Annotated in this window: 54 protein-coding genes and 2 tRNA genes (2 of these 56 only partly in view); 23 read left to right on the top strand and 33 right to left on the bottom strand. The window is 53.0% G+C overall.

Annotation, left to right across the window (positions count from 1 at the left end):
* Positions 1-481, bottom strand: partial view of a malate dehydrogenase gene (locus SFC07_RS00555; RefSeq protein WP_411206287.1) — the 5' portion only. 491 nt of this gene lie to the left of the window's left edge; only the first 481 of its 972 coding nucleotides appear in the window; its start codon is at positions 479-481; its stop codon lies beyond the left edge, outside the window.
* Positions 482-881: 400 nt separating this feature from the next.
* On the opposite strand from SFC07_RS00555, the gene SFC07_RS00550 reads away from it, so the two are divergent.
* Positions 882-1,655, top strand: a complete 774-nt coding sequence (locus SFC07_RS00550; protein ID WP_411206286.1) for a TetR/AcrR family transcriptional regulator — start codon at positions 882-884, stop codon at positions 1,653-1,655.
* An 18-nt stretch (positions 1,656-1,673) separates the two neighbouring features.
* Here the strand turns inward: SFC07_RS00550 and SFC07_RS00545 are convergent, their stop codons facing one another.
* Complete coding sequence (locus SFC07_RS00545; protein WP_411206285.1) at positions 1,674-2,606, bottom strand: AEC family transporter; 933 nt, start codon at positions 2,604-2,606, stop codon at positions 1,674-1,676.
* Positions 2,607-3,890, bottom strand: coding sequence for an ATP-dependent Clp protease ATP-binding subunit ClpX (clpX, locus tag SFC07_RS00540; protein ID WP_411206284.1), 1,284 nt, complete (start codon positions 3,888-3,890; stop codon positions 2,607-2,609).
* Between the two features lie 143 nt (positions 3,891-4,033).
* Here clpX and SFC07_RS00535 point away from each other — a divergent pair, with 143 nt between their 5' ends.
* The gene (locus SFC07_RS00535) at positions 4,034-5,143 is read left to right on the top strand and encodes a GDSL-type esterase/lipase family protein (RefSeq protein WP_411206283.1); all 1,110 of its coding nucleotides are present in this window, start codon (positions 4,034-4,036) and stop codon (positions 5,141-5,143) included.
* On the opposite strand, the gene SFC07_RS00530 is transcribed toward SFC07_RS00535, so the two are convergent.
* Positions 5,140-5,775: a CoA transferase subunit B gene (locus SFC07_RS00530; RefSeq protein WP_411206282.1), complete on the bottom strand. Its 636-nt coding sequence runs from the start codon at positions 5,773-5,775 to the stop codon at positions 5,140-5,142. The genes SFC07_RS00535 and SFC07_RS00530 overlap by 4 nt on opposite strands.
* A complete protein-coding gene (locus tag SFC07_RS00525; protein WP_411206281.1) occupies positions 5,775-6,518 on the bottom strand; it encodes a CoA transferase subunit A in 744 nt (247 codons plus the stop codon). Before SFC07_RS00525 ends, SFC07_RS00530 begins: the two co-directional genes overlap by 1 nt.
* 70 nt (positions 6,519-6,588) lie before the next feature.
* Between SFC07_RS00525 and SFC07_RS00520 the strand changes: the two genes are divergently transcribed.
* Genes SFC07_RS00520 through SFC07_RS00505 form a run of 4 tightly spaced genes read left to right on the top strand, consistent with a single transcriptional unit; the run spans position 6,589 to position 11,446 of the window.
* Complete coding sequence (locus SFC07_RS00520; RefSeq protein WP_411206280.1) at positions 6,589-7,356, top strand: IclR family transcriptional regulator C-terminal domain-containing protein; 768 nt, start codon at positions 6,589-6,591, stop codon at positions 7,354-7,356.
* 22 nt (positions 7,357-7,378) lie between these two features.
* On the top strand, positions 7,379-8,611 hold the full coding sequence (locus SFC07_RS00515) for an acetyl-CoA C-acetyltransferase (RefSeq protein WP_411206279.1): 1,233 nt from the start codon (positions 7,379-7,381) through the stop codon (positions 8,609-8,611).
* Between the two features lie 2 nt (positions 8,612-8,613).
* The gene (gene pcaD, locus SFC07_RS00510) at positions 8,614-9,366 is read left to right on the top strand and encodes a 3-oxoadipate enol-lactonase (protein ID WP_411206278.1); all 753 of its coding nucleotides are present in this window, start codon (positions 8,614-8,616) and stop codon (positions 9,364-9,366) included.
* Between the two features lie 10 nt (positions 9,367-9,376).
* Positions 9,377-11,446, top strand: a complete 2,070-nt coding sequence (locus SFC07_RS00505; protein WP_411206277.1) for a helix-turn-helix transcriptional regulator — start codon at positions 9,377-9,379, stop codon at positions 11,444-11,446.
* On the opposite strand, the gene pcaC is transcribed toward SFC07_RS00505, so the two are convergent.
* From pcaC to catA, 8 genes are all read right to left on the bottom strand, one after another.
* The gene (gene pcaC, locus SFC07_RS00500; RefSeq protein WP_411206745.1) at positions 11,435-11,806 is read right to left on the bottom strand and encodes a 4-carboxymuconolactone decarboxylase; all 372 of its coding nucleotides are present in this window, start codon (positions 11,804-11,806) and stop codon (positions 11,435-11,437) included. The two genes, SFC07_RS00505 and pcaC, sit on opposite strands and share 12 nt — an antisense overlap.
* A complete protein-coding gene (locus SFC07_RS00495) occupies positions 11,806-12,876 on the bottom strand; it encodes a lyase family protein (protein WP_411206276.1) in 1,071 nt (356 codons plus the stop codon). Before SFC07_RS00495 ends, pcaC begins: the two co-directional genes overlap by 1 nt.
* Complete coding sequence (gene pcaG, locus SFC07_RS00490) at positions 12,873-13,487, bottom strand: protocatechuate 3,4-dioxygenase subunit alpha (RefSeq protein ID WP_411206275.1); 615 nt, start codon at positions 13,485-13,487, stop codon at positions 12,873-12,875. Before pcaG ends, SFC07_RS00495 begins: the two co-directional genes overlap by 4 nt.
* Positions 13,488-13,497: 10 nt before the next feature.
* On the bottom strand, positions 13,498-14,190 hold the full coding sequence (pcaH, locus tag SFC07_RS00485; protein WP_411206274.1) for a protocatechuate 3,4-dioxygenase subunit beta: 693 nt from the start codon (positions 14,188-14,190) through the stop codon (positions 13,498-13,500).
* A 159-nt stretch (positions 14,191-14,349) separates the two neighbouring features.
* Positions 14,350-15,510, bottom strand: coding sequence for an HNH endonuclease signature motif containing protein (locus SFC07_RS00480; RefSeq protein WP_411206273.1), 1,161 nt, complete (start codon positions 15,508-15,510; stop codon positions 14,350-14,352).
* Between the two features lie 148 nt (positions 15,511-15,658).
* Positions 15,659-15,952 (bottom strand): muconolactone Delta-isomerase, encoded by a 294-nt coding sequence (gene catC, locus SFC07_RS00475; protein WP_411206272.1) that lies wholly within the window; start codon positions 15,950-15,952, stop codon positions 15,659-15,661.
* A gap of 15 nt (positions 15,953-15,967) precedes the next feature.
* Complete coding sequence (locus tag SFC07_RS00470; RefSeq protein ID WP_411206271.1) at positions 15,968-17,089, bottom strand: muconate/chloromuconate family cycloisomerase; 1,122 nt, start codon at positions 17,087-17,089, stop codon at positions 15,968-15,970.
* An 82-nt stretch (positions 17,090-17,171) separates the two neighbouring features.
* Positions 17,172-18,029 carry a catechol 1,2-dioxygenase gene (gene catA, locus SFC07_RS00465; RefSeq protein WP_411206270.1) on the bottom strand — a complete coding sequence of 286 codons (858 nt, stop codon included), beginning with the start codon at positions 18,027-18,029 and terminating at the stop codon, positions 17,172-17,174.
* A gap of 461 nt (positions 18,030-18,490) precedes the next feature.
* Here catA and benA point away from each other — a divergent pair, with 461 nt between their 5' ends.
* The 7 genes from benA (at position 18,491) to SFC07_RS00430 (ending at position 28,465) form a co-directional block, all read left to right on the top strand.
* Positions 18,491-19,981: a benzoate 1,2-dioxygenase large subunit gene (benA, locus tag SFC07_RS00460; RefSeq protein WP_411206269.1), complete on the top strand. Its 1,491-nt coding sequence runs from the start codon at positions 18,491-18,493 to the stop codon at positions 19,979-19,981.
* A 34-nt stretch (positions 19,982-20,015) separates the two neighbouring features.
* On the top strand, positions 20,016-20,522 hold the full coding sequence (benB, locus tag SFC07_RS00455) for a benzoate 1,2-dioxygenase small subunit (RefSeq protein WP_411206268.1): 507 nt from the start codon (positions 20,016-20,018) through the stop codon (positions 20,520-20,522).
* A gap of 11 nt (positions 20,523-20,533) precedes the next feature.
* Positions 20,534-22,072, top strand: a complete 1,539-nt coding sequence (gene benC / locus SFC07_RS00450; RefSeq protein WP_411206267.1) for a benzoate 1,2-dioxygenase electron transfer component BenC — start codon at positions 20,534-20,536, stop codon at positions 22,070-22,072.
* Positions 22,069-22,899 carry a 1,6-dihydroxycyclohexa-2,4-diene-1-carboxylate dehydrogenase gene (locus tag SFC07_RS00445; protein WP_411206266.1) on the top strand — a complete coding sequence of 277 codons (831 nt, stop codon included), beginning with the start codon at positions 22,069-22,071 and terminating at the stop codon, positions 22,897-22,899. Before benC ends, SFC07_RS00445 begins: the two co-directional genes overlap by 4 nt.
* A gap of 71 nt (positions 22,900-22,970) precedes the next feature.
* A complete protein-coding gene (locus SFC07_RS00440) occupies positions 22,971-25,664 on the top strand; it encodes a LuxR C-terminal-related transcriptional regulator (RefSeq protein WP_411206265.1) in 2,694 nt (897 codons plus the stop codon).
* 202 nt (positions 25,665-25,866) lie between these two features.
* On the top strand, positions 25,867-27,162 hold the full coding sequence (locus SFC07_RS00435) for an MFS transporter (protein ID WP_411206744.1): 1,296 nt from the start codon (positions 25,867-25,869) through the stop codon (positions 27,160-27,162).
* A 76-nt stretch (positions 27,163-27,238) separates the two neighbouring features.
* Positions 27,239-28,465, top strand: coding sequence for a benzoate/H(+) symporter BenE family transporter (locus SFC07_RS00430; RefSeq protein WP_411206264.1), 1,227 nt, complete (start codon positions 27,239-27,241; stop codon positions 28,463-28,465).
* Positions 28,466-28,517: 52 nt separating this feature from the next.
* On the opposite strand, the gene SFC07_RS00425 is transcribed toward SFC07_RS00430, so the two are convergent.
* The 5 genes from SFC07_RS00425 to SFC07_RS00405 all read right to left on the bottom strand — a co-directional run bounded on the left by SFC07_RS00425 (position 28,518) and on the right by SFC07_RS00405 (position 32,115).
* Positions 28,518-29,144 (bottom strand): ATP-dependent Clp protease proteolytic subunit, encoded by a 627-nt coding sequence (locus SFC07_RS00425; protein ID WP_411206263.1) that lies wholly within the window; start codon positions 29,142-29,144, stop codon positions 28,518-28,520.
* A gap of 29 nt (positions 29,145-29,173) precedes the next feature.
* Positions 29,174-29,767, bottom strand: a complete 594-nt coding sequence (locus SFC07_RS00420) for an ATP-dependent Clp protease proteolytic subunit (RefSeq protein WP_411206262.1) — start codon at positions 29,765-29,767, stop codon at positions 29,174-29,176.
* Positions 29,768-29,957: 190 nt separating this feature from the next.
* Positions 29,958-31,301: a trigger factor gene (gene tig, locus SFC07_RS00415; protein ID WP_411206261.1), complete on the bottom strand. Its 1,344-nt coding sequence runs from the start codon at positions 31,299-31,301 to the stop codon at positions 29,958-29,960.
* Positions 31,302-31,415: 114 nt separating this feature from the next.
* Positions 31,416-31,489: transfer RNA gene (locus SFC07_RS00410), tRNA-Pro, on the bottom strand.
* Between the two features lie 551 nt (positions 31,490-32,040).
* A tRNA-Gly gene (locus SFC07_RS00405) sits at positions 32,041-32,115 on the bottom strand.
* A 563-nt stretch (positions 32,116-32,678) separates the two neighbouring features.
* On the opposite strand from SFC07_RS00405, the gene SFC07_RS00400 reads away from it, so the two are divergent.
* Positions 32,679-32,945 carry a helix-turn-helix transcriptional regulator gene (locus SFC07_RS00400; RefSeq protein WP_411206260.1) on the top strand — a complete coding sequence of 89 codons (267 nt, stop codon included), beginning with the start codon at positions 32,679-32,681 and terminating at the stop codon, positions 32,943-32,945.
* 167 nt (positions 32,946-33,112) lie between these two features.
* On the top strand, positions 33,113-33,952 hold the full coding sequence (locus SFC07_RS00395) for a DUF1542 domain-containing protein (protein WP_411206259.1): 840 nt from the start codon (positions 33,113-33,115) through the stop codon (positions 33,950-33,952).
* 65 nt (positions 33,953-34,017) lie between these two features.
* On the opposite strand, the gene SFC07_RS00390 is transcribed toward SFC07_RS00395, so the two are convergent.
* The 3 genes from SFC07_RS00390 to SFC07_RS00380 all read right to left on the bottom strand — a co-directional run bounded on the left by SFC07_RS00390 (position 34,018) and on the right by SFC07_RS00380 (position 36,007).
* The gene (locus tag SFC07_RS00390) at positions 34,018-34,491 is read right to left on the bottom strand and encodes a ribose-5-phosphate isomerase (protein WP_411206258.1); all 474 of its coding nucleotides are present in this window, start codon (positions 34,489-34,491) and stop codon (positions 34,018-34,020) included.
* A 29-nt stretch (positions 34,492-34,520) separates the two neighbouring features.
* A complete protein-coding gene (locus SFC07_RS00385; RefSeq protein ID WP_411206257.1) occupies positions 34,521-35,249 on the bottom strand; it encodes a CPBP family intramembrane glutamic endopeptidase in 729 nt (242 codons plus the stop codon).
* 146 nt (positions 35,250-35,395) lie between these two features.
* Entirely contained in the window at positions 35,396-36,007 is a 612-nt protein-coding gene (locus tag SFC07_RS00380) for a DsbA family protein (protein ID WP_411206256.1), read from the bottom strand.
* 140 nt (positions 36,008-36,147) lie between these two features.
* Here SFC07_RS00380 and pepN point away from each other — a divergent pair, with 140 nt between their 5' ends.
* Positions 36,148-38,751 (top strand): aminopeptidase N, encoded by a 2,604-nt coding sequence (pepN, locus tag SFC07_RS00375; RefSeq protein ID WP_411206255.1) that lies wholly within the window; start codon positions 36,148-36,150, stop codon positions 38,749-38,751.
* Between the two features lie 9 nt (positions 38,752-38,760).
* Here pepN and SFC07_RS00370 read toward each other — a convergent pair whose 3' ends face one another.
* The 8 genes from SFC07_RS00370 to SFC07_RS00335 all read right to left on the bottom strand — a co-directional run bounded on the left by SFC07_RS00370 (position 38,761) and on the right by SFC07_RS00335 (position 47,169).
* Positions 38,761-38,955 carry a helix-turn-helix transcriptional regulator gene (locus SFC07_RS00370; protein WP_411206254.1) on the bottom strand — a complete coding sequence of 65 codons (195 nt, stop codon included), beginning with the start codon at positions 38,953-38,955 and terminating at the stop codon, positions 38,761-38,763.
* A gap of 23 nt (positions 38,956-38,978) precedes the next feature.
* A complete protein-coding gene (locus SFC07_RS00365; RefSeq protein WP_411206253.1) occupies positions 38,979-39,434 on the bottom strand; it encodes a hypothetical protein in 456 nt (151 codons plus the stop codon).
* 109 nt (positions 39,435-39,543) lie between these two features.
* The gene (locus tag SFC07_RS00360) at positions 39,544-40,662 is read right to left on the bottom strand and encodes an MFS transporter (protein WP_411206252.1); all 1,119 of its coding nucleotides are present in this window, start codon (positions 40,660-40,662) and stop codon (positions 39,544-39,546) included.
* 78 nt (positions 40,663-40,740) lie between these two features.
* Entirely contained in the window at positions 40,741-41,976 is a 1,236-nt protein-coding gene (locus tag SFC07_RS00355; RefSeq protein WP_411206251.1) for an alkylhydroperoxidase domain protein, read from the bottom strand.
* A gap of 14 nt (positions 41,977-41,990) precedes the next feature.
* On the bottom strand, positions 41,991-43,634 hold the full coding sequence (locus SFC07_RS00350; RefSeq protein ID WP_411206250.1) for a dipeptide ABC transporter ATP-binding protein: 1,644 nt from the start codon (positions 43,632-43,634) through the stop codon (positions 41,991-41,993).
* Positions 43,635-43,639: 5 nt separating this feature from the next.
* The gene (locus SFC07_RS00345) at positions 43,640-44,524 is read right to left on the bottom strand and encodes an ABC transporter permease (protein WP_411206249.1); all 885 of its coding nucleotides are present in this window, start codon (positions 44,522-44,524) and stop codon (positions 43,640-43,642) included.
* Positions 44,525-44,529: 5 nt separating this feature from the next.
* On the bottom strand, positions 44,530-45,471 hold the full coding sequence (locus tag SFC07_RS00340) for an ABC transporter permease (RefSeq protein WP_411206248.1): 942 nt from the start codon (positions 45,469-45,471) through the stop codon (positions 44,530-44,532).
* A complete protein-coding gene (locus SFC07_RS00335; RefSeq protein ID WP_411206246.1) occupies positions 45,472-47,169 on the bottom strand; it encodes a TIGR04028 family ABC transporter substrate-binding protein in 1,698 nt (565 codons plus the stop codon).
* Between the two features lie 158 nt (positions 47,170-47,327).
* On the opposite strand from SFC07_RS00335, the gene SFC07_RS00330 reads away from it, so the two are divergent.
* Together SFC07_RS00330 and SFC07_RS00325 are read left to right on the top strand one after the other, a co-directional pair.
* Complete coding sequence (locus tag SFC07_RS00330; RefSeq protein WP_411206245.1) at positions 47,328-49,295, top strand: FAD/NAD(P)-binding protein; 1,968 nt, start codon at positions 47,328-47,330, stop codon at positions 49,293-49,295.
* 83 nt (positions 49,296-49,378) lie between these two features.
* Positions 49,379-50,098, top strand: coding sequence for a DedA family protein (locus SFC07_RS00325; protein ID WP_411206244.1), 720 nt, complete (start codon positions 49,379-49,381; stop codon positions 50,096-50,098).
* A gap of 2 nt (positions 50,099-50,100) precedes the next feature.
* Here the strand turns inward: SFC07_RS00325 and SFC07_RS00320 are convergent, their stop codons facing one another.
* Entirely contained in the window at positions 50,101-50,826 is a 726-nt protein-coding gene (locus tag SFC07_RS00320) for an SDR family oxidoreductase (RefSeq protein ID WP_411206243.1), read from the bottom strand.
* Positions 50,827-50,942: 116 nt separating this feature from the next.
* Between SFC07_RS00320 and SFC07_RS00315 the strand changes: the two genes are divergently transcribed.
* Complete coding sequence (locus SFC07_RS00315) at positions 50,943-51,674, top strand: TetR/AcrR family transcriptional regulator (protein WP_411206242.1); 732 nt, start codon at positions 50,943-50,945, stop codon at positions 51,672-51,674.
* A gap of 4 nt (positions 51,675-51,678) precedes the next feature.
* Here the strand turns inward: SFC07_RS00315 and SFC07_RS00310 are convergent, their stop codons facing one another.
* Complete coding sequence (locus SFC07_RS00310; protein WP_411206241.1) at positions 51,679-52,839, bottom strand: cystathionine gamma-synthase; 1,161 nt, start codon at positions 52,837-52,839, stop codon at positions 51,679-51,681.
* 181 nt (positions 52,840-53,020) lie between these two features.
* On the opposite strand from SFC07_RS00310, the gene SFC07_RS00305 reads away from it, so the two are divergent.
* Genes SFC07_RS00305 through chrA form a run of 3 tightly spaced genes read left to right on the top strand, consistent with a single transcriptional unit; the run spans position 53,021 to position 55,630 of the window.
* Positions 53,021-54,058: a mechanosensitive ion channel family protein gene (locus tag SFC07_RS00305; protein WP_411206240.1), complete on the top strand. Its 1,038-nt coding sequence runs from the start codon at positions 53,021-53,023 to the stop codon at positions 54,056-54,058.
* 11 nt (positions 54,059-54,069) lie between these two features.
* Complete coding sequence (locus SFC07_RS00300; protein ID WP_411206239.1) at positions 54,070-54,471, top strand: globin; 402 nt, start codon at positions 54,070-54,072, stop codon at positions 54,469-54,471.
* Between the two features lie 28 nt (positions 54,472-54,499).
* Entirely contained in the window at positions 54,500-55,630 is a 1,131-nt protein-coding gene (gene chrA / locus SFC07_RS00295) for a chromate efflux transporter (protein WP_411206238.1), read from the top strand.
* On the opposite strand, the gene SFC07_RS00290 is transcribed toward chrA, so the two are convergent.
* Positions 55,627-56,256, bottom strand: a complete 630-nt coding sequence (locus tag SFC07_RS00290; protein ID WP_411206237.1) for a hypothetical protein — start codon at positions 56,254-56,256, stop codon at positions 55,627-55,629. The two genes, chrA and SFC07_RS00290, sit on opposite strands and share 4 nt — an antisense overlap.
* Positions 56,256-56,717, bottom strand: coding sequence for an acyl-CoA thioesterase (locus SFC07_RS00285; protein ID WP_411206236.1), 462 nt, complete (start codon positions 56,715-56,717; stop codon positions 56,256-56,258). The genes SFC07_RS00290 and SFC07_RS00285 overlap by 1 nt, the downstream gene beginning before the upstream one ends.
* Before the next feature lie 275 nt (positions 56,718-56,992).
* Here SFC07_RS00285 and SFC07_RS00280 point away from each other — a divergent pair, with 275 nt between their 5' ends.
* A protein-coding gene (locus SFC07_RS00280) for a MarR family winged helix-turn-helix transcriptional regulator (RefSeq protein WP_411206235.1) crosses the window boundary here: on the top strand, positions 56,993-57,109 show its 5' portion. Its footprint extends 303 nt past the window's final position; only the first 117 of its 420 coding nucleotides appear in the window; the start codon lies at positions 56,993-56,995; the stop codon falls past the right edge of the window.

Raw genomic sequence — 57,109 nt, 5'->3', positions numbered from 1 at the left:
TGTGGTCAAGGCGCATCATGGCGTTAAAACGGGAGGCTGGAACATCAGGTGCGGCAGCGGAAGCGATCAGCGCATTGGTATTTGCAGGGTTGCCGACAACCAGCACGCGAATATCTTCGGCAGCGTGGTCGTTGATGGCCTTGCCCTGTGGTCCAAAAATCTTGCCATTGTTGGCCAAAAGGTCCGCGCGTTCTTCACCCTTACCGCGTGGTTTTGCACCCACCAAGAAAGCAGCGTTGGCACCGTCGAATGCTGCATTGGCATCAGCAGTGATGGTGATATTGGATAGCAATGGCAGCGCGGAATCCTGCAATTCCATGGCCACGCCCTCGGCACCACCGAGTGCCTCAGGGATTTCCAACAAGCTCAGGGAAACGGGGGTCTTAGCTCCAAAGACTTCGCCATTAGCGATGCGCCACAACAGGGAATAAGCAATCTGTCCGGCAGCACCGGTTACGATGACTTTTTTGGGGGAATTCATCAACTATCCTCAATCCTTCTTTTAAAACCGGGTGGTTTTAGTGAATCTGAAGTGATCGTTGCTGATGTCACTATCCCAGCTCGATCACTAAGCCCCATGCTATAGGCGCGGTGCGGTTCGTACCACCGTTTTGAGGATCGATTGGCTCACCTTTTCTCAAGCCTGGCAGGGTTCACGCAGGGTCCCCACAAAGCCACGATTACCCCCGAAGCGCCTTTTTATGTACCCCTTATTGGAAAAATATCTCCAAGAATTGCTGAAAAAGTACCAGAACCGAGCATTTTGGAAAGAATTCGGGCACCATTTATTAGTGTGGATTGGGTTTTATTGAATGGTATGACCTAAAATTCCTTTTTTCATGTTTTAACCATTCGTTGCCTGGAAGGACTTTTGAACGATCATGCCATCTTTAGATCGTGACGCGGAAAACCCCCGTTTCGACGGTAACGACTTTACCGACGCCGAAACCACCGCTACCCCTGAAAAAGTGATAGCTACTGCCCTGCAATTCTTCGCTGAAGAAGGCTTCTTTGAAACCAAGCTCGAAAAGATCGCCAAGGCCTCAGGTATGTCCAAACGCATGATCCACTACCACTTTGGTGATAAGAAGGGCCTTTATACCAAGACGGTTTCTTACGCCCTCCAGCTCATTCGCCCCGCGGCTGAATCCATGCAGCTCGATTCCGCTGTCCCAGTGGAAGGTGTGCGCAAATCTGTTGAGGCTGTATATAGCTGCATTGCCAATCACCCCGAGGCAGTACGCCTCCTGCTGATGGAAAACTTGCACAACTATGGTGGCGTTGAAGCTGCCAAGGCTCTTACCGATGAATCCAATGTACTGCTTAACCTAGACAAGCTACTCATGCTCGGCCAGGATGCGGGCGCTTTCCGCCCCGGAATCTCCGCCGAAGACGTGCTGGTACTGATCAGTTCCTTGGCTTATTTCCGCATTTCCAACCAGTCCACCATGCACAATCTCTATGACCTGGATTTGTCCTCTGAGGCAAATACCGCCGGTATGCAGCGCATTGTGGTGGATACGGTACTTGCCTTCCTCACCTCCAACCTGCCAAATTCCGGTACTTCGAGCTACCTTGTGGTGGGCGATCAAAATACTGAACCAGAAAAGAACGACGCCGTTTATTCCTTCAACACTGACGTATTTGAAGATTAAAACGCTTTTCGACGCCGCCTAGCGCCCGAAGATCGCAGCGATTCCGAGCATGACAAATAGTGCCAAGAAGGTAGTGAGGAACACCGTATCGCGGGCGAGGATTTCTCCCTTGCGATAGGTAGCTGCGTAGTTATAAACATTCTGCGCGGTGGGCAAAGCAGCCAAAATAACTGCCGCATAAAGCAACGTGCTTTCCAAACCAAAGGCCGTACCAATAAGCCAAGCAATGGCAGGCATGGCGATAATCTTGATCGCAGTGGCTGTAATAATGCTGGTGCGATCAGGTGCTGAAGAAAGCACATTGGTGGAAGGCAGCGAGGCACCAAAGCTCATCAAAATAAGCGGAATGGAGGCCCCGCCAAGAATCGTGGCCGGTTCCATCACCGCAACGGGAACCTCGAAGTCAGTGACACAAACAATTAGTCCAGCAATTGAAGCCAGCACCACCGGGCTTAAGAAAGCTCCCTTGACAGCGCCCCAAATCTGAGCACCCCGGGATTTGGAAGCATCGCCGGAGGTCAACGCCCCCAAAATCATTGGCGCGAAAATCACCATCTGCATAACCAACACCGGAGCTACATAAGCGCCAGTTCCCAGCACATAAATGGACACCGGCAGGCCAATATTATTGGAGTTCACATAGGCCGAGGCCGCAGCACCAGTAGCAGTGGTAGCAACATCCTTTTTAAAGAAAATCGCCGAAATAATGCAGTAGAGCGCCGCCGTGGCAATTGTGGTGAGGAAAGTTACCACAATCACCGGCGAAAATAACTCACTCGGATCTGAATTTGCCACCACGGTAAATAGCAGCGCCGGAGTGGCCGCATAAAAGGCAATGCGATTAAGCACCAGCCTTTGGCGGTCATCGTCAATCACCTTGAACTTGGCTAAGAGCAGACCAACGGCGATAACACTGAGAATGATGGCAAAGCCGGTAATAATCCCTGCCATTTAGGCGGTTTTTTCTTCAGCTACCGATTCCAGCATCTCAGGCTCAGCCTCGCCACGAGCAGCCGCGCCGGTAATAACTACCTCGGCTACATCATCGCGATCCGGCAGGTCATACATGATCGGAACCAGGATCTCTTCCATGATGGCGCGCAGACCACGAGCACCGGTCTTGCGCTCCAAAGCCTGATCAGCAATAGCTTCCAAAGCATCATCAGTGAAGGTCAGCAGCGCATCGTCCATTTCGAAGAGGCGCTGGTACTGCTTCACCAAAGAGTTGCGAGGCTCAGTCAATACCTTCACCAGGGACTTCTGATCCAGGTTGGAGACAGTAGCAACTACCGGGAGACGGCCAATAAATTCTGGGATCAGGCCAAACTTCACCAGATCCTCCGGGCGCACATCCTTAAAGATGTCCACAATATCGGCGTCGTCCTTCTTGGACTGCACCTCCACACCAAAGCCGAGGCCCTTCTTGCCGTTGCGGTCTGAGATAACCTTGTCCAGGCCGGAGAAAGCACCTGCCACAATGAACAAAATGTTGGTGGTATCAAGCTGAATGAAATCCTGGTTGGGGTGCTTACGTCCACCTTGTGGAGGAATGGCGGCAACGGTGCCTTCGAGGATTTTCAACAGCGCCTGCTGCACACCTTCGCCGGAAACATCGCGGGTAATGGAAGGATTTTCCGACTTGCGGGAAATCTTATCCACCTCGTCAATATAAATAATGCCGCGCTGGGCACGCTCAACATCAAAGTCGGCAGCTTGCAGCAGCTTCAGCAAAATATTTTCAACGTCTTCGCCCACATAACCAGCCTCGGTCAGTGAGGTGGCATCGGCAATGGCAAAAGGCACGTCCAGCAACTTGGCCAGGGTTTGAGCCAAATAAGTCTTACCGGAGCCAGTTGGTCCCAGCATGAGGATATTGGACTTAACCAACTCGGCTTCGTCGCCATCCTTGCGGCGGCGTCCACCGATTTGTTCGCTGGCGCGCAGACGCTTGTAGTGGTTATAAACAGCCACGGACAAAATACGCTTGGCCTGATCTTGGCCAATGACATATTTGTCTAGGAATGCAGAAATTTGGGAAGGCTTGGGCAGCTCACTGCGCTCTTCATCATGGCCTTGGGCCTGACCAAGCTCTTCCTCGATGATCTCGTTACAAAGCTCAATGCACTCATCGCAGATATATACCGCTCCACCCGCGATGAGTTTTTTCACCTGTTTCTGGGACTTGCCACAGAATGAGCATTTGAGCAGATCGGCGCTTTCCTGCATACGTGCCATAAGAGTCTGAGACCCGCTTCCACAATTGAAAAGTTTTATTACTTACAACTCTAACCAACAAGATTGGTAAGGGGTTGTTCCATCCTAACGCTTATTCACCATCAAACGCAGTTTGAGCAGTGCTTTAACGTAGCATTTAATCCATGACTCATTATAGTGTCACCCCAAATTTCATCCACGGTGCCATCGAATTAGAAGCCACTGAGCGTGGACTTCTCCCCCACCGCCTGCCATCCAGCATCAGAAAACAATTCCCCGACCCCCAACTTATGGCCATGGAGCGTCAGCCTTCCGGCGTGCGCGTGATCTTTCACACCACCTCCCAAAACATCACCTTGGAAACCTGCCACAGCCGCCTCACCTACCTCGATTCCGGGCGCCCCACCGCCCGCATTGACGTGCTTGTCGACGACAAACTGATACTTTCGGAGGAAACCACCGGCGGAAAAACCATCGCGGTGAACTTTGTTAGTGGACAAACAGAAACCACCGAAGCCGGAAACCACCTCTGTTTCCTGGAGAATCTCCCCGCCACAAATAAGAAGGTGGAATTTTGGCTGCCCTATAACGAGGACGTAGAAATTATCGCCATTCATGCCGATGCAACGATTACCCCGGTAGAACCTGGAACTCGGTGGATTAATTACGGCAGCTCAATTAGTCAGGGCTCTAATGCGGCTTCCCCAAGTGGAATTTGGCCGGCTCGGGTAGCTCATGCAAAGCAATTAGATCTGCTCAACCTCGGCTTTGGTGGCAGCGCCATGTTGGATCCTTTTATAGCTCGCCTTATCCGCGATACCCCAGCCGAGTTAATCACCTTGGAAGTGGGCATCAACATTGTTAATAGTGATGCCATGCGTCTGCGCACTTTTAATGCAGCGCTTCATGGCTTCTTGGACACTATTCGCGGGGGCCACCCCAGCACCCCGCTTTATGTGATTTCGCCTTTTTATTGCGGTATTCATGAGGCCACCCCTGGCCCCGGCGCTTTTGATAGCAGCTCTTTTGGTAGTGGCCAGATTCGTTTTATCGCCACCGGTGAAGATACCTCCAATGGTCGTTTGACCTTGGAGGTAATTAGAAGTGCAGTGGCCGAGATCGTAGACCACCGCGCAGATGAAAATCTGCACCATATTAATGGTGCAGAAATCTTTTCCGCCGCAGATGCGGCGGAGCATCCGCTACCGGATAACCTGCACCCGGACGCGGCGAGCCATGAAATCATCGCTGGCCGCGTCGAAAAGCAGCTTTAGGCTACTTTAAATGGTGCCTCGGTGATCTCGCGGAGTTCTTCGACGGTCACGCCATCGGCGCACTCGACGAGGGTGAGGCCCTCAACGGGATCCACGTCAAAGACGGCGTGGGTGGTGACGATCATGTCCACGCACTTCGCACCGGTCAGCGGCAGGCGGCAAGCCTCGAGGATCTTTGGCTCGCCCTTCTTGGTTACGTGATCGGTCATGGCGATGATCTTGGATGCGCCGTGGACCAGGTCCATTGCGCCGCCCATGCCCTTGACCAACTTGCCGGGGATCATCCAGTTGGCGAGGTCACCATACTGGGAAACTTCCATCACACCGAGCACAGCCACGTCCACGGAACGGGAACGAATCATGGCGAAGGAATCCGAGGAGGAGAAGTAGGAAGCGCCCGGATTAACGGTGATGGTTTCCTTGCCAGCGTTGATCAGCTCTGGATCAAGTTCTTCCTCGGTTGGGTAAGGTCCAACACCCAGCACGCCATTTTCGGAGTGCAAAATTACCTCAAGTCCTTCTGGAACATAGCCAGGGATGAGGGTTGGCATGCCGATGCCGAGGTTGACGTACTGACCATCTTTAAGTTCCTTGGCTACGCGAGCAGCCATTTGATTGTGATCCCAAGTCATTATTTAGACACCGTCCTGTTTTCGATACCGGTTTCCTGTGGGCCAACGTGGACCACGCGGTTTACGTAGATGCCCGGAAGGTCAACTTCTTCGGGATCAAGTGCATCAACCAGGTGCTCAACCTGGGCGATGGTGATTTTGCCGCTCATAGCAGCGTCTGGGTTGAAGTTTTGTGCAGTCTTGCGGAATACCAGGTTGCCAAAGCGGTCTGCCTTGTGTGCGTGAACCAAGGCGAAGTCAGCGCGGATGCCCTCTTCAAGGACGTAGAGCTTGCCATTAAATTCACGGGTTTCCTTGGGCTTGGACACAATCGCCACGGTGCCATCGGTGTTATAACGCTGTGGCAAGCCGCCCTCGGCAACCTGAGTTCCCACACCTGCGGTGGTGAAGAATGCTGGAATACCAGCGCCACCTGCGCGCAGACGCTCAGCCAAAGTTCCCTGTGGGGTGAACTCCACGGTGAGCTCGCCCTCAAGGTATTGGCGAGCATATTCCTTATTGGAGCCCAGGTAGGAGCCGATGGACTTGGCAATGCGCTTGTCCTGCAACAGCAGTCCGAGGCCAAAGCCGTCGGTACCGAGGTTGTTGGAGATGATTGTCAGATCGCTAGCGCCTTGTTCACGCAGAGCTTCGATGAGGAGAGTGGGAATACCGACGAGGCCGAATCCACCGACGGCGATTGAGGCACCGTCTGGGATATCAGCCACTGCTTCGGCAGTGGTTGCGAGTGTCTTGTTAATCATGAACTTCATGCTATCGTAATGTTCATCATATGCACAAGAGTTCACAATGCGAACAGTGAGGAGTGATGACATGGCTGAAAATTCACCAGATTTCGTGCAATCATTTGCCCGCGGCCTCTCAGTAATTCGCAGTTTCAGCGCCGAATCCCCATCCCAATCCCTTTCCGAGGTAGCAGCACGCACCGGCCTCTCCAGAGCCACCGCACGTCGCTTTTTACACACCCTCACAGACCTGGGATATGCGGTTAATATGGACTCCCGTTTCCAGCTCACACCCCGCGTGTTGGAGCTTGGAACTAGCTATCTATCTGCACTAACGCTGCCAGCAGTGGCACAACCAAGGCTGGAAATCCTCTCCCACCAAGTTGGAGAATCCAGCTCCATGTCAGTCCTTGAAGGCTCCGAAATTATCTATGTTTCCCGCGTGCCAGTGCGCCGCATCATGACGGTTAACATCACCATCGGTACCAAATTCCCGGCTTATGCAACCTCTATGGGTCGCGTACTTTTGGCCGGTTTGAGTGAGGCGGAGTTGGAAGAAGTCATGGCAGCGTCGCCTCCTCAGCAATTAACTACTCGGTCACTGTCCACCGTTCAGGAAGTCCGAGAAGAAATTGCAGCCACCCGCGAAAGGGGGTGGGCGCTGGTAGACCAGGAATTGGAGCCCGGCCTACGATCGTTGGCAGCACCAATCACCGGACCCGATGGCGAAGTGGTAGCGGCAATCAACGTCTCTACCCAATCCGCTTCCCATGCTGTGGAAGATATTCGCCGAGTTGTGCTGCCACAGCTCCTCGAAACAGCACGGGCCATTTCCACCGATTTATCCTCTCTTTAAAGCATCCACGAAAGGCACTTTCATGTCAGAAAATCCTCAAGACATCGTCATCTGCTCCCCACTGCGCACCCCAGTTGGTGCTTATGGCGGATCCTTCACCAAGGTTCCAGTCCAGGAACTAGCCACCACCGTGGTCAACGCCATTGTTGATGCCACCGGACTTACCGGCGATGACGTTGATGACCTCATCCTCGGCCAGGCTTCCCCCAATGGCGCAGCTCCAGCCCTTGGCCGCGTGGTTGCACTAGATTCCAAGCTTGGCCAAAACGTTCCTGGCCTGCAGCTTGACCGCCGTTGCGGTTCCGGCCTGCAGGCAATTGTTACCGCTGCAGCACACGTTGCTACCGGCGCAGCTGACATCATCATCGCAGGTGGCGCCGAGTCCATGAGCCGCACCGAGTACACCATCTCCGGCGATATCCGTTGGGGCGTAAAGGGCGGCGATATGCAGATGCGCGATCGTCTGGCCGAGGCCCGCGAAACCGCTGGCGGCGTAAACCACCCCATCCCTGGCGGCATGATTGAAACCGCTGAGAACCTGCGCCGCGAATACGGCATTTCCCGCGAAGAACAGGACGCACTTTCCGCTGCCTCCCAGCAGCGTTGGGGCAAGGCTGCTGACGCTGGGCTTTTCGACGCTGAGATCGTGCCAGTTACTGTCCCAGCCAAGCGTCGCGGCCAGGAACCTACCGTAGTTTCTCGTGATGAGCACGGTCGTCCAGATACCACCGTCGAAAAGCTCGCTGCACTGCGCCCAATTATGGGCCGCCAGGATGCTGAGGCCACCGTTACCGCAGGTAACGCCTCCGGCCAGAATGATGGCGCTGCCGCAGTGGTAGTGACCACCCGCGCCAAGGCTGCTGAAAAGGGCCTGACCCCAATGATGCGCCTGGTCAGCTGGTCTGTTGCGGCTGTTCCTCCAGAGACCATGGGCATCGGCCCAGTTCCTGCCACCAAGAAGGCTTTGGACCGCGCTGGCCTGACCCTGGATGACATCGGATCCATCGAGCTCAATGAAGCTTTTGCAGCACAGGCGCTGTCCGTACTGCGCGAATGGGGAATTTCTTGGGAGGACGAGCGCCTCAACCCACTCGGCTCCGGCATTTCCATGGGACACCCAGTTGGCGCCACCGGTGCTCGCATGGTTGTTACCTTGGCGCACCGCATGCAGCGCGAGGATTCCCAGTACGGCCTGGCTACCATGTGCATCGGCGGCGGCCAGGGCTTGGCTGCAATCTTTGAGAAGGAGAACTAAGAATGGCCATTTTGCATAGCGTTTCCTACGGTTCCGGCGCTCCGCTGGTATTTATTGGTTCCCTGGGCTCCACCACCGATATGTGGCTACCTCAGCTCGATGCCCTGCACAAGGATTTCCGCGTCATTGCGGTCGACCACCGTGGACATGGACTTTCTGAGGTTATCCACCAGACTCCTACCGTGGCAGATTTGGCCAATGATGTCCTCGAAACCCTGGATTCCCTGGGCGTAAACGAGTTCGGTGTGGTTGGTCTTTCCCTAGGCGGCGCAGTGGCTCAGTACCTGGCAGCTACCTCCCCTCGCGTGACCAAGGCTGCATTTATGTGCACCGCCGCTAAATTCGGCGAGCCTCAGGGCTGGTATGACCGTGCAGCTGCCACCCGCGAAAACGGCACTGCTTCCCTAGCAGAAGCTGTAATCGAGCGTTGGTTCTCCCCTACCTGGTTGGAAAACAACCCAGCTTCTCGCGATCACTTTGAAGCCATGGTGGCAAGCACTCCTTCCGAAGGCTATGCACTGTGCTGTGAAGCTCTTGCAAGCTGGGATTTTGTGGATCTCCTGGGCGAGATCACCGTGCCAGTGCTCACCATTGCCGGTGCCGATGATCCTTCTACCCCACCGGCAACCCTGCAGATTATTGCCGATGGTGTCGCTGGAGAAGCAACCGCAAAGGTACTTTCCCCCGCAGCGCATGTACCCACCATTGAGCAGCCTGCTGAAGTCACCGCGCTACTCGCTGCGCATTTCGCTTAATCTATAGTGCATGTTCAGCACTAGTCTCCTGCCCCGCCGCCAGTTACTCCTGCGACGTCTGCTCGCCGAGTTCACCACTGACAAGCGGGGCAGGTTTTTGGTCGTTACCGGCATCAACACCGAAAACTTCACTCGCGAGCTTGCCACTGAGCTAGGCGAATTTGAAGTGATTCATGCGCTTAAAGGCCGTCCCAAACTTCCCATTGTGGTGGTCGATGATCTCCATCTGGCCGAGCCCGAGGACATCAAAAAAGCACTAACCATGGTGCACACCCACAATCTCATTGTGCTGGGCACCGCGCCGCACCGCATCGACGGCGCCACCGATACCGTGGCCCTGCCGCCGTTGACCGTCGCCGAAACCGCGCTGCTCGCGCGCCAAATTGTCGGCCATTGCACGCCCACCACCGCCCACCGCCTCCACGACGCTGCGGGTGGTCAGCCCCAACTCATCAAAGAGCTTCTCGACGCAACCCCCATCGACCACTGGTCTAGCGATCGCCCGAGCCTTATCATTCCCGAACATTGGAGCAGAACAGACACCACAGACCCAGTTTTAAGGAAAGTTGCTGCAGAGCCCTTTTTTGAGGGATGCCTCTTGGGAGATCTGGATGCCGATGATTGGGTGGCAGCTGGAGTTTTAAGTTTTGACGATGGTCGCCTGCGTTTTGTTAGCCCCGAACAGCGCAGTGTGGTGCGCGCTTTTACTCCGCCCTCCCAGACAAAGAGCCCAGCTGAATGGGAAACCACGCAGGCGGGCGTCGAAAAGCTTATTAGGGCTGGTGACCTCCCCCTTGCGCGCTTGCATGTGGAAGCACTTCCCTTGGAGGAACCGCGCGCCTATTTGGCGCTTTACGAGGGGCGCTATTTTGAGCATGACTTGCCGGCTTCTACGTTGACTGCGTTTCATGCTTTGGCCAATTGGGATCCGGCTGCCCTGCGTGGTGTTAATCCCAGCTTCGAGATGATGGCCGCTGCGCTTGACACTGGCCACTATTCTCCTGCCCCCTCTCCAGAAAGCGCTGCTGAACAGCAAATTCACGATCTCATCTCCGGCTGGCTGGCCCTGGTGCATGATGATCCCCTCACTGCCAAACGCTTGCTTGCCCGCCGACGCCCGGGCGATTCTGAGCTGGTTGGTCTATGGCAAACGGCTTTTTTAGCGCGTGCACACTATGTGCTGGGGGAATTTCGCGATGCCGCCACGGTGGTGGAACGTGGTCTAGCCACCGGCGATCGCACCGGAGCCACGCTGATGGAACCGGTGCATTTATGGACCGGCGCGCAGGTTGCTGCCATGACCGGGCGGGCGGAATTGGCGCACCATTATTTACAGCGCTTGACGGTGCCGGAGGATAGCTTTTTGATCCAAAAACTTTCCGCTGCCATGGGCAAATTAATCACTGCATCCATGACCTCCGATACTCGTGCTGCGGCACTTGCTGGCGAAAGAATGGCTGCGGTGGTTTATACCACCAACACCCAGCAGCCCGGATTTTGGCCTTGGGAGGATATGTACGCACTTTCACTGATTCGCAATGGTCGAATCGATGCCGCAGCTGCAGTGATGGACGGCATCCCCGAATCCACCATCCCCTCGCTGCGGGCACGTAATTTGGTCCCGCAGGCAAACATTCAGATCCAGCGTGGCGCTACTGCCCGCGGAGTGAAAATGCTCTCCGAGGCCGTGGATGCCATCACTTCCGTTAATATGCCTGCCTATGAAGCCCGCATTCTTTTTGAATATGGGCTGGTTCTGCGCAGAATGGGACGACGCAGCCAAGCCGCGGAGATGTTCACCCGTGCCGAAGAAGTCTTCCTGGCGATGGGGGCTATTAGTTTGGCGGCCCGCTGCGCTGGCGAAAAGAAGGTGGCGGGCGTGGGCACACAGCGACGCTCCACCCAGGGGCTCACCCCGCAGGAAGAGCAAATCACTGCGCTGGTTCTAGACGGTTGTTCGAACCAAGAGGTGGCGCGGGAGTTGTCCTTGTCCGCAAAAACCGTGGAATATCACCTCACCCGGGTGTATAAAAAATTCTCCGTATCCTCCCGCGCCGAATTACGAGAACTACTCGCTTAGATCCGCAACTGCCTTGTTGAGCAGCTTAAATCCGTGGTTGGAATTGGGCACGCCAGCATAAACCGCAGTGTGCAAGATGACCTCGCCAATAGTTTCCTGATCCACCCCGGCGCGCAGTGCTGCCCGAATGTGCATGTCGAGCTCACCGTCATTGCCCACCGCCGTAAGAATTGCAATGGTCAGCAGACGGCGCTGGGTGTGGTCCAATCCTGGACGCTCCCAAATATCGCCCCAGGCTGTGCGCGTGATGAAATCCTGAAACTTCTCGGTCACCTCCGTGGTATTGGTGACCGCCCGATCCACATGCGCATCGCCCAATACCGCTCGTCGATTTTTCATCCCAGTCTCAAAACGATCCATCATTTCTCCCTTTCAAAAATTTGCAGCGCGCGCTCCGCGATCTCCACAGCATGCCCAGCCTCCCCGCTGGTTCGGCTGGCCATAACTTCAACGTTGACGATAATCCCATTAATGCTTGTCGACGCGCGACTGACCGCCGCGTGGGTTACTGCTGCGAGCTCGCGGGCAGTCACCCACTCCGCATGCCAACTGCCCACGCCCCTTTGCAAACGACAGTCCAGTGCATCAAAAAGCGTGGCAAGTAGCCCCGGCGCGCGTCTTGCATATCCATCACAGGCGATCGCCGCTGCTGGATTGGCTTTATGTGGCATGGCGGAGCTGCCACCAGGGGATTTCTCTCGTAGTTCCCCCACCTCAGTTTGGGAATAAAAGACCACATCCCCGGCGATTTTCCTGACCACGCCAGAGGCAGTGGCGAGGGCAGCTGCAATATCGGTGATCGGTGTGCGATCTGAATGCCAGACCCAGCCAGGATCTTTAAGGTAGAGTTTTTGCGCAAGCTGGCTTTGGATCTCCCAGCCATGGGGATATACCGCTGCCATATTGCCACTGGCCCCACCATAGGAAACTGGAAACTCCAGGTTTTCTAACTTCTGCTTGGCATTGAGCACTGCCACGAGCCAACCACCGGTAATAGCGCCGAAGGTGGTTGCCGTAGCGATTTGCCCCAGGGTGCGGCCCATAATCGGAGTTTCTTTATGCGTCGATGTAAGTTCCGCGAGATCTTGGGCTAGGCCTTCCAATTTCCCGATAATCTCCCCGGTGACATCGCGCAGACACATCATAATTGCTGAATCAATAATGTCTTGGCTGGTCGCGCCGGGGTGAATTCCCTCCGGATTAATCGCCTTAAGATCAGCTACCAGCGGAATCACTGGATTTCCTCCGGCAGCTGCCCGGCGCGAGAGATCTTCGACGTTCAGTACATAGGACTCGACCGTTTCTTGGGCGACTGCTCCTTGGGCCAAGGCCTTTTCCACTCTAAGGAGATTGCCAAGGAATGCTTCGTCGGAAAGCACCTCGATGATTTCGCCACTGCCGGCCAGGTCTGCGTAGAGGGAGCGCGTCATAGTCCGAAGAATGGGGTCTCGTTGGTGGCCGACTGCACCGCAATATCAAAGCGGTAGCCGTCTTCGGTCTGGGTTGCAACGAGCAAATCCCGGCGTTCTGCAGGAACTGCCTGGAGAACCGGATCGGAGCTAAGGTGTGTGCCCGGAAGGTAGGCGCGGGTGTAAAGACGTTCGAGGATGCCACGGGCAAAAAGCCCGATCTTGAAGTGCGGGGCTTCGTCCTTAAAAGCGCCTGGCACCAGGGTGGTGAAGGTGGCTTCGCCGTTGGCATTTGCCATTGCGCGGCCCAAGCCTCGAAATCCATCCACGGTGGCAGGCTCGGTGCGGCTGGGATCTAGATCGGAGTTATGAACGCCGTCAGGGCCTGCTTGCCACAGTTCAAACATTGCGTCGGCGATGGGGTCGCCATTGCCATCGGTGGCGGAAACCGTGAGCTTAATAGCGCCTTCCGCATCTGGGGCAACGAGGTATTCTGCACCTTCAAGCGTTAAGCCGATGTGGACGTAGGGGCCGACCGTCTGAGATGGAGTAATGCCAAATTCGGCTTCGTTTTGATCCACGATGGTGGTTTGCTCGTAGCGGAACTCGCCGTTTTTTCCAGTGTCAATCATGGTTTCTGCCTTACTCAAACGGGGTGGCGTTGCGGCCACGCAGGACAATGTCGAACTTATAACCAAGGGCAAAGTTCTCACGGGTTTCGTCATAATCGAAGGTGGCGATCATGCGTTCGCGGGCACCAGCAGGTACGGCGTTGTAGATCGGATCCTGGAAAAACAGCGGATCATTGGGGAAATACATCTGCGTGACCAGGCGCTCAGTGAACTGACGTCCATAAAGGGAGAAGTGAATGTGCGCTGGACGCCAGGCGTTGTGGTGATTGCCCCATGGGTAGTTGCCCGGCATAACGGTCCAAAAATGGTAGTGGCCGTCTTTGTCGGTGAGGGTGCGGGCAACGCCGTTGAAGTGTGGATCCAGAGGTGCTGGCCAGGAATCATTCTTGTGACGGTAACGGCCTGCCGCGTTGGCCTGCCAGGCCTCGACGAGGGTGTGTGGAACGGGCTTGCCATCAAATCCGAGTACTCGACCGTGTACAAAGATGCGCTGGCCGATCGCTTCTCCACCGTTGACACGGGTCATATCATTGTCAACGTCCCCTAAATCGCGTTCGCCAAATACCGGGCCGGTGGACTCTCCCAGGCGGCTCGGAACCATGATGAGGTCATTGCTCGGATTGCGCTTAATGGTGGTTCGGTACTCCGGGAAGTGCAACGGAGCGAATTCGCCTCCTACCGGAGCGAAGTGTGGAATCTCCATATGAAGCCTTTCTACTCAAGTGATATACCTCTCAAAGTAGGTGCCATTGAGTGCCAGGACAAGCTGTTCGCGCTTCGAACATACGGCGGCGGTTTTATTGTTTCCCCACCTGCACAAACCTCGATACCCAGGGGTTAACCAAGGGGTGTGTATAAGGGATTAACCATCCTTGCGTTCCAGAGAATTGCGCAAGCGCTTGAGGCTTGCCTCCATGCGAGCCGCCAGGGTTTGACCCCACTGCCCGGTCGGCATTTCCTGAGCCAGAGGTCCACTCGGCTCGGTCACCACCGGCCGATTTGCCGGTCCGATCCAAGTGACCCGCCCCATCACATCAATGGCCGCCTTTACCCGTTTGTCAGTTTTCATATTGTGATGATGGGAGCAAAGGCATTGCAGATTCCACATCACCGTAAGACCGCCCTCTCCAAAAGGAATCACATGGTCAATCTGACAATTTTGGGCTGAGACCGTGCAGCCCGGGTGCCGGCAGGTTCCATCCCTGGCCATGACATAAAGCTTAAGCAAGGGACTGGGGGTGTAACCGTTTTCAACTCGCAGTGCCACGGCGTCCATATCTATAGTGCGGGACTTCATCTCCCCCAGCTTGCGGGATTCCTCCTGGGACAAAAATCCAGCTCCTGGCAGCCATGACACCCCTCCCACTAAAGGAGTGAAAAGATGCTGCACCACCTTCACCGCGGTCTTTTGTTCCAGGAAATCCATAAAGGCATCGGCCAGCGAGCCGCCCTTTATTTTGAGGGCTTCTAGAGCTTTTTGGAAGCGCTGCCCACTCACCCCGTCAAAATCTCCACTAAAGTAGGTGCGCCCCTCGCTATGGCGGAATATTAGAGAGCGCTCCTCCCCGCTCAACCCCTTCTTCTTGCCAGTGAAATTGGGATCCAGCTCTTTAATCCATTTGGTAATAAGCCCAGCCAGGGCGGAAGCCTCCATAAGAATCTGACCAGGAACCCGAGGACTCAGTTTTTCTGCTATTCGACGGTCGAGCTCTGGCCACAGATCTTCCCCAGCTTGCTTCACTGCCTGCATAATGCGAGCCAGGTATGGGATTCGAATATGGAAATGAGTTTCCACCACAATCCGCAGAATGGGCAGGCTGTTGAGCGCCCAGATGGCATCGATAGCCTGAGCTATAAAGCGCCTCGATTCCCCGGTGATGGATTTGAGTTCCATCACTAAAGAACTGGCATCCACCGAGGGATCATCAATTAAGATGCTCCAGCGTTGGATTTCCATTTGCGCTAGTTGGAAGTTGATTTTGCTTTCCGGATGACCTGGATCTTGGTGTGAAAAGTACGCCATTTTTGACGCCCCCTAAGTTTCAATACCCCACATTGACTTCTATATACATCCTACTTCTAAGGTGGTACACAAACAATAGTTCGACCAAACAAATGTGCTAATTTTGGGCAAAAAGTTAAGGCCCCACCAGGTGGTGGAGCCTTAAGGATTAGCCCTTGAAGTAGTACTCAAGGGCATTAGGGTGCTTTGCCAGTGGAGTGATCTTGACGTCCATGTACTTAAACATCGGGAAACCGCTGAGAATGCTATGAAGCTCATCATGATCATCAACATCAAAGATGGAGTAGTTGGCATATTCGCCAACAACTCGCCAAATAGCCTTCATAATTCCACGAGACTGCAGGTCAGAAGAATAGGCCTTTTCCTTCACCTGGAAATCAGCCATAACTTCTGCATCCATGGATTCTGGGAAATGTACGTCCATACGTGCCAAAAACAGCATTTTTACTCCTAATTATTACTTGCGGGTGTAGAAGTCGACCTTGTCCAAATCAATATCTACGCCAAGGCCAGGGCCCTGCGGGATTGCAACTTGGCCATCTTTGTACTCAAATTCCTGGACAACATAGGTGTCCTTGAGCAATTGTGGACCAAATAGTTCGGTGCCGAAGGAAATCGCCTTGGTAGAGGCTGCAAATTGGAGAGAAGCAGCGGTACCAATTGGTCCTTCAAGGCTGGTTGCGCCGTGGCAAGCCAGGCCGCCAGCCTCGGCAATAGCGGCAATCTTCTTGGACTCCAAAAGTCCGCCATGCTTAGTGGTCTTCAATGCAATAACGTCTGCAGCCTGTGCCTTAACCACTGCCAATGCCTCAGCTGGGGTCCAGACGGACTCATCAGCCATCACGGATACATTGGTGCGACGGGTAATTTCGCGCAGGGTCTCAAGATCATCCGCAGGGGTTGGCTGCTCAAAAAGCTCCACCCCAGCTTCCGCCAGAATTGGTAGGTAGTGCAGCGCGGTACGACGATCCCAACGAGCATTGATATCAATGCGGATGGAAACCTTGTCGCCTACCTCGCGGGTAAGTTCAGCAACACGGCGGGTGTCTTCGGCAGGATCGCCGGCACCCATCTTGAGCTTGAAGGACTTGTTACCAAATTCCTCAATGCGCTCCTCGATTTCAGCAACTGCCACGTCTAGCGGCAGCACGCCCAGCGCCCAGGTCACGTCGACCTTGTCGCGAACGGTACCGCCCAGCAGGTCACGGACTGGGATATCAAGGCTCCGCGCCCAGGCATCATGCATTGCGACGTCCACTGCGGCCTTTGCGTACCGGCCGCGCGCAACGACGCGCTCCAGGTCAGCCATGATCCCTGCAAGCTCAGAGACCCTACGGCCCTGAAGCACCGGGGCGAGGTAGCCGTCGACAAGCGCCTTCATAGTTTCCACGGACTCGCCACCCCACCACGGACCGCCAGGCACTACGCCCTCACCGTATCCCATAATGCCGTTTTCTAGGTGCACACTGACGAGGAGGATGTGCTGTTCGGTGGAGACAGTGGTGGCGAAGCCATGGGGACGAATGAGGGGAACGTCGAGAATTCGGGATTCAACTTTAGTGATTTTTAGACCAGACATGAAGCTTTCCTTTACGTATGAAAAGTCCCGTCACCAAAAGGTGATCGGGACTCTAATTGAGCTATCAGAGGTCAAGGGAAGACTAGTCTTCCTTGTCCAGAACGAATGGGTAGTGAACGCGGTTACTGGTCTCGCCAACTTCTGGGTTCAGGATGAGCTCTGGCTTAACAGCGGTTGCAACGTCGTTATCCACGTACTCGCCACCGTCGAAGTAAAGCTGGGTGGTGATGGTGCGGTAGCCAGGGTGGGAAACGCGCAGGTGCAGGTGAGCTGGGCGCCATGGGTGTCCACCGTAGGACTCGATGAACCAGCCGGTTGGGCCGTCGTGAGGAATCTTGTAAGGAGCAGGCTGCAGGGTCTTGATGTTGTAGCGACCCTCTTCGTCGGTGACGATGGTGCCACGGAGGTTCCACTCAGGCAGGCCTGGTGCGAACTGGGAGTAGTAGCCATCCTCATCTGCGTGCCACAGCTCGATCTCAGCACCGCCGAGGCCGTTGCCCTCGAGGTCGGTAACCTGACCCTCGAAGAACAGTGGGGTGCAAGCCTTGTCCTTGTCACGCATTGGCATTTCGGCATTCCAAGGAAGCTTTGGAGAGTTCTGTACGTAGTAAGGACCCTCGATGGAACCCTTGGTGCCGGTGTAGTCGTGGCGGTTGTAGTTGATCTCTTCGATCTCGTGCTCAACGAAGACGTCGAGCCATAGTGGCCACTCGCCGTACTCTCCAACGTCGATCATCCACTGCTTGAGGACGTTGTACTCCTCGTAGGTGACCTCGTGCTTGTGAGCTACCTCAGCAATTGCAGCAAGCAGATCGGTGTAGATCGCATTCGCACGCTCCTTGGAGGTGTCGGAAGATACGCGATTTGCCTTGAACTTGTCAGTTGCCTTGTTGCCTGAGTCGTGGGCAGTTGGATCAACAGTCTGATCAACAGAGGTCATGTCATGCTCCTAAATACAGAGGGTGATGAGAAGGGAGTAAATACATCAATCCCCCTAAATTGGGGGGGTGATTCTTGGACCAGTTCTTCAGCGGGAACTCAACGAATATTCGCTGTGATCCGATCAACTGGATAACACCACTGTGGTCTGATTCATGAAAAACGTCAACACCTCAAAAATTCGGTTTTTCGTCTTTTGGTGGCATTTTTGGACAATTTATACAAAAATTGCAGGTAGATTCCCATTTCACCCCTGAAAATTCCACACTGCGAACGTAACCCCCCGAATAAACCCTAGGTATTCCCCTAATGTGATTCAGCCCATTTTTCAGGCATTGTTGGTGTTACGCCACCAGCAAGGCTCTTGCGGTCTTGCAAAAGTCACTTAGCGCTCTAAAGCCCGAACCAAACATGACAGCCGGTTGGCACTCCCTATTCAAAGACAGACCACGGAGGTTTCCAATGTCCACACCTATCGAGAACCTTGATAACGTTCAACAAGTTTTGGACGATGCACTCGAGGACCGCCCAGAAGAAGGCATTGTCCGTGTGAACCGCAATATCTTCACCGACCCAGAGATCTTCGAGCTGGAGATGCGTCACATCTTTGAAGGTAACTGGATCTACCTGGCACATGAGTCCCAGATCCCGAACCCAGGTGACTACTTCACCACCTACATCGGCCGTCAGCCTATCGTGATCACCCGCTCCAAGGATGGCACCCTCAACTGCCTCATCAACGCTTGCTCCCACCGTGGCGCAATGTTGTGCCGTCGTAAGACCGACAACCGCACCACTCTGACCTGCCCATTCCACGGATGGACCTTCAGCAACGATGGTGCGCTCATCAAGGTTAAGGATGAGAAGGAAGGCGCCTACCCAGAGAACTTCCGCAAGGAAGGCTCCCACGATCTGCGCCGCGTTCCTAAGTTCGAGTCCTACCGTGGCTTCCTCTTCGGCTCCCTTAACCCAGACGTAGTTTCCCTGGAAGAGCACCTCGGCGATACCCGCACTGTTATTGACATGCTGGTTGATCAGTCCCCAGAAGGCTTGGAAGTTCTGCGCGGTTCCTCCACCTACACCTATGACGGAAACTGGAAGCTGCAGACCGAAAATGGTGCAGACGGCTACCACGTTTCCTCCACCCACTGGAACTATGCAGCAACCACCTCCCGTCGCGGCACCGGCGAGTCCGCCAACGAAACCAAGGCAATGGACGCCGGCACCTGGGGCAAGCAGGGTGGCGGATACTTCTCCTACCCTTATGGCCACATGCTGCTGTGGATGTGGTGGGGCAACCCAGAGGATCGTCCACTCTACAAGCACCGCGAAGACTTCAAGCAGCAGTTCGGTGAGGAAAAGGGCGAGTTCATGGTGGGTGCATCCCGCAACCTCTGCCTCTACCCCAACGTTTACCTGATGGACCAGTTCTCCTCTCAGATCCGCCATTTCCGTCCAATCTCCGTTGACCAGACTGAAGTCACCATCTACTGCATCGCTCCAAAGGGCGAGTCCGCAGAGGCACGTGCAAACCGCATCCGCCAGTACGAGGACTTCTTCAACGCAACCGGTATGGCTACCCCAGATGACCTGGAAGAGTTCCGCTCCTGCCAGAAGACCTACCAGGCAACCGCATTCCCTTGGAATGACATGACCCGCGGTCTCGGCCACCAGGTTGAGGGACCAAATGAAGTTGCTAAGGGTCTGGGCATGACCGAGGTTCTTTCCTCCGGTGCTCGTACCGAAGATGAAGGTCTCTACCCAATTCAGCACGCTTATTGGCATGAACTAATGCAGGCTGCTGTAAACAAGCAGAGCATCAAGGAAAAAGAGCAGGCTGATGATCTTGCAACCGTTGCGGCAACTGTTGCTGCTGCTCAGAAGCGCGAAGAAGCTAAGGCAGCAGCCAAGTCTTCTGACGCAGAGCCCCGTCGTCGTCGCCGTACCCGCTAATCGTCGAAAAGCATCTTTTTAAGGAGAAAAGTTCATGACCGCTGCAATTTCCACCATCACCCGTTCTGAGATCGAAGATTTCCTTTACTACGAAGCCCGCCTGCTCGACGACCGCAAGTTCGAAGAGTGGATCCAGTGCTACCGCGAGGACGCAGAATTCTGGATGCCAGCTTGGGATGACAATGGTGAGCTCACTGAAAACCCACAGACCGAGATCTCTTTGATCTACTACCCAAACCGTGGTGGTCTAGAAGACCGCGTATTCCGTATTCGCACCGAGCGTTCCTCCTCCACCTCCCTGCCTGAGCCACGCACCGGCCACAACACCACCAATGTTGAAATCCTGGAGCGTCGCGACGGTGAAGTTGATATCCGCTTCAACTGGATCACCTTCTACTACCGCTACAACACCACCGATACCTACTTCGGTCACACCTTCATGACCCTTGATGTTTCCGGCGAAACTCCAAAGATCCTGAAGAAGAAGGTCGTTCTGGCTAACGACTACATCCACCACATCGTCGACATCTACCACGTCTAGGAGGCTCCCATATGTCACACCAAGTTGCTCTTGCCTTCGAAGACGGAATCACCCGCTTCATTGATTGCGAAGAAGACCAAACCGTTGCCGATGCCGCTTACCAAGCACGCATCAACATTCCTTTTGACTGCCGCGATGGCGCCTGCGGAACCTGTAAAGCATTCTGCGAGTCCGGTGACTTCGACGAAGGCGACTACATTGATGACGCTCTCTCCGAGGACGAAGCTGCAGAAGGCTACTGCCTGCCTTGCCAGATGACTCCAAAGACTGACCTCATCCTGCAGATTGCTACCACCTCTGTGTTGGCGAAGACCGGCGCTTCCTCCTTCGCTGGAGAGCTCAAGGAAATCAAGCGTTTCTCTGAGTCCACCATTGGTATTGAGATTGAGCTGGAGGATCGCCAGAACCTGGCCTTTTTGCCTGGTCAGTACATGAACATCCTGGTTCCTGGCTCTGAGCAGACCCGTTCTTACTCCTTCTCCTCCTCCACCGAGTCCGATCGTGTGCAGTTCTTGGTTAAGGTCACCCCGGGTGGCCTCATGACCACCTACCTCACCGAGAACGCAAAGGTTGGCGATAAGCTCACCCTGACCGGCCCTATGGGATCCTTCTTCCTGCGTGAGCCAGTGCGCCCAATTCTGCTGCTTGCTGGCGGTACCGGCCTGGCTCCTATCCTGGCCATCCTGGAGAAACTTGCCCTCGACGAGCAGCTCGACGTTCCAATCCGCCTGGTTTATGGTGCAAACTTCACCCACGACTTGGTTGAGCTGGATCGCCTCGATGCGTTCAAGGAGAAGTTCGACTTCGATTACATCACCGTCCTCTCCGACAAGGACACCGAGCACCCACGCAAGGGCTACGTTCCTGCACACCTAACTGGCGAATATGAGCCAGATGAGGATACCGACGTTTACCTCTGCGGTCCTCCTCCAATGGTCGAGGCAGTGCGTCAGTTCTTGGCCTCCCTCGAGAACCCACCACTGGACTTCTACTACGAGAAATTCACCTCCGCAGCAGCTCCTGCAGCTGGCCGCCCCGAGGTCACCGTGGAATCTGAGGAGCCTCGTGAGGACTTCAACCTGGTTGAGGTTTCCACCCCAGGTATGTCCACCGGTGAGGTCCACGCTTCCTCCACTCAGCTGCAGGCTCGCATGGCCTTGGAGCTTGGTGCTTTGGAATTGGCTATGCACAAGCTCGCAGATCGCGATATTGAGCGTTTCCGCAACTTGGCAGAGCTCACTAATTCCTACATCGACGGCGACAAAATCCTTGACGCTGAGAAGTTCACCGAGGCCAACGCTGATTTCCACGAGTTCCTCTTCCGCCGCGCGGACAACGAGGCACTCATGGCGGCCTACCAGAACCTTGAGGTTGTTAAAGAGATGAAGGCTGCCCTTCCGGGCGCCGAGTGGATTGAGCCAGCAATTGCCACTGAGCACCTGGCGCTTGTCGACGCCGTGGCTCAGCGTGATCTAGAGGCTGCGCGTGCCATTATTTGTGAACACGCGGACCACGGCATCTCTACCATGACCAAGGCAACCGAAAAATGAGCGCACCGGTAGGAAAAGGTATTTCTGAAAAGCCTTCACACATCACCGCGGAGCGTTTTTATGGTCAAGGTGTTGTAGTCACCGGCGCTGCTCAAGGCATCGGCATGGCTGTGGCACATCGTATTGCCCATGAAGATGGCAACTTGGTATTGGTGGATCGCTCTCCCCTAGTGCATGAGGTTGCAGAACAGCTGCAAAATGCTGGAGCTGGCACCGTAACCTCCTTCGTTGCCGATCTGGAGACCTTCGAGGGCGCAACCTCCTCCCTGGAGTTTGCTGAGCAAAACCTCAAGCATCTCGACGTAGTGATCAACAATGTCGGAGGCACCATTTGGGCGAAGCCTTATCAGGAATACACCGAGGAAGAGATCACTAAGGAGATCAACCGTAGTCTCTTCCCAACCTTGTGGATGTGTCGTGCGGCCTTGCCGATCCTCATCCGCAATGGCGGTGGCACCATTGTCAATGTTTCTTCCATTGCAACTGGTGGCATCAACCGAGTTCCTTATGCAGCTGCAAAGGGTGGTGTTAATGGCATTGTTTCCGCCTTGGCACACGAAGCTGCACCGCATAAGGTTCGCGTGGTCGCCACCGCTCCCGGTGGCACCTTGGCTCCAGAGCGTGCGGTCAAGCGCGGTCCAGGACCAGAGGGTGAGCAAGAGGAAAAGTGGTATCAGCAGATTGTGGATCAGACCATTGATTCCAGCCTGATGAAGCGCTACGGCACTTTGGAGGAGCAGGCTGCTCCAATTTGCTTCCTCGCATCTGAAGAAGCTTCCTATATCACTGGCTCAGTTTTGCCAGTGGGTGGTGGCGACCAGGGTTAACCCTAAACAACATTGAGGGATTCCTAGCTGTTTTAGCAGCTAGGAATCCCTTTTTGTATTAGAATCTGAATATGGTTGCTTCAGTTCCTTTTACTCCCTCTTCTTCCCAAACCTTTTTGCCTCGCGCATCCATCGTGCTCCAAGAAATTAGCACCTTGATCTCGCGCCTCCCGGAAGGGGAAGGAAAGCTCTTCCACATCAGTGGCCAAGCAGGCGCAGGTAAAACGGAATTTGGTATGCAGCTCTCGGAAGCTCTCCAGGGTTGGACCGTTGTCAGGGTCACGGCCCTTTCCTGGTTGAAGAGCAGCCAAAGAAATTTGCTCAACCACATTGCACATAAGTTGGGTGCGCATTCAGCAAACTCCATCCGCGGCATTATTGACCGCCGCGATGCCGCCACCGTGGTCATTATCGACGACGTCCACTGGGCCGATACTGAATCTTTGCAAAAGCTCATCGAGTTTGCCATGCGTATGGTTTCCGGGCGTTTTGTCCTCATTTTGGTCGGCCTTGATAATGAGGAATTGGTTTTCCCCGACGCTTCCGTCTCTTTGCCAGAAATTGCCGACGCCTCTTTTGTACTGCCACCGATGAGCATTGAGGAAATCCGCCAGTTAGTCCTCACCACTGTCCGCGGCCGCATTAGCGCTGGCACCGCCACCGATATCCAACGCATTACCGGCGGTGTCTATGGGCGCGTCCGTGAGGTACTTTTTGCAGAATCCCCTGATCACTGGAAAGACCCCGACCCCAATGTGCCCATTCCCCAAAGCTGGTGGGCAAATCTTCGACGCCGCCTCAGCAACTCCCCTGAGGAACTTTGGCAGGTGCTGTTGGCCGTGGCTGTTTTGCCAGCCGGTGGAACCATTGATTTGATTAAGCTCCTGGGCAACGACCCCACCGGCGAATTATGTGATCTTGCTATTCGCTCAGGATTCTTGCGGGTACTGCCCTCCGATGGAGCACCCCGCCTGGATTTGGTCTACCCCATGGACCGCGCAGTCCTTCAATCCCGAACCCCCATGAATACGCTTTCAGAATTACATCTTCGCGCCGCTGATTATTATCAGCTGTGGGATCAGGTAGATGAGTCTTTACAACATCAAGCTTTTGCCGCCCTAGTACCCGATAATCCAGCAGTGCGTGCACTGGCCCAGCGCGGATATGAGTTGGGCCGCGCCGGCCACTGGATGGAAGCAGCCCATGCACTTTCTTTGGCAGCCAATCGCACGGCTCGCAATGAAGAAGCCAATAAGTACATGCTTGAATCGATTGATTCGCTAATCGCCGCAGCGGACCTTCCCCAGGCTCGCATCCGCGCCGCCACCCTCGACCTCGGAGAGCAAGGAATTCAGCAGGATTCCATGCTGGGATATTTGGCCATCCACGAAGGCCGCCAATCAGAAGCCCGCAGCCACCTCGAACGCACGGCCAAAGAAATTTTGAAGCAGGACCCGGTCGACCCAATCCACGGTCCCCGCTTGGCGCAGCGCAAGGTGCTGCTCAATCTGGTGGACTGGCGTCCGGAAGAACTGTTGACCTGGGCCGAGCGCGCCGTTGCCTGGGGTGAAAACGATGCTGGCGAAAAGATTGAGGCGCAGTCAATTTCACTAATTGGTCAATCAATTATGGATGGCAAACTTCCTGAGGATAAGCCCATTCCAGGTGAGACCACTTTGCATGCCCAACGTCGCCATATGGCTATGGGTTGGCTCTCGATGGTTCACGATGATCCAGTAACAGCACGCCAAAAATTGGAGCGTCGTACCTTTATTAGCGGTTCCGAGCGCATTAGCTTGTGGCAGGACGGCTGGCTAGCACGTTCCCAACTCCTCTTAGGTGAATGGGAATCTGCAGCTCGTACCGTGGAAATCGGCCTTGCCCGCGCTGAGCAATTTGGCATTAAATTCCTAGAGCCCCTGCTGTTGTGGACTGGCGCCACAGTGGCAACCGCACGTGGCTACCAAGATCTGGCGCAGTCCTATCTCCGCAGGCTTTCCACTGATCAGGACTCTTTTATTATCCAGTCCATGCCCTCTGCCATGTGTCGCATGTGGGTGTATTCCCAGCGCAGCGAAATGGCCGGAGCGATGGTGGCGGGCAGCAACCTGGAAAAGCTAGGCTCACAGAAATATGTCAATGCCCCTGGCTTCTGGCCGTGGCAGGACTTGCACGCCATCCATTTGATCCGCATGGGCGAAACCCACAAAGCGGAGCTCCTAGTAGAGCAGACCCGCGATGAAATTAAGAACTCCGACATCATGTCCGTCCATGCCAAGCTGGCAGTGCCTGAGGCAATGCTGTTAAGTTACCGTGGGGAGGCCAAAAGGGGTTTTAAGCTTTTCGACGACGCCCTCGACATGCTTACACCCTTAACACTTCCCTATTATCGTGCACGCGTTAACTTCGAATACGGTCAAGCTCTTCGTCGTCAAGGCCAAAGACGCCGAGCGGATGAGCAGTTTGCCCGCGCTGCTTCTTTGTTCCAGGATATGGGCGCGCATGCCCTGGTGACCTTCGCCAATCGTGAAAGGCGCGTGGGTGGCTTGGGGCAAAGAAATGAGCAGGCCGGCGGCCTAACGCCGCAAGAGTTTGAAATTGCGCAGTTGGTTTCCGCAGGGCATTCCAATAGGGAGGTTGCGATGGAATTGTTCCTATCCCCTAAAACTGTGGAATATCACCTGACTCGGGTGTATAAAAAGCTCGGAATCCGCAATCGAATGGAGCTGGTAGAGGCCCTAAATAAGTATTCTCACCTCGCCTAACTGGGCTTTTAGGATCGCACAAGTACCCCCTAGAAGTGTTTAGGGCGTTCCCTAGTTTCAGCATTTTTGAAATGCGGATTAAATGTGAAGCACATCACCGGCAGGTAGATGAAAGCTATCAATTCACATTACCAAGGAGAACCTTGTGGCTACCTCAACTTCAAACGGCTGGCATAGCGCTAAGCACCGTGCCACTGTCTATATGATCCTAGCGGTCGTTGGCATTTCCATCCTTTTCGACGGCTACGACCTCGTCATCTACGGCGCAGTTTTGTCCACCTTGCTCGAAGATCCATCTCAAATTGGTCAACTTAGCCCAGCGGTGGCCGGTACCCTCGGCTCCTACGCAATGATCGGCGTGATGATCGGCGCCCTTTCCGCTGGTGCTGTCGCTGACCGCCTTGGTCGCCGCAAGGTTATGCTCACCGCAATCGCATGGTTCTCCATCGGCATGGCACTCACCGCAATGTCCACCTCAGTTGCGATGTTTGGTTTCCTCCGCTTCCTCACCGGCCTGGGCGTCGGCATGATCGTTGCCACCGGTGGCGCAGTTATTGCAGAGTTCGCTCCAGCAAATCGTCGCAACCTCTTCAACGCGATCGTTTACTCCGGCGTACCGGCCGGCGGCGTGATGGCTTCCCTCCTGGCTCTTGTCCTCCAAGGCCACATCGGCTGGCGCGGACTCTTCTTCATCGGCGCTTCCCCCCTGCTGTTCCTGCTGCCAATGGCATTCTTCTTCCTCCCAGAGTCTCCTCGCTGGCTCACCGCTCGTGGCCGCGCCGCTGATGCCCATGCACTCTGCGCTCGCTATGGACTTCCTGCCGAGCAGTTTGTGGTGGAAAATGTGGTTACCTCAGCTGGTGTACCAGCTAAGACCGGCTTCGCTGGAATCTTCTCCTCCAAGTACATCATGGGTACCATCCTCATCGGTGCTATGAGCTTCATCGGCCTGCTCTCCACCTACGGCCTGAACACCTGGCTGCCAAAGATCATGCAGGCCAATGGCGCGACCTCCCACGATTCCCTCTACTCCCTGCTCTTCCTCAACGGTGGCGCTGTGGTTGGTGGCTTGATCGCTTCCTGGTTTGCTGACAAGATCGGGGCCAAGACCATCATCACCACTACCTTTACGCTGGCTGCACTGTGCCTTGGCACCCTGCCATTCATCTCCTTTTGGTCGCTCATGTACACCGCTATCGCACTGGCTGGTATCGGCGTACTGGGTACCCAGGTTCTTACCTACGGCCTGACCTCCAACTTCTTCGGAACTGAGTGCCGCGCCGCAGGTGTTGCATGGTGTGCCGGCTTCGGTCGCCTGGGTGGTATCGCTGGACCTGCCATCGGTGGTCTTATCATCGGCGCAGGCTTCGGACCTACCTCCGCATTCTTCCTCTTCGCTGGAGCCGCTGTGGTCGGTGCAATCTGCACCTCCCTGATCCCACGCTCACCAGCAGAAGCTGAAGTAAAGATCGTCGAGGAGCCACTGGCTCGCATCTAAAATCTGCCGCAAATCGCGAAGCTATTTATAGCTTCCCCTTTTTGCGTTAAACCCCTAAAAGAATTGGAGTACAACTATGGCCAGCTCGCTTCTATTGGCAGTCGAGTCTCCTCAGCTCCCCCGCCCTACCCTTGCTGAAATTCGCCGAGATCTCACCCCTCAAGAGATCGGCAATGGATTAGTAGCCCTTATTTTCTCCGCCTCCGGCCCAATCGCTGTTATTTTGGCTGCAGCAGCTGCGGGAAATCTCAGCCCCGATCAAACCTCCTCCTGGATTTTTGGTGCCTTTTTAGGGAATGGACTACTCACCCTATTCCTTACTTATATGTACCGCAGCCCCCAAGCCTATTTTTGGACTATTCCCGGCACTGTCATTGTGGGCGATGCCCTCACTCACTTGAGTTTCGCTGAGGTTATCGGCGCCTATCTAATGACCGGCGTGGTAGTTTTCCTGCTGGGTTGGACCGGACTTATTGGTCGCATTATGTCTGCGCTACCACCCACCATTGTGATGGCCATGGTTGCAGGAATTTTCCTCAGATTTGGCCTGCAGCTTATTGAAGCCAGTGTCTCGGATCCGCTGATCGCAATTTCCATGATTGTGGTTTTTGTGACTCTAAGTTTTAATCCCCGCATCGCCAGTTTCGCTCCGCCGGTGGCAGTAGCTGCAGTTGTGGGCACTTTGATTGCCGTGGTGTCTGGGCGCCTGGCACCAGGAATTTTAGACAATGGCATAATGGCCAAACCGGTTTTTACCGCTCCAGAATTTTCACTTTCAGCCATGATGGAACTAGTTATTCCCCTGGCCATAACAGTAGTGATTGTGCAAAATGGGCAGGGCATCGCGGTGTTGCGCGCAGCTGGCCACAAGCCAGGAGTTAATTTAGCAGCAGCAGCCTCAGGATTATGGTCTTTGCCGATGGCGCTGATCGGAAATGTTTCTACCTGCCTCACCGGCCCCACCAATGCACTCATTGTGTATAGCCAAAAGGCAGAGCGTCACTATACCGCGGCGATGGTAACTGCCATGGGGGCGATTACCGTGGGACTCTTCTCCCCTACTTTTGTGGGCTTTATGTTGGCTATGCCCGTGTCTTTTATTTCTGCATTGGCCGGCATTGCCATGCTTACCCCTTTGAAAAATGCTTTTATTGCAGGGTTTTCTGGAGCCTATTCCACAGGAGCATTGGTGTGCTTCCTGGTTACCGTTTCAGAACTCAATATTTTAGGAATTACTGCACCATTCTGGGGCATTGTTTTTGGCTGCCTCATTGGTTGGCTGCTTGACAAAAAACGCACCTAAAAAGGCACAAGAAAAGGCCAGACCCGTTTGGGTCTGGCCTTCTTTGTTTTAATTAGCGGCTGAGCTTGCGGTAATCAAAGACCTGGTCAGCGATACCGTACTCAACTGCTTCTTCAGCGGTGAGGATCTTATCGCGATCGGTGTCAATGCGAACCTGCTCTGGGGTACGGCCGGTGTGGAAAGCCAAGGTGGTTTCCATGAGGCGGCGCATACGCTCAATTTCAGCAGCCTGGATCTCCAGGTCAGAAACCTGACCCTGGGTGCCCTGAGTCGCTGGCTGGTGAATCAGCACGCGGGAGTTTGGCAAAACTGCACGCTTGCCAGGAGCACCTGCGGCGAGCAGCACGGCAGCTGCAGAAGCAGCCTGGCCAAGGCAGACAGTCTGAACGTCTGGGCGGACATACTGCATGGTGTCATAAATTGCCATCAACGCGGTGAAAGAGCCACCTGGAGAGTTGATGTAGAGGGTGATGTCACGATCTGGGTCCATTCCCTCAAGCACCAGCAGCTGCGCCATGATGTCATTTGCAGAGGTGTCGTCTACCTGGGTACCCAGGAAGATGATGCGCTCTTCAAAAAGCTTGGCATAGGGGTTGGTCTCTTTGGTGCCGTATGCAGACTGCTCAATAAAAGATGGCAGCACATAACGTGAGGATGGCATTTGGAATCCGTTGCTCATTTAATTTTCTCCTTAATGTTTCCGTGCGCCTAGTTGCTGATTGGGCCTTCAGCGAGGGTGATTACGTGGTCAACGATGCCGTAATCCTTAGCCTCCTGAGCGGTGAACCAGCGGTCGCGGTCAGAGTCTAGGGTGACCTTCTCGACAGTCTGGCCGGTGTGCTCTGCAATAAGCTGCGCCATTTCCTTCTTGGTCTGCGCAAATTGCTGAGCCTGAATTGCAATGTCAGAAGCGGTACCACCAACGCCAGCGGAAGGCTGGTGCATCATGATGCGAGCATGTGGAAGGGCGTAACGCTTGCCCTTGGTACCACCGGAGAGCAGGAACTGACCCATGGAAGCTGCCAGGCCCATGCCGTAGGTGGCAATATCGCAAGGTGAGTACTTCATGGTGTCATAAATTGCCATACCAGCGGTGACGGAACCACCGGGAGAGTTAATGTAGAGGGAAATATCGCGGGTAGGATCCTCAGCGGACAGCAGCAGGATCTGGGCGCACAGCTTGTTCGCAATCTCATCGTCTACCTGGCTACCCAGGAAAATGATGCGCTCACGCAGCAGGCGATCGTAGATGTCGCCGCCGAAACCAGCTCCACCAGGTCCTGTCATCTGAATATCGCTCATGAAATCTGTCAACTCCTATAGTCCTTTAGTTTGTTCAGGGTTCATCTAGTTCAATGTCACCAGACTACCCCTCTATTTCCATCAGACCCCCTATGTTCGCTGACAGCGTTTGCAGGGGGAGAAAAAATAAAAAATAACGCTTTTCGACGCCGTGTTTTTGCGTCGAAAAGCGTTATTTAGGTGCTTTTATTTAAGCTTCGGTCTCTTCGACCTCTTCTTCGCCGAAGTACTGCTTAGGGTCAACCTCGTTGCCCTCGGAGTCCTTCACGTTTACGCGGCAGATTGCCTGAGCAAGTGCCTTGCCACGGCGAACGTCTGCAAAGAGGTTAGCGATCTGACCGGACTGCTGCAGCTGAGCAATGAACTGGTTTGGATCCATTCCATAGGACTGTGCAGTGAAGAGGATGTGATCGGTGAGTTCCTGCTGGGAAACCTCAGGCTCTTCGGTCTCAGCCAAAACGTCAAGGAAGAGCTGGGTGCGAACAGCCTTCTCAGCATCCTCGCGGTTCTGCTTCTCGAAGTCCTCGCGGGTGGTGCCGGTGGACTCAAGGAAGGAGTTAAGAGCAGCATCGTCGTGTGCAAGCTGGCCAAGCAGCTGGTGCAGCTGAGAGTGTGCCTGCTCTTCAACGATGGACTCTGGAAGAGCGAACTCAGCCTCAGCCAAAGCAGCCTTCAGAACCTCATCGCGGATTGCAGCGGCCTGCTCGTTCTTGAGCTTTGCCTCTACATCGCCAACGGTAGACTCACGGAGCTCCTCGATGGTGTCGAACTCGGAAGCGAGCTGTGCAAACTCGTCGTCCAGTTCAGGAAGCTCGCGCTGCTTGGTTGCGGTGATCTCAACCTTAACCAGAGCTTCCTTGCCCTGGTACTCGCCGGAAGCAAGTTCGGTGGTGAACTCTGCGGTGTCACCCTTCTTCAGGCCGGTAAGAGCCTTGTCGAGTCCGTCGATGAGATCTTCGGAGCCAATTTCGTAGGAAAGACCCTCGGTGGAAGCCTCTTCAATGGTCTCGCCATCGATGGAAGCCTCAAGGTTGATGGTGACGAACTCACCCTTCTTCAACTTGTGGTTGTGATCCTTCAAGGTGGAGAAACGGGAACGCAGGTTGTCGAGCTCTGCGTTGACGGCTTCTTCGTCAGCCTTGATTGCTGGAACCTCAACGTTGATCTCTTCAAAGTTAGGAAGGTCGAACTCTGGGCGAACGTCAACCTCAGCGGTGAACTCAACGAGCTCGCCATCTTCGATCTTGGTGACCTCTACCTGTGGCTGTCCGATAGCCTTGATACCCTCAGCCTCAACAGCCTCGGAGTAGCGGGTAGGAAGCATGTCGTTAACAACCTGCTCCAAAACTGGGCCGCGGCCAAAGCGTGCGTCAATAAGCTGACGAGGAGCCTTACCCTTACGGAAGCCAGGAATCTGGACTTGCTGTGCCAGAGCGGCGTATGCCTGGTCGATTTCTGGCTTCAGTTCAGAAAATGGAACCTCAACGGTGATCTTTGAACGGGTGTCGCTCAGCTTCTCGACAGAACTCTTCACGAGTAAATCTCCTGGATGGTCGGATAAGAAAAGTGTATGAACTATAAAAAACAAGCCCGGTTTCCGACGATAATGCGATTTCTCGCTTCGTCCGAAACCGGGCTCGTCCTCAAGTCGGGGCGACAGGATTTGAACCTGCGACCCCCTGCTCCCAAAGCAGGTGCGCTACCAAACTGCGCCACGCCCCGATATTTAGTTGCCCCATTGGACTTGAACTACTGTACACTACAGATTCTCTTTTGAGAAACTCTGTACTGGACTTCGTTACGGTGTCCCTTGGTTCGCTTTAGAACTATACGTGCAAGACGCCAACTAGAAAAATCGCCTGGTCAGAGCCTGTTTTTCAATAAGTTTTTGGAGACATAAGGTTTCCCTGAATGCTTTGAACACTTTGTTGAAAGCAATTCCCTTCCACTGCAGCCATGTAGCCATGAATCTTTCAAGGAACGCCGGCAGCTTTAACACTGCGGTCTAATCGGTTCCCCTATTAAGCATCTTCCCTAATAAGTATTAATTGCTCCTAGAAAAATGTGCACCCTTATATCTCTTAAGGAAGTTCTGCCCGGAGACATACTTTATTGCGAGGCCCAGTCTTAGTTAGACGGCCAGATCCACAGACCCCGTCCCAGTGCAATGCCCCCCCCAGAAACCAAGAGAAAACTGGACATACAAAAATCCCCGAAGGTTAAACATTGCTCAGCAATGAACTCTTCGGGGTGATTTATTAATTTAAAAAAGTTGGAGGGAATGACGGGAATCGAACCCGCGTCATCAGCTTGGAAGGCTGAGGTAATAGCCATTATACGACATTCCCACACAAGCAATTACAGGAAAACTTGGTAACCCGTGCTTGGTACGTTGGATATAGTAGCGCAAACTTAGGAATCTTAAAAATCTGCAGGCCACAGACACGCTTTCATATCCGCAGAGACCCCCACAGACATAGAATCCCATTTTTCGCAATTAGAGAAATAGACACATATGAGAAAACTAAGAAAAAGCTAAGAAACAAAATAAATTCTCGCAGATTTGAAGCCTCAGTTATCGGTGAACCGATTCAGAAACACTCTCAAATATCCTTAAAGGGGTATTTTTTCCTAGTTTTTCCCACCCCTACGTAGCCACAAAGATTCTAAAAGAATGTGTACAAATGTACATTTAGCTGCAATTATGCCAACAAAGGCTTAGGAGGGCTTAAGGAATTCTATGAACGTTGCCAGACTTTATACCTAACTTCCGCCCAGGTATACATTAATGCGTTTCAATATAGCGCGCTCAGCGCTAATTTTTTCATCTGCTTTTTCATTTTGCCAGTTAGCTGGCAAATATAAGTATTATTTAGACAACAAAGCAATTCGTGGCGTAACCTATCTAGCTATGAAGCCAAAAATCATCGATGCCGAGACCGGCAGAGAGCTCTGGACCGCGATCGAATGCGCGGAATTTTCCGGTACCGCCCGAGGAACTTTCACCAGCTACGCCGGTCGTGGACGAGCACCAAAGCCCGTAGCAAAGCATCATGGCCTAACCTTATGGGATTCTGAGATTATTAAGGAATGGGTCGATGAGCGAGCTGCAGGTAACAAGGGATTGACCTCCATCGGAGCCGATTCCGCTGATTCCTCCCAGTCGGTCGAAAGCTAAGCTAATCACCCACTAATCCCCAACCTAGGGCCACGCATCTGCGTGGTCCTTTTTATTGCCCCCCTGGGAACTTTCTGTTACCTCTAACCGTTGCTTAATTGATAAATAGCCAAAGTCTGGAGAGCAACAATCTCTTCAAACAGATACATGAGTGAGTTGAAGATTCCGTGGAAGCACTACTCCTGATAGCAATCGTCATCGGTGGTGGCGTTTTTGTCGCCTCGAAGATGGGTTCAAACAATTCCAAGAAGCAAGAAGAGGCCAAGCTAGCAGATGCGCAGGCTGATGCCCGTCGCTGGATCGAACGCCTAGGTTCACAGGTCCTCACCATTGCTGGTACCGACGCAGCTTCCACTCAAGCGATTGCTGATGCTTCTGAACGCTTTAATGCTGCTTCCTCACAAATTTCTACTGCTTCCACTGTTCGTCAAGCTGAGCTAGCTCGTGAATCCGCACTCGAAGGCTTGCATTATATGAATGCAGCTCGTGAGATCATGGGTATGCCAGCAGGCCCAGAGCTTCCTCCGCTGGAGGGTCAGCGCAAGGCCGGCCGCGTTACTGAGTCCCGCACAATTGAGCAAGATGGCCGCCAGATCACTGCATCTCCAGTAGCCACGGACAATACTCCGAACTACTACCCCGGTGGTATGGTTGCTGGTCGTCCAGTTCCTGCCGGCTGGTACTCCGAGCCTTGGTGGGCCAGTGCACTGCGCACCGGCCTCTGGACCGCTGGCTCTGTCATGATGTTCTCTGCACTCTTTAACGGCATGGCAGGCGTTGGCTACTCGGCCGCTGCTTTTGAGAACGGCTATGGCGACGGCTACGAAGATGGCCTAGCCGCTGCTGAAGGTGGCGAGGGCGGCGACACCGGCGAAGTAGATGCCGGCGACACCGGTGACATGGGCGGGGACGCTGGTGGAGACGGTGGCGGATTCTTCGACGGTGGCTTCTTTGGAGGCGACGGCGGAGACGGTGGCGGCTTCGACTTCGGTGATTTCGATTTCTAAGCACATATAACCACATAAATAAAGGCGGTCAGTTTAGAACTGACCGCCTTTTTACATTTGTCTAATTAGTTCTGAGGCACGACTGGGGCAACGCCAGTGCGCTCATAATCGGAGAGAATATCGATGCGACGCTGGTGACGCTCTGCATTGCTCCACTCCTGGTCGAGGAAAGCATCAACAATTGCCAATGCCTCTTCTTCAGAGTGCATACGGCCACCAATGCCGATGAGGTTTGCATTATTGTGCTCGCGGGCAAGGCGAGCGGTTTCTACGGACCAGGCAAGAGCGCAACGTGCACCCTTTACCTTGTTGGCTGCAATCTGCTCGCCATTTCCGGAACCGCCCAAAACAATGCCCAGGGAACCTGGGTCGTTTACGGTACGGCTAGCTGCTTCAATGCAGAATGCAGGATAATCATCATCTGCATCATAGACATGTGCACCGCAGTCGATTACCTCATGGCCCTGAGCCTTTAGGTGTTCTGCGATAGCATTTTTAGTTTCAAATCCAGCGTGGTCTGCTCCAAGGTATACGCGCATGCTTGTTAGTGTACTGCAGACTTTTCTGCTTAGAAGTATGCGGGGATAGGCCGCTGAGAATTTTTCAGTTTTTCGCGCCCACCAACACCAAAAAGCAGCCAAGAGCCATAAATCAGCAGAACTACGATTCCAAAAATGAGCGTGCTTATTCCAACAGTGTCAGGGCTTAGAACTGCGCAGATGTTGTAAAGAATATGGGCAACAATAACCGCATGCAGGTTGCCCGTCACAAAGACAACCAGGGTAAAAATCAGGCCAACAACAATGGCATTCAGAATTTGACGCAGCGTATCGGCCCCACCTTGTCCAATGAGCAGACTCGTCACATGGCCAAGTCCAAAGGTTACAGCCGTCACAAGAATCGCCCAGAGCGGCCGGGTTTCTTTTAACAAAGCCTGAAGCAGGAAACCGCGAAAGAGAACTTCTTCCAAAAACCCGACAAAAAGATAATGAAGCACAATCATTATCACGAGAAAAACTGTCAGATCCCCGCGCAGCCCGCGACTTAAAGGAAAAACAACCAGCGCCAACAGGGGCAGATAAAACCACATCCGCGCCACCGGCACCGCAGGTGCCACACCAAGTCCAATTTGCTTATCGACGCCAAAACGTTGCACATAGATCAGCAGCGCAATGCTTAAACATCCCAGCGGAATAATTGCTGCTCCATGATCAGAAATCCCGAGATTTATGCCAATGTTGATGGCCACAATTGAGATCACGAGGTACAGCGCCAGCCACACAAAGAAGCGTTTCATGCTTATCACGGCCTCAGGTTAGGGTGTTTTACCTGCTCTTATCCTATCCCCTACCCACTTTGACCTCGAGGTTTTTAGTGGTGCAATCCACCACACCCCCAAAGAAAAAAGAAGGCTGCTGTTTCCAGCAACCTTCTTAAAAAAAATTAATCGAACTCTGGGCTCTCGGTACGGGAGCGCTTGATCTCAAAGAAGTGAGGGTAGCCAGCCAGCTTGACGGAAGCGTCGAAGATTTCGCCAGCTTCTTCACCGCGTGGGATGCGGGTCATCACTGGGCCGAAGAAGGCGGTGTCGCCGAACTTAACTACTGGAGTTCCGACATCGTTTCCGACCTCATCCATTGCGGACTGGTGGAAGGCGCGCAGCGCGTCGTCCCACTCGGTGGAGTCAGCAACCTCAACGAGGGAAGCATCCAGGCCAACCTCGGCAAGAGCCTCGGAGATAACCTCGTTATAAGAACCGTCTACGGCGCCACGGCCACCATTGTGGATGCGGGTACCGGTTGCGGTGTAAAGCTCGCCCAGCTTCTCTGGGTTGTTGGTAGCCACTGCTGCGAAAACGCGTGCAGGTCCCCAAGCAGCCTTCATGCGCTCCAGGTAATCAGCAGGCAGGTCGCGGCCATCGTTAAGAACAGCCAAGCTCATTGGGACCCACTCGATCTCAATATCGCGAACCTGCTCCACTTCCCTAATCCAGCGGGAGGTTACCCAGCAGAATGGGCAGGTGGTATCAAACCAAAAAGTGACTTTTTCAGCCATGTGAAAGTACTTCCTTTTCCTTTAAGAATTTTCGTTTCTAGCATGACACCCTAGGGGCGAACTATCGTGGTGTCATTGCGCAGTCCATGTTACTCGTGGACGTACCGCACCAGCTTATATCCATCTATGAGGAGCAGTACATGACGTCTACTAATCTCACCAGGCAAGAAGCAGCTGATCGCTCACGCTTGCTCAGTGTCGAGAATTATGAAATTTCTTTGGATCTCAACACCGGCGATGAGTTCTTCAGCTCCACCACCCTCGTGCACTTTGACGTCCGCGAAGCTGGAGATACCTTCATTGACCTGCGTGCATCCAGCGTCGAAGAAGTCCTTTTGGACAATGAGTCCATCAAGGAATCCGCGCTCACCCTCAATGCGGATGGTTATGATGAAACCCCAGGAATTGCGCTTAAGGGACTCTCCCAGGGCCGACACACGCTCCGAGTTACGGCGACAATCCCCTACTCCCGCACTGGCGAAGGCCTGCACCGCATGGTCGACCCTGCAGATAATGAGGTCTACCTCTATACCCAGTTTGAAACCGCGGATGCCAAGCGCATGTTCGCATGTTTTGATCAGCCAGATCTGAAGGCAACCTATGATCTGAACATCAAAACTCCCAAGGGCTGGAAGGTCATTTCTAATGCTGAGCAGGAAGTATCTACCCAGCACCCTGAATATGACACCCACATCTCCCGCATTGATTACCCGCTGTCTACCTATCTGGTTGCAGTCTGTGCTGGTCGCTACCATGAGGTGCTGGATTCTTGGAGTGGCACGCTAACCCACCACCCTGAAACCCCAAGCGATCAGCCCACTGAGCTCACTGTGCCTTTGGGACTTTATTGCCGTCGCTCCCTGGCTAAGGACTTGGATGCGGAGAAGCTCTTCACTGAGACTAAGCAGGGCTTTGAGTGGTACCACCGCAACTTTGGTGTGGCCTACCCATTTGGCAAATATGACCAGATTTTTGTGCCGGAGTTTAATGCGGGCGCCATGGAAAATGCCGGTGCGGTGACCATTCGTGATGAGTACGTTTTTGCGTCGAAAGCTACTCGTTATCGTTATGAGCGTCGTGCGGACACCATCCTGCACGAGCTTGCTCACATGTGGTTCGGCGATCTTGTCACCATGAAGTGGTGGGATGATCTATGGTTGAACGAGTCCTTCGCAACCTGGTCTGCTGCGATTTCTCAGGCCGAGGAAACTGAATATGACACCGCCTGGGTGACCTTCGCCAATGTTGAAAAATCCTGGGCCTATCAGCAGGATCAGCTTTCCTCCACGCACCCTGTTTTCTCCGATGGCTATGACATTGAAACTGTGGATCAGAACTTCGATGGCATCACCTATGCCAAGGGCGCTTCGGTGCTTAAGCAGCTGCAGGCCTATGTCGGCCGCGAGGCCTTCCTGGCTGGTGTGCGACGCCACTTTGCCAACCACTCCTGGGGCAATGCCACCTTTGATGATCTGCTCAGCGCGCTCGAGCAGGCATCCGGCCGCGACCTCTCTGATTGGGCAAACCAGTGGCTCAAGACCACCGGCATCAACACCCTCGGCGCTGATTTCACCGTCGAAGACGGCAAGTACACCTCCTTTGCAGTAACCCAAACCGGCGCCGCCCCTGGTGCCGGTGAGCTGCGCACCCACCGCTTGGCGGTGGGTCTTTATAAGCTTGTCGACGGGTCTCTCGACCGCTACGCACGAGTGGAAATTGACTGCAGTGGCGCGTCGACAAGCGTAGAAGAGCTGGTCGGCGCAGAGGCAGCTGATTTTGTGCTGGTCAATGATGATGATCTCACCTATGCACTGCTGGATCTGGACGCCGGTTCACGCAGCTTTGTGATTGACAATATTGATAAGTTCAGCGATCCAATGCCACGTACTTTGGCTTGGTCAGCAGCGTGGGAGATGACTCGCGGCGGCCAAATGAAGGCGCGTGATTTTATTGCTTTGGTGGCTCGTGGAGCTGCTGCGGAGACTGAAATCGCGGTGCTGGAGCGCATTTTGATGCAGGCTACCTCCGCGCTGAAGAATTATGCGGATCCGCAGTGGGCGGCAGCTGAGGGCAATGAGCTGCTTGCTTCCGCGCTGCTTGCTGGTGCGCAAAATGCCGAGCCTGATTCTGACTCCCAATTGGCCTTTATTCAGGCATTGGCTAAGGTCACGCTCAATGCTGCGGCAGTAGAGTTTTTCCAGGATATTCGTGCCGGCAAGGTTGCGGGACTCACTGTTGATCCCGATCTGCGCTGGTGGGCTTTAACTGCGCTGATTGCCAATGGTGCAGTGGAAAATCCAGAGGAAGCTGTTGCGGAGGAGCTGTCTTTGGACAAGTCTAATGCCTCCTACCTGGCCTCTTTGCGTGCACTAGCTGCCATTAACACTGGTGATGCCAAGGCTGTGGCCTACCGCGAGGTGACGGCACTGGACAATAACCTGTCCAATTTGGAATTGCGCCACAAGATTGAGGGCCTGACCTTCACTGGTTCTGCTGATTTGCTGAGCACCTACAACAACCAGTATTTCGAAATTGTGGATGAGGTCTGGGCGAAGTTCTCCAGCGAAATGTCCCAGCAGGTAATCCTCGGACTCTTCCCATCCTGGAATATTTCCACCGAGGGTCTGGAGCGTGCGGATTACTTCCTCGAGGGCGAGCACGCTGCAGGAATCAAGCGCATTGTTGCGGAATCCCGCGACCGTGTGGCTCGTGCTTTGCGCAACCGCGAGGTTGATGCGAGTTAGTCTTTTGAGTTAGTCCTCGAAGATAAAGAGGTCTTCGATATGGCAATTGAACTCCCTGGACAGCTGAAAAGCTAGTGGCAAGGAGGGGTCATATCTGCCTTTTTCAATACTAATAATGGTCTGCCGGGAAACACCCACGGCATCTGCCAACCGCTGTTGGGAGAGCCCGAGTGCTTCGCGGTAGGCCTTTAGTTTATTTTTCACAGTTTTGCCTTTGGTTTTCTGGGCTAGCTCGCTTGGTGTTTGCGGATGTTATAGCTAATCCAAAAACACACCTGCAATAAGAGCACCAGTCCTAGGAAAACCATGGACAGCGGTGCATCCACGGGTCTTACGCTGCACACGATGCATCCGATTCCGCCTAAAACCATGAGCACATGGAAGGCATCTTTAGTTGCCTCGGCGTACCAGGTATTTTCTACGCTGTTTTCCGGGTTGCGGACTGCACCTGTGATGGTTTCCCGATCAACCAAAAGCGCCCAGCTAGCTGCTGCAAGAACAGGCAGTGTTACCCAGAAATACACCCCAAAATACAGAGCTACCCGGGCCGGATCCTGGAGCCAGACCATGAGGGCAGCAAAGGCAGCAGCCAGCACTACCCCACCCACTAGTGACATTGCGATTAATCCAGCAGGGCTTCCGCCAAATTTGGAACGTCCAAACTTTGTTTTTGTGTTGGCCATGATGTGCCTCCCTTGAAGTGATGTCAAGCGTACTTTACACCTTTAGCCTAAATTAAAGCACCCTTTGATGTAAAGGGTGCTTTACAAATTCCTTTGTGTCCGGGGAAGGTTAGCGGGAAACCCTTTGCGGATTAAGCCACTGCGCAACTGCCACAACCAGCAAAGCAACTGCGCAGATCCAAAAGGCCTGCGAACCAATTGCCAGGTAGATCGGCAAGAAGGAGACCGGCGCCGCAGCCGAACCGAAGAACCTAAAAGCCTGCACCGTGGACAAAAGTGAGGATCCACCCGGACTGCCGATAACTGCCAAATTGACGGTTGCTTGAATTCCCTGGGCAGCTGCCACAGACACTGCCCACAACAACGCCACCAGAACCACCCAAGGAGAAATTGGAATTGTTGCAAGCGCGACTGCCGCGATTAGGGCACTAACCACAAGCACTGCCCGCACCCCAAACTTATCGGCCATATCTCCGATCTTGCGGGAGGCAAAGAAAGCAGCGGCACCGCCACACATCACCACCAGACCACGCGCCGCAGCATCAAGCCCAAAACGATCTCCTACGTGCAGCGATGTCATAAATCCAATGCCAATAATGCCGACGCCCACTACAAAACCAGAGAGCATATGAATCAAGGTAGGAATCCATTGCACCCGGCCGGCCACATTTTGCTTGGAGGAAGCCGGAGGCGGAACAACGGGCAAACGTGCCAATAGAATAAATGCCGCAGCACTTGCCGTAACCAAGAAGGTTAAACGCCAACTAATCATTGAGGTTAAGCCAGATACCAAAGGCGCAGACAACATTCCCAGGGACTGCATGGCTGCATAGGTGCCAAGGGCTCGGCCTAGATTTTCTGCCGGTACCAACTCGCGCAACATAATCTGCAGCACAGGAGTGGTGAATGCATTGGCCACACCGATCACGGCATAACAGGCTACAAAAAGCCACCAAGATGGCGTAATAAGCAGCAAAAGCGCCAAGGGTAAAGTAACAATATAAGCCCAGGTCACAACCTTATGTGGGTGAATTCCCCGCACTAAACGGCCGGAAAACAGCATCATGGTGGCAAAGGGGAATAGATAGAGCGACATGGTAAGCGCCGCCCGCCCCATGCTGACGTCGAAGGTATCTGCAAATTCAGGCAGCACCACTGACAACGCTTGGCCAGTAAACGGCCCAACAAACCCACCGACCAAGATGGCCGCCAATTGCAGTTTCTTCATAGCACCTTAATTTAGGCCAAACCCCCGGTTGAATCTTATGTGATCCAAAACCGGGGGTAGCTTAGAGATTTCAACGTTTTATAGGAAACGCTTTGGAACTTCTGGCTCACCAAGGGAGAGCATCAAACGATTCGCCCAATTGAAAAAGGCAACGGAGTTAATTGCATCTACAATTTGAAGATCTGAGAAGCCGACTCCGCGCAGCTTTGAGATGCATTCTTGATTAAACCGGGCAGGCGTGGCAGTTAAAGCTCGCGAAACATCTCGAATGACATTCCACTGCTCTGAACCAAGGTCTGCATCAAGGTTTTCCAGCAGCACATTAATATCATCTCCTCGCCCGGATTCTTGCTCTGCCCGTCCAGAATGAACAGAGGCGCAATAAACACAACCGTTAAAACGAGAAGTGACTGTAGCTCCGAGTTCGCGCTCTGCCCGTCCCAAACCTTCACCATCGGTGTTGAAAAAGATATCCAGGTCTGTCAAAGTACGAGCTTTCAAAGCAGCTGGATCACGCGCAAGCAAGCGGAAATATGGCATATCAGCACGTTCAGGCTGAATTAGTGACTCAAATTGTTCTTCACTAAGTTCCGCCTTAGGAACGGGCTGAACCCAAGGCTTCCATCCTAAGGAATGGTTAACAAATGCTTCAGGTCGATTGAGCTCTTCATAAGTGGAAATTTCAAAGCCTGCATCAGAAAGTTCCCACTCCGCATTTGGCAGATCCAGACGAACACCTACTACCTTGTGGTCCTCACCGTTGAGGGTTCTTAGTCCCAGGGCAACTCGCAATTGGAAGGTCAGGAAAGATATCAACTGGGCCAAAGATACGGTTTCATCGGCGGTCCAACCCGCTGCTGAAAGCCGACCTAAAACCTCTGGGCGGGAATCGCGAGGATGAAACACCACAAGGTGGGCATAGTCAAAAGCCGCAGCCAGACGATCGCCCAATGCAACAACATCATTTCTGATCGATCCGCCTGGCTCTGATTCATCTGCAAGACCTGGCTCGCGGTAGGTTCCATAGGGGCCCGAAGAAAGCCCCTGCGCAACGGCATCCGACACGGCATGCACAAGGGTTGTGGGGGCTTCGTCGAGTAGCAAATCCTGATAAAGATCTACCGCAGGAGAAAACTGGTGCAGCCCGGAAACATACGTTGCCACTGCGTAGCGTTCGCCATAGCTAAATGCTCCCGGATTCTTAGGTTCAAGCAAGGCTTCGAAGCTTTTTTGGGCATTTTCACGTGCTTGAGGACGGTTGTCGCGGAGTTCGTGCAGGTCTGCACCGACGAGAATATCGATAATGTCTGACATGTTAACAACTTCTCCTAAAGTCCAAGATTGAGTTCGCCACCACGGTAGCGCGATCCAGGGATGGCGTCGATAAGCTGATGCGTGAACTCAGTTTGAGGATTATTAAATACGTCCGTGGTTTTACCCAGTTCTACTTGATTACCATGACTCATCACTGAAACAGTGTCCGAGATTTCACGAACTACGGCCAAATCATGGGAAATAAACACATAGGTCAACCCAAGATTCCGCTGCAGGTCATCTAATAGCCGGAGGATCTGCGCCTGAACAGTAACGTCAAGTGCAGAAACAGCCTCATCAAATACAACTAATTCAGGTTCCAAAATCATGGCACGTGCAATAGCTACGCGTTGACGTTGTCCACCCGAAAGTTCACGTGGGCGACGGCTTGCTAGCTGAGGATCAAGCGAAACCAGATCAAGTGAATGTGCGACTTTATCGGCTAACTCCTTCTTGCCAATTTTCGTGAAATTCTTCAATGGTTCCGCAATAGTGGCCCCGATAGTTTGTCGTGGATCCAAAGAAGAATAAGGATTTTGATAAACCATTTGAATCTGCTGGCGCAAAGTTCTTTTCTCCGCAGCACCCAATTTGGTAATTTCCTTGCCACCGTAGGTTATGGAACCGGAGGTTGGAGAATTAAACATGGCAATAGCCCTGCCAAGAGTCGTCTTTCCCGACCCTGACTCACCAACGATCGCATGGGTAGTACCGGGAAAAACCTCAAAGGAGATGTCATTGGCTGCCACAAAGAGGTCGCCTTTTCCGCGCTTATACTCTTGACGGAACTTATCGACGACAAGCAGTGGCTTTTCGGCTTTGCTATCCCCGGGATTAACTGCAGTTGCTCGAGAGGAGATTTTGCCAATTGTGAGCGAAGGAGCATCCGCAAGGAGTTTCTTGGAGTACTCATGTTGCGGGTTTGTTAATACCGATGCCGCGTGCCCACTTTCCCGGACTTCCCCTTTTTGCATCACCACAATTCGATCAGCCCTATCACCTGCTACTGCCAGATCATGGGTAATGAACAAAATGCCCATTCCCAATTCACTTTGCATTTCTTCGAGCAGATCCAAAATGATTTTCTGGACAGTGACATCAAGTGCTGAAGTAGGCTCATCGGCGATGATGAGGTCCGGCTCCAAGGAAATTGCTGCAGCGATAAGTGCACGCTGCTTCATGCCTCCAGATAATTGGTGCGGGTACTGGTCATAGCGAACTTCTGGATTATCAATGCCTACTCGCTCCAGCAGCTCAATGACCTTCTTTTTCCGTTCCGCCGGTGTGCCCCGCTTATGAATTGCCAAGCCTTCCCCGACCGAAGCTCCAATGGTCTTTACTGGATTGAGGGAGTTATTGGGGTCTTGGGGAATCAATCCAATTTTGGTGCCACGTATCTTTTTCCACTCTTTTGAAGTGAGATTCTCCAGGGAGTGACCCTGAAATGTGATTCGGCCTGAATCGACTTCAGCGTTATCAGCAAGCAGCCCAATGACTGCCTGTGCAGTTGTGGACTTTCCAGAACCTGATTCACCAACAATCGCTGTGATTTGGCCGGGGTAAACCTCAAGGCTCACATTATTTACGGCATGAACCGAACCTTTGGCGGTTTGGTATGACACTACGAGATCTTCAATCTCTAGCAACGGAGTTGTCATGAAATTTATGCCTCCTTTCGGATAATTCGGCTTAGATAATTGGCAGACATAACCACGGCGATGATGACAAACCCCGGCAGCACAGTGAGCCACCATGAAGTTGCCATGTAGTCTCGCGCATCCGAGATAAGCAATCCCCACTCAGGGGTTGGGGCTGGCGCACCGTATCCCAAAAATCCCAACACTGACAGCTGCAAAATTGCGGAACCGAATTGAAGCGCTGCCAAAGCAAAAACTGGTGTGAGTGAATTGGGCAAAATATGGCGGAAGAGGACCTGAACTTGAGTTCCGCCAGAGCCGTAAGCTGCTTCCACAAAATCAGATCCGGCGACTTGCAAAACCTGGGAGCGAGCTAGTCGCGCAAAGGTTGCGACTGAAGTGATACCCACCGCAATTGCGGCATTCATGGTGCCGAAGCCCAGCAAGATAATGACGCTCAAGCTCAGAAGCAGTGCTGGAATAGACAAGAGCACATCGACAAATCGCATCAACAACGTGTCGATCCATCCGCCTCTAGCACCGGCTAAGAGTCCGATTAAAGTGCCCACAACTAAGCCAACTAGAACTGCGATCAGGGCACCCAAAAGAGTCTCTCGTGCTCCGTAGACAACTCGGCTATAAAGATCGCGCCCCACGGAATCAGTACCAAACCAGTGTTCACTGCTGGGGCTTAGCAAACCAACATTGTCTCCGCTAAAGGGATCTTGGGAGGTAAAGATTCCCGGGATGAGCGCCATTAATACGGCCACTGTCAGCACAATGAGAGAAATAATTGTTGCTGGCCTTGTCCAAGGATTCCGCACGGATTTTCTTTTGGATCGGGTAGATGTGGATCTATTGACGGGCTTTGTCGAAATTGAGGTATTAGGTGAAATTGCAGGATTGCTCATGAGATTTATGCCTTTTCACTGCGACGAAGACGGGCATCGAGGACTGGATAAAGCAAATCCACGATGAGGTTAATCAGGATATAAATAGCGGCTGCGATCACCACGATGGCTAGCATCACAGGCATATCTCGGTTAGCAACTGCATTAACAGTCATTTGGCCAAGCCCTGCTCGACCAAACACTGCCTCGGTAACCACTGCGCCACCAACAAGTTCGCCAAAGAGAATTCCGGCGATGGTTAACACCGGCAACAAGGCATTGCGCAGCACGTTTCGGAAAAAGATCCACAGTTCTCCTGCTCCACGTGCACGAACCGCCACAATAAATGGTTGCGCTTTAACTTCTTCGATGGAGCGAATGAGTACTTGAGCTAGAGGTGCTGCAATTGGAATAGACAATGTGATCGTGGGCAAGATAAGGCCTTGTACGGTAGTTGTTCCAATGACCGGAACCCATCCCAGGCGGAAGGAGACAATCTGGATCAAGATAATGCCCAGCCAGAAGCTTGGAAGGGAGACAAAGAATGGTGGCAAGGCCTGGAAGAATTCCTTAATCCAATAGAATCGATCCATCGTAGCCAAAATGGAAATTCCTAAAGCTAGGACAATAGCGAGCAGGAATGCCGACACTGCGAGCACAAAAGTTCCGGGGACAGCTTCACCGAGCAAGGTGGAAACTGCAGTTCCTGTTTGCACCGAATATCCAAAATCTCCCACCAAGAAACCACCTAAGGTAGTTAAGTATTGGGAAAATAAAGATTCATCAGCACCATAAGATTCACGAATCTGGGCAATTTGTTCCGGTGAAAGTCCCAAATCTGGGCTGGAATATCGGGCGGTCACTGCGTCCCCTGGTAATGCGGAAAGCATGATAAATGCCAAGGTAAAGGTAACCAACAAAACCACTACAGCCTGGCCAATTCGACGCAAGATTTGTGAGGTCGTCATTTAGTTCTCCTCATTTGAATGGTCAATGTAGGTTGCGTAAAAGCTCGGGCGTCCAATCACTTCTGGGTTAAAGTCCTTGACATAGGGCTGTACTCCATAAACCACCGGTTCTTCAAACATTGGCAGCGCATATGCCTGTTCGGTGATGTAATCCTGAGCTGCTGCAGAAGCAGTTGCTCGGTCTGCTTCATTTGGGCTTGAAGCAATTGCCATCAAAAGCTCTTCTAAATGAGGGTCTCCGATATTTGCTGTATCCCCATCCATCGTCATATTCAACAACTCATTTCGGTTGGTGGAATAAAGCATGGATTTCAATACGTCATAATCTGCACGTCCCACCATGCTGTGGCGGACCTGAATCTTGTTTAAGTCCTTGGAATCGGCATCTTGTGCAGCTTGGTCACCAGGGTTGAGATTTACCTTGATTCCCAATTCCCCAAGTTGTTCTTGCACCATCGTCACTACTTCACGGGAACGAGGCTGAGGCAAAGCCTCATTGAAGGTTAGTTCTAAGAGCACGCCGTCTTTTCGACGCATTCCGTCATCACCACGGATCCAACCTGCTTCATCGAGCAATTGTTCCGCCTGCGCCACATCATAAACATAGGCATCTTTTTGCTCCTTATATCCCAAAGCATTTTGCGCTAAGACTGATGTTGCCAAAGGATACGAGGCACTGAAAAGCACACGCATGATCTTTTCGCGATCGATCGCGTGAATCAAAGCTTGGCGCACCCGAATGTCAGAAAGAATCTCATTCTTAAAGCGGAAATAGAATCCATTATTTACACCATTGGTGGCAGCGGAAACGATGTCTAAGCCCTCTTTTTTCAAATGGGCTTCCACTGGTGCTTCAATTTGGCGAGCCAGATCGGCTTGCCCCGCAACTAGTGCACCAATACGCACAGATTCCTCGCCAGCAAGCACATAATTAACTGCATCAAGTTTGGCACGTCCCTGGTGCTCAAGGGCTGGAGGTGCCCAGTCATAATCTTCACGGGCGCTTAAGGTCAGGTTAGTTCCCAAGGTCTCATCAGTGATAACAAATGGTCCTGAGCCAATCACCTTGGTGGCATTTCCAGGAGCAAACTCCTCATTTGCAAAATCCAAAGTGGAGTCAGCATAGAGCCCGGCGTTAAAGGAACTGGTTGCCTGGGCAAAACCCGGTGCAGGTTTAGAGAAGTGGAAACGAACTGTATCCGCATCCACTACTTCCCCGAATTCATAATTTGTGATCTGTTCTGATACTGTGAGGCGGCGATCCTTATCACCGAGGCCATAAAGATCAAAGTTCTTTACAACGTTTTCAGCTGTTAAAGGTGAACCGTCAGAGTAGGTCACATCTGTTCGAATATTAAAGGTGAACTCAGTTGCATCCTCATTAATTTCCGGCAGTTCGGTAGCGATCCAGGGGCTTAATTCCAAAGTTTGGGGATCTTGGTACAACAAGCGATCCGCAATGTTGTTTACCACGCTGCCGTTTGGATAAAAACCCGCTGATGGCGGATATAAGGTACGGAAGAACTGAGGCTCCAAATAGGTAAGCGTGTTTTCTTCTTGTTGCGCAGGTGCTGCTGTGCATCCAGAAAGTACGGCCAACCCAACCAAGGTCGCTGTTACAGCCTTGAGGATTCGCCCAGTTCGTGGGTGTCTTGATTGTTCGATCGAGCCGAAACCCTGCTTGCGCTTCCTAAGCACTAGGCTTTCCTCCAGATATTCTATAAGTTTTCTCAAGTTTTTCACTAATCTATGTCCAGAATTTAACACACAATTAGACTAAGCGGTATATTAAATTAGACTAAACGGTCTAAATGATATCTTTATTCGACCGCAGCCTTCGTCGATCAGGAGTTTTTGTGAGCATAAATGACAAGCAGATTGCCATAGTTGGGGTCGGCCCCCGAGGCATTTCTGTCCTTGAAAGAATTGCAGCTGCATTAAATAGCTCTCTACAGCCCGAAGGTGGATTAAAAATTCACCTCATTGAGGAATCACAAATGGGTGCAGGAAATGTGTGGCGCACAGATCAAACCCGCACCTTATGCATGAATACTCTTGCCGGCGCAGTGACTTTGTTTACGGAACCTGGATCTACTGTGACAGCCCCTGTAGTAGAGGGACCACTCCAATACGACTGGATTCGACTCCTGCGCGGCGATGAGGACCTAAGTGGAATCCCACAAAAGGCAGTTGAACTTTTTCGGGCATATCCCCCATCAGAATCCAATCTTGAAGATTTCGACGCGGAATTATCCGCTACGCTGCCCCAATCAAATCCTTCAAGAGCTCTTTATGGCGCTTATCTGCAGTGGGTCTTTAAGGTGGCTTTGAAGCTTCTTCCAGACTGGGTGGAAGTACAACAACACAATGCGCGAGCGATCAACGTTCATGAAGATGGCGAACGCGATGTCATCACCCTAGACAACTCAGAAAAAATCTCTGTTGATTCCACAGTATTGGCAATCGGTTGGCAAACCCCTGCCTTAAATGCGGAAGAAAAACTAATCACCTCAGCACTGGCCGAAAATCCACACCTACGCTGGGTAAAACCCGGAAACCCCGTGGAACAAGATGCCAGCCTCATACCAGCAGGTGAATCTGTCTTAGTACGTGGTTTGGGCATGGGATTCTTCGATATCATGGCGCTGACCACAATCGACCGTGGCGGCAAATTCGAGGAAGATTCCACTTCACCCGCTGGCCTTCGTTACCTACCTTCAGGCAATGAGCCGCACTTCATTATTTCTTCAGGTCGCGGTTACCCATATTTGCCTAAATCGGACTATAAAGCACTTCCTCCAGGTGCAAAACTGGCTCGCCTGAAGGCGGTTATTGCGGAAATTAATGCTCAAAAGCGAGGTATCGCTGCTATTGACTATGACACCGAGGTATGGCCAGCAGTAGTACGTGATGCCTATGAGGCTTATTATGAGAACCTCAATCGCGTAAATCCTGCAGCAATCCTTACAAACTTGCAGCAGATCATTAGCGTCATTGATAACACTGTCCCAGAAGACCTTCCGGCAGCACTTGCAGCCCACACCTCAGAGATTTTTGACCTCGCGGCCTGGGAGTTTCCACTCAAAGATGTCAGCGAGAGCGTCGCGGAGCTCACCACCCGCATTGCTGAGGGCTTAAGCCGGGATATCCACCATGCCGAATTGGCCTGGGACAGTCCACTCAAGTCAGCCCTCTGGTCGATTTCTGCATCGCGTAAACCTAGCTCGATTTTGGGGGCAGAGGGTCGTCTAACTTTAGAGTCGCGTCGCAATCGCTTTGCAGCCGTAATGGCAATTGGACAAATGGTAGGCTCCGGCCCTCCTCTATTCCGTACCCGCGAATTATTGGCACTAGTTGAAGCTGGGCTTGTTCAATTCGCGGGAGCTCACCCTCACCTCAGTGTGCAAGACGGATTGTGGCAAATTTCGTCTCCCACAACTCAAAACACCCCTCTTCGCTCATCGGTTCTCATTGATGCCTGGATGCATAATCCTGATATACGGAAAGTGGCAGATCCGCTTACCCAGTCACTTGAGGAGGCTGGCAGAATTCGCCCATTCGCGGATTACTCAGCTACGGGAATTGCTGCTCCAACAGGTTCGCCCGAGGTAGACCCGCACACCCGTTTATTAGTAAATGCAGATGGCAGCTTAGATCCCAGGGTTCACCTAATTGGAATTCCCACCTATGCACAGCTGCCCGATACCACTATTTCACCCATGCCTGGAACTGATCCTTTGATGCTGCAAGAAACAGATAAAACCGCAGTTCATATCCTCAAACAATTAGGACTGATCAAAAACCCGCAGCTGCAAGATAAATAACCACCCTGGAAAAACCCTGAACTTCTCACAAAAGGGCCTTTTCTCTTATAGGATTTGAGCACCTACCGGGTACTCTGTGCTGCATGTATTTAACTCTTGCGGACTCCGTATCTCAGGTTGCATTGGGACCATCATGGTTGGACCCAATGCAGCTTTTGTCCGGTTCAGGTCCTTTTGGCGGCTTTGTCTTGCCTGCAATGCTGGTCATCGTATTCATTGAATCTGGTCTTCTCTTCCCGTTGCTGCCAGGCGATTCGCTCCTCTTCACCGGCGGCTTGCTGGCCAATCAGCCAGATCCTTTTGCACCGCTGTGGCTGGTACTGATCCTCTGCCCTATCGCTGCAATCTTGGGTGACCAGGTTGGCTATTGGTTGGGCCATAAATTCCACCCCAAGCTGGTCAACCGCCCTGATGGACGCATCTTCAAGCAGGAATACCTCAAGCAAACCGAGGATTTCTTTGATAAGTACGGCCCCATCACCATCATTTTGTGCCGCTTTGTCCCCATCGTGCGCACCTATGCTCCGCTGGTAGCAGGCATGGCCGGAATGAAATACCGCACCTTCCTGATTTACAACATCATCGGTGGGATCCTATGGGGCTCCGGTGTTGTTGCTTTGGGTGCTTTGCTTGGGCAGTTCGACTTTGTCCGCAACAATATCGAAGCAATCTTCCTCATCATCGTGTTTATCTCGGTCGTTCCTGGACTTGTGGGTTTTGCCCGCAAGCTCGCCAGCAAAACCCCAGCCACCACTACTGATCCTGAGCCAGCAGCTGAAAAAGTCGAGCGTCCAGCTCAGTAGATTTATTTAATATCGCCCAATTCAATTCGAGGGCGAACATCCACATTAGTAATTTGTGTGGATGAGCCAGCGTCAATCACGTACCTGATGGCGCTGGCTATTTCTTTGGGCTCAATATATAGCTCCCGGCGATATTCGATTCCCTGCGCCTGCATGAGGCCACGCAACATTTCCGTGTCGGTAGGGCCAGGGCTAATCGTCGAAACGCGCACGCCCACGCCAGCCTCCTCCTTGCGCAAGGAGTCTGCCAACCCCCGCAGCGCGTGCTTGCTCGCGGTGTAAATAGTGTTGCCCGGATGGGCACCGGTACCCGCGCCAGAATTAATAAAAATAATCTGCCCCTTGGCGGCCCGTAGGGCTGGCAAGAGTTGTCGCGTTAGCTCCGCCGGCACGATCACATTGAGCTCTAAATGCGCCCGCCATTGTTCCACCGAGGAACTTTCAACGCTGTAGTTGCGCGCCACCGCCGCGGCGTGGATCAAGGTATCCACGTGCCCAAGCTGAGAGAGCTTTTCCACGCCTCCCCGCTCCAGAACATCTGCTAAAATATCACTTTGGATACTTATTACGCCTGGGATCTCAGCCAATTCTTGGAGCTTTTCTTCATTGCGTCCCAGTGCAAAAACAGTGTGATCTTCAACTAAGTCTCGAATAATTTCGAGCCCCATTCCACCCGTCGCACCCGTCACTACCGCGACTTTCTTAGTTTTTTCTTGGTTTTCACTCATTATTTATTCCTCCCAGCTTCTTAGTTGCTTAATCATTAGAAAATTCTAAGTTATCATGACCTCTACTTCATTAAATGGACTAGTATTGATTAATCAGATGGCGTACCCTCTAAATCATGCCAAGTGAAATTATCAAGCCTTCAGTGGCCGTTACTCCATCTACTACTGGCCGTCGTCCAGGGCGCCCCACTCAACGCATTCTGACAATTGATTCAATTGTTGATCGCACATTGGCTATTGCGGGCCGTGAGGGTTTTGCGGCAGTTACCATGAACCGCCTCGCTCGCGATATGGGTGTTACTCCGCGTGCATTGTACAACCACGTTTCCAACCGTCAAGAAATCATTGACCGTGTGTGGGTAAAGGTTGTTGAAGGAATCTCAATTCCTGAGCTCGACCCATCCGACTGGCGTAATGAATTCCATGTTCTCTGGAATGCACTGCGTAATCAGTTCCGCGCTTTCCCACGTGTTCTCCTTGTTGCTCTCGACGAACAAATCAGCCCGCAGGGTACTTCCCCAGTGCGCATCAAACTTGTTGAGGTAGCACTCGAGTTCTTCACCAAGATCGGACTCTCCCTCCAGGATGCCATCGTTGTCCGTGAAATGCTGCTCGCCGATCTCTTCAGTTTCGCCCTCACCTCAGATTTCGCCTATGACTCCGGCACTGAGGAAGTAAAGGAAACAGCTTTCCACCCTATCCCCCAGGTGTGGCTGGATCAGCTCCCTGATGTGGAAGCACCACTGACCCGTCAAGCAGTAAAAGAGTCCCCCCGCACTGCGGACGAACTCTTTAACAAGATGGTTGAAGCCCGAATCGCTTATGTAGAAAAGCTACTCGGACTCTAAATTTTTAAAGCTGATCCAAGGCCTGCTCGACATCGGCGAGCAGGTCTTCAATATCTTCAATACCGATGGAAATACGCACGAGGTCACGGGGAACCTCAAGCTGAGAACCAGCAGCAGACTGGTGGGTCATGGTAGCTGGGTGCTCCAACAAAGACTCCACGCCGCCCAGGGATTCTGCCAAACAAATAAGCTTGGTGGAGGTACAGAACTTCTTTGCAGCTTCTTCGCCACCGGCAAAACGCACCGAAATCATCGCACCAAAACGCTTCATTTGCTTCGCTGCCACCTCATGGCCAGGGTGGGTTGCCAGACCTGGATACAGCACAGTAGACACCTCAGGGCGAGAATCCAAAAGCTCTGCCACCTTTTCAGCGTTATCGCAGTGGCGCTCCATGCGAACAGCCAAGGTCTTGAGACCACGCGCAGTGAGATAAACATCAAAAACTGAAGGGATTGGGCCAACGCCGCCCTGGAGGAAGAGCAATTCCTCATCAAGTGCCTGGTCATTGGTGACCACAATGCCGCCGACCACGTCAGAATGTCCACCGATGTACTTGGTGGTGGAGTGCAAAACTGCATGTGCACCCAAGCTCAGTGGCTGCTGCAGATAAGGGGATGCAAAAGTATTGTCCACCACGAGCTTGGCATTGGTACCGGTGGTGAGTTCTGCAATCGCAGCAATATCGGTAATGGACAGTGCTGGGTTGGTGGGGGTCTCCACCCAAATCAGCTTGGTGTTGTCCTTAATAGCTGCAGCAACTTCTGCCACCACAGCGGTATCAACCACTGTGTATTCAACGCCCCACGCAGTAAAGACGGTATCGATGAGACGGAAGGTTCCGCCATAAGCATCATTGCCGAGGATGATGTGATCGCCTGGCTTCAGCAAAACGCGGAAGAGGATATCGGTGGCTGCCATTCCGGAAGAAAATGCGCGACCATATTGTGCGCCTTCCAGGGCCGCGACAGTCTTTTCAAGAGAGACGATGGTGGGGTTGCCCACGCGGGTGTATTCAAATCCATTGCGCAGGTCATTGGGACCATTTTGAGCAAAGGTGGTCGATGCATAAATAGGAATATTGATGGAACCATAAAACTCATCTGGCTCATATCCTGCATGAATCGATGCCGTGGAGAAACCCTGGGCGTTGGGGTTGGAAGACAAGGTAGTTCAACTCCTGAAACTCTTAAAGTCGCTGTGCAGCCAGATCGGCTCTGTGGCAATGATAGACCAAGCTGTCCATTCTAGCCCAAATATTCGCCCTTTTCATGCACACTTTTACCCTCCCTCACATTAATTATTCTGCGCGTGAAGGTTTCCGAAAAAAGTATTACGGTGGATACTGATGATTATTTCCAGTGCTAATTCAACGTCAGATGTCAATCTTGTCGAAGATGTCTCAAATTGGTGGGATGATCCAACCACCAGGGAATGGCTCATCGACAAACCGATTTCCATCGCAGTGACTATTTTGGTCGCGCTTATTGCCCATTGGGTGTTCAGAAAACTCATCACTAAGGCAGTAGAACGTGGCGCAAATAGAGCCGTAGAGCCGGAGAAGAGCAAGCGTCCTTCGCTTATTAAAACTCCTTTTGGCAAAACAGCTACCCAGGAGGAGGAAACTCCACTTGATGTCCAGCTTTTGCGTCGATCGCAGGAACAACGGCGACAAGCAAGAATCCGCACCCTAGGTGCGGTGGGCAAATCAGCAGTAGCCATTTTTGTATGGACCTGGGCCGCGCTGGCTATTTTGACCACCATCGGGGTAAATGTCGCACCGCTTATTGCCTCTGCCGGTGTTGCCGGTGTTGCCCTTGGTTTTGGTGCGCAATCCCTGGTCAAGGACTTCCTCAGTGGTATTTTTATGCTCATTGAAGATCAATATGGAGTGGGCGACACCATTGATGTCGGCGATGGAATTGTCGGCGATGTGGAAGATATCAGCCTGCGCATTACTACTTTGCGCGATATGGATGGCACCGTGTGGTACATCCGCAATGGTGAGATTTTGCGCGTTGGTAACTTCTCTGATGAATATGCCATCGCTCGTTTTGAGGTTCCGGTGGGACTTTCCAATGACACCGAGACTGCCTGGTCAGTAATTGAGAAGTCCTTCCAGGAAGCAGCCAAGCTGCCCACGGTGAAGGATTCTATTATTGGCGAGCCAGAGATGAAGGGCATTTCCTCCTTTGAGCCAGACCATATGACCTTCCGCGGTGTGGTTAAGACCTTGCCTGGTTATCAGTGGGAAGTTCAGCGCCACGTTTATGCCAAGGTGCTCACCGATATGCAGCGCGAGGGCATCACCACTCCCTATCCCAATGGCATCGGTTCCATTTCCCCCAAGCAGCTCGAAGCGAAACGAAGCGGGGAAAAGGCCTAGAATCTTTAGGCATGACAGTCCCTGAGAACTTTTATGATGAAGTGGGCGGTGAGGAGACTTTCTCCCTCATCGTCCACCGTTTTTATGAGCAGGTCCGCACCGATGACATTATCGGCCCCATGTACCCCCAGGATGATTGGGAGGGCGCGGAACAAAGGCTCAAAATGTTCCTGGCTCAGTACTGGGGCGGGCCTGCTGAATATTCCGCACAGCGTGGCCATCCCCGCCTACGTATGCGTCATGCGCACTTCCCCATTGGTGTCACAGCAGCGCAGCGTTGGCTCACGCTAATGGATAAGGCCATGCAGGATGTGGATATTACGCCTGAGCAGCATGAAGCCATTTGGGACCATATGCTGCGGGTAGCCGATATGTTGATTAACTCCAATCCGGATCCACACGAACAGCGCTAAAGCCACAGGTAGCTTAAAGTATGTTTTTGTGCCTAAAGTTTTAGAAGTTTTACGCAGTTTTGGCCTGCTGGGTTTCACCGCATTCGGTGGGCCCACTGCGCACCTGGGATATTTCCGTACCGAGTTTGTGGAACGCAAAAAGTGGCTAGACGATAAACAATATTCAGAAATCGTCGCCATTAGTCAGCTCTTGCCTGGCCCTGGTTCCTCACAGGTGGGAATGGCGCTGGGCTATCAGCGCGCCGGTTTTGCTGGAATGACTGCCGCCTGGTTTGCCTTCACCCTGCCTTCTGTGGTGTTGATGACGGCATTTGCACTGCTCTTCGATGCCACCGATGCCGGCTGGACCCTCGGACTGCTAGCAGCAGCTGTCGCCGTGGTTTTCCACGCGGTCTCTGGCATGGCCCGCTCCATGGCCGCCACCCCACTTACCGCCACCATCGCCGTTGCCTCCGGTATTGCGGTCCTCGCTCTGCCCTCAGCGTTTACCCACCTCGGCATGATCCTGGCAGCTGGGCTTGTTGGAATCTTTGCCTTTAAAACGCTTGTCGACGAAACCCCGCCTGCCGCACCTTTGCGGGCAATTCCAGCGTGGGCTGGAATTGGCAGCTTAATTCTCTTCTTTATCGGCCTTGTTGCTGCCATTATTGGTGGCGGTTTTTATCCGGCGTTTTATCAAGCTGGTGCCACCGTCTTTGGTGGCGGCCATGTGGTGTTGCCACTGCTGGAAAAACTGGTGGTTGCCCCCGGTTGGATTGCCAACAATGACTTCCTGGCCGGATACTCCGCCGCGCAGGCCGTCCCCGGGCCAATGTTTACTTTTGCCTCTTATTTGGGTGCCGTCCATGGTGGTATCGCAGGTGCACTTATTGCCACTGTGGCTATTTTTATCCCCGGCACGCTGCTGACCATTGCTGGCCTCTATTTCTGGGGCCGTTGGCGCGAGGCTCCGCTATTGCAGGCAGCCATCAAGGGCATTAATGCTGGTGTAGTGGGACTTTTGGGCGCAGCGCTCTACGATCCCGTATTCACCCACGGCATTAATGGCGTTGCTTCCTTGAGTATTGCTGCAGTGTGCTGGCTGGGACTCGCCAAATGGAAAATCCCACCCTGGGCAATCGCTCTTGGTGCAGCTCTTGCTGGGTGGGTTCTGCTTTAGAAAACGCTTAAACCCAAACCTGCGGAGTGATAAACACTGCCATAGGGGGCATCGATGCGGGTCCACCGACCATTGACGGAAACCCGCAGATGGCGTGGGATCTCATTGGGTGCTTCAAATCCTGGGATGAGCCCCAAAGAGGTACAGGTAAAAACACTGCGCATGGGAATGGAAGCAGTTTTTCCATTGCCTTCAGCTTTAATTACCTCTTGGTCCATCAAGGATGCAGGGGGTCCCAAAGGGCCAGAAAACTGACGCGCCAGCGCTTGGCCTTGATCAGCCAGCGACCGCACCACCTGAGTGGGGAGCTCGTCGACAAGCGTAAAACCGGTGCTGGGCGGTAAAGATCCCGGCCAGCTGGCATCGCGCGGCGCCCCAATTTCTGGGGTTTCGGCTTGGAGTGCGGCCAAGAGATCTGCAGCTCCCACGGCTGCGCCATCGCGGCTGGCGGTGCCTTTAATGCGGCGGGAGGCGGTGACTCCAAAAGGTGTGGTGACAAAAACGTCCACAGTTTCGGGGTCGAGTTGGCGAAAACGTGCACTAGCTAGGGCATCAATTCCGACCGCGCGAGCCACCAGGGCTTGGAGGCCACGGGCGCCGGAGGTGACTATGAGGGATTCTGGCACTACTGTTCCAGAGCTTCCTGAGCCTGGACTTCGCTGCTAGCCACAGCGGTAAGCACCTTGCGCTCTACCTTGCTAATGGCACGTGGAGCGGCGGTTTGAATATTAACGGTGACCTGTACACATTCAACAACGCAGCAGACGCGACCATTACGGTCCTTGACTTCCTGGCGGGTCTTAAAGGAGGTATTACCCAACTTGGTGACTTGGGTTTCTACCGTCACCTTGGTGGTGTCCGGCAAAATGGCGCGCAAATAATCCACTTCCAAGTGGCGCACAAATGCAGCAGGGATCTCATAACCGCGCTCGCGGAATTGGTCCTCGGCGAAAGTAAGGCGAGCTTCTTGCGCGATTTCAATATAAGCAGCGTTATTCACGTGGCCGAAACGGTCAAAATCTGACCAGCGGAGATCAACCTCCGTGACGTGGAAGTTCTTTTGGGTGTTTTCCTCAGTGGCTGCCATGGTTTTAGCCTCGGCCTCTTTCTATCTAACTTTTCGATGAATCGAGCGTCTCGCAAGCATTCTACCGACCCCCGGGCCAGCTGCGCATTCGACAAGCGAATTAGCATCATTTTCCGGTATTTGCGAAGGCCAGAGAACATCTTAAATCAAATATGCTTGCACAAAAAGAATCACCACTCTAGACCCCTGATTATTTAAGGACTTAAGATGGAAGGCATTATGAATAGACACGACCTTCTAGAATCCCCGAAAAACTAAATTTCCAAAGGCCAAATGTGGAATCTGAGGCACAGGATTCCGCTTTTGAGCCCTCGGGAGAAATTGGTCTTTACCCCAGCCAAGAACTGGTGCTAATGCAATTGTGGGATAAGGGTCCGCAATGTCAAGCTGAT

Source organism: Corynebacterium callunae (assembly GCF_046592015.1).
Taxonomy (GTDB): Bacteria; Actinomycetota; Actinomycetes; order Mycobacteriales; family Mycobacteriaceae; genus Corynebacterium; species Corynebacterium callunae_A.
The sequence above is the reverse complement of the archived record's forward strand: the minus strand, read 5'-3'. Positions and strand labels throughout refer to the sequence as shown.

What these genes read in the sequence shown, in the direction of transcription:
- SFC07_RS00550 (WP_411206286.1), top strand. Translation starts at nt 882, where the DNA reads ATGCCATCTTTAGATCGTGACGCGGAAAACCCCCGTTTCGACGGTAAC.
- SFC07_RS00545 (WP_411206285.1), bottom strand. Translation starts at nt 2,606, where the DNA reads ATGGCAGGGATTATTACCGGCTTTGCCATCATTCTCAGTGTTATCGCC.
- clpX (WP_411206284.1), bottom strand. Translation starts at nt 3,890, where the DNA reads ATGGCACGTATGCAGGAAAGCGCCGATCTGCTCAAATGCTCATTCTGT.
- SFC07_RS00535 (WP_411206283.1), top strand. Translation starts at nt 4,034, where the DNA reads ATGACTCATTATAGTGTCACCCCAAATTTCATCCACGGTGCCATCGAA.
- SFC07_RS00530 (WP_411206282.1), bottom strand. Translation starts at nt 5,775, where the DNA reads ATGACTTGGGATCACAATCAAATGGCTGCTCGCGTAGCCAAGGAACTT.
- SFC07_RS00525 (WP_411206281.1), bottom strand. Translation starts at nt 6,518, where the DNA reads ATGATTAACAAGACACTCGCAACCACTGCCGAAGCAGTGGCTGATATC.
- SFC07_RS00520 (WP_411206280.1), top strand. Translation starts at nt 6,589, where the DNA reads ATGGCTGAAAATTCACCAGATTTCGTGCAATCATTTGCCCGCGGCCTC.
- SFC07_RS00515 (WP_411206279.1), top strand. Translation starts at nt 7,379, where the DNA reads ATGTCAGAAAATCCTCAAGACATCGTCATCTGCTCCCCACTGCGCACC.
- pcaD (WP_411206278.1), top strand. Translation starts at nt 8,614, where the DNA reads ATGGCCATTTTGCATAGCGTTTCCTACGGTTCCGGCGCTCCGCTGGTA.
- SFC07_RS00505 (WP_411206277.1), top strand. Translation starts at nt 9,377, where the DNA reads ATGTTCAGCACTAGTCTCCTGCCCCGCCGCCAGTTACTCCTGCGACGT.
- pcaC (WP_411206745.1), bottom strand. Translation starts at nt 11,806, where the DNA reads ATGGATCGTTTTGAGACTGGGATGAAAAATCGACGAGCGGTATTGGGC.
- SFC07_RS00495 (WP_411206276.1), bottom strand. Translation starts at nt 12,876, where the DNA reads ATGACGCGCTCCCTCTACGCAGACCTGGCCGGCAGTGGCGAAATCATC.
- pcaG (WP_411206275.1), bottom strand. Translation starts at nt 13,487, where the DNA reads ATGATTGACACTGGAAAAAACGGCGAGTTCCGCTACGAGCAAACCACC.
- pcaH (WP_411206274.1), bottom strand. Translation starts at nt 14,190, where the DNA reads ATGGAGATTCCACACTTCGCTCCGGTAGGAGGCGAATTCGCTCCGTTG.
- SFC07_RS00480 (WP_411206273.1), bottom strand. Translation starts at nt 15,510, where the DNA reads ATGGCGTACTTTTCACACCAAGATCCAGGTCATCCGGAAAGCAAAATC.
- catC (WP_411206272.1), bottom strand. Translation starts at nt 15,952, where the DNA reads ATGCTGTTTTTGGCACGTATGGACGTACATTTCCCAGAATCCATGGAT.
- SFC07_RS00470 (WP_411206271.1), bottom strand. Translation starts at nt 17,089, where the DNA reads ATGTCTGGTCTAAAAATCACTAAAGTTGAATCCCGAATTCTCGACGTT.
- catA (WP_411206270.1), bottom strand. Translation starts at nt 18,029, where the DNA reads ATGACCTCTGTTGATCAGACTGTTGATCCAACTGCCCACGACTCAGGC.
- benA (WP_411206269.1), top strand. Translation starts at nt 18,491, where the DNA reads ATGTCCACACCTATCGAGAACCTTGATAACGTTCAACAAGTTTTGGAC.
- benB (WP_411206268.1), top strand. Translation starts at nt 20,016, where the DNA reads ATGACCGCTGCAATTTCCACCATCACCCGTTCTGAGATCGAAGATTTC.
- benC (WP_411206267.1), top strand. Translation starts at nt 20,534, where the DNA reads ATGTCACACCAAGTTGCTCTTGCCTTCGAAGACGGAATCACCCGCTTC.
- SFC07_RS00445 (WP_411206266.1), top strand. Translation starts at nt 22,069, where the DNA reads ATGAGCGCACCGGTAGGAAAAGGTATTTCTGAAAAGCCTTCACACATC.
- SFC07_RS00440 (WP_411206265.1), top strand. Translation starts at nt 22,971, where the DNA reads ATGGTTGCTTCAGTTCCTTTTACTCCCTCTTCTTCCCAAACCTTTTTG.
- SFC07_RS00435 (WP_411206744.1), top strand. Translation starts at nt 25,867, where the DNA reads ATGATCCTAGCGGTCGTTGGCATTTCCATCCTTTTCGACGGCTACGAC.
- SFC07_RS00430 (WP_411206264.1), top strand. Translation starts at nt 27,239, where the DNA reads ATGGCCAGCTCGCTTCTATTGGCAGTCGAGTCTCCTCAGCTCCCCCGC.
- SFC07_RS00425 (WP_411206263.1), bottom strand. Translation starts at nt 29,144, where the DNA reads ATGAGCAACGGATTCCAAATGCCATCCTCACGTTATGTGCTGCCATCT.
- SFC07_RS00420 (WP_411206262.1), bottom strand. Translation starts at nt 29,767, where the DNA reads ATGAGCGATATTCAGATGACAGGACCTGGTGGAGCTGGTTTCGGCGGC.
- SFC07_RS00400 (WP_411206260.1), top strand. Translation starts at nt 32,679, where the DNA reads ATGAAGCCAAAAATCATCGATGCCGAGACCGGCAGAGAGCTCTGGACC.
- SFC07_RS00390 (WP_411206258.1), bottom strand. Translation starts at nt 34,491, where the DNA reads ATGCGCGTATACCTTGGAGCAGACCACGCTGGATTTGAAACTAAAAAT.
- SFC07_RS00385 (WP_411206257.1), bottom strand. Translation starts at nt 35,249, where the DNA reads ATGAAACGCTTCTTTGTGTGGCTGGCGCTGTACCTCGTGATCTCAATT.
- SFC07_RS00380 (WP_411206256.1), bottom strand. Translation starts at nt 36,007, where the DNA reads ATGGCTGAAAAAGTCACTTTTTGGTTTGATACCACCTGCCCATTCTGC.
- pepN (WP_411206255.1), top strand. Translation starts at nt 36,148, where the DNA reads ATGACGTCTACTAATCTCACCAGGCAAGAAGCAGCTGATCGCTCACGC.
- SFC07_RS00365 (WP_411206253.1), bottom strand. Translation starts at nt 39,434, where the DNA reads ATGGCCAACACAAAAACAAAGTTTGGACGTTCCAAATTTGGCGGAAGC.
- SFC07_RS00360 (WP_411206252.1), bottom strand. Translation starts at nt 40,662, where the DNA reads ATGAAGAAACTGCAATTGGCGGCCATCTTGGTCGGTGGGTTTGTTGGG.
- SFC07_RS00355 (WP_411206251.1), bottom strand. Translation starts at nt 41,976, where the DNA reads ATGTCAGACATTATCGATATTCTCGTCGGTGCAGACCTGCACGAACTC.
- SFC07_RS00350 (WP_411206250.1), bottom strand. Translation starts at nt 43,634, where the DNA reads ATGACAACTCCGTTGCTAGAGATTGAAGATCTCGTAGTGTCATACCAA.
- SFC07_RS00345 (WP_411206249.1), bottom strand. Translation starts at nt 44,524, where the DNA reads ATGAGCAATCCTGCAATTTCACCTAATACCTCAATTTCGACAAAGCCC.
- SFC07_RS00340 (WP_411206248.1), bottom strand. Translation starts at nt 45,471, where the DNA reads ATGACGACCTCACAAATCTTGCGTCGAATTGGCCAGGCTGTAGTGGTT.
- SFC07_RS00325 (WP_411206244.1), top strand. Translation starts at nt 49,379, where the DNA reads ATGTATTTAACTCTTGCGGACTCCGTATCTCAGGTTGCATTGGGACCA.
- SFC07_RS00320 (WP_411206243.1), bottom strand. Translation starts at nt 50,826, where the DNA reads ATGAGTGAAAACCAAGAAAAAACTAAGAAAGTCGCGGTAGTGACGGGT.
- SFC07_RS00315 (WP_411206242.1), top strand. Translation starts at nt 50,943, where the DNA reads ATGCCAAGTGAAATTATCAAGCCTTCAGTGGCCGTTACTCCATCTACT.
- SFC07_RS00305 (WP_411206240.1), top strand. Translation starts at nt 53,021, where the DNA reads ATGATTATTTCCAGTGCTAATTCAACGTCAGATGTCAATCTTGTCGAA.
- SFC07_RS00300 (WP_411206239.1), top strand. Translation starts at nt 54,070, where the DNA reads ATGACAGTCCCTGAGAACTTTTATGATGAAGTGGGCGGTGAGGAGACT.
- SFC07_RS00285 (WP_411206236.1), bottom strand. Translation starts at nt 56,717, where the DNA reads ATGGCAGCCACTGAGGAAAACACCCAAAAGAACTTCCACGTCACGGAG.